At 38.7% G+C, this 57671-nt stretch carries 52 protein-coding genes and 5 pseudogenes (1 of these 57 running past the window's edge); 36 read left to right on the top strand and 21 right to left on the bottom strand.

Annotated features, from left to right (window positions below):
• The 3 genes in view from ACFRAK_RS18600 to ACFRAK_RS18590 are tightly spaced (at most 19 nt apart) and all read right to left on the bottom strand, a layout consistent with a single transcriptional unit that may run on beyond the window.
• Positions 1-442 carry the 5' portion of a Ger(x)C family spore germination protein gene (locus ACFRAK_RS18600; RefSeq protein WP_394572221.1) on the bottom strand. 644 nt of this gene lie to the left of the window's left edge, so only the first 442 of its 1086 coding nucleotides appear in the window; its start codon is at positions 440-442; its stop codon lies beyond the left edge, outside the window.
• On the bottom strand, positions 439-1530 hold the full coding sequence (locus ACFRAK_RS18595; protein ID WP_387598261.1) for a GerAB/ArcD/ProY family transporter: 1092 nt from the start codon (positions 1528-1530) through the stop codon (positions 439-441). The genes ACFRAK_RS18600 and ACFRAK_RS18595 overlap by 4 nt, the downstream gene beginning before the upstream one ends.
• A 19-nt stretch (positions 1531-1549) precedes the next feature.
• Positions 1550-3076: a spore germination protein gene (locus ACFRAK_RS18590; RefSeq protein ID WP_394572220.1), complete on the bottom strand. Its 1527-nt coding sequence runs from the start codon at positions 3074-3076 to the stop codon at positions 1550-1552.
• A 176-nt stretch (positions 3077-3252) separates the two neighbouring features.
• Here ACFRAK_RS18590 and ACFRAK_RS18585 point away from each other — a divergent pair, with 176 nt between their 5' ends.
• The gene (locus tag ACFRAK_RS18585; protein ID WP_394572219.1) at positions 3253-3642 is read left to right on the top strand and encodes a Ger(x)C family spore germination C-terminal domain-containing protein; all 390 of its coding nucleotides are present in this window, start codon (positions 3253-3255) and stop codon (positions 3640-3642) included.
• A gap of 13 nt (positions 3643-3655) precedes the next feature.
• On the opposite strand, the gene ACFRAK_RS18580 is transcribed toward ACFRAK_RS18585, so the two are convergent.
• Positions 3656-5107 carry a flavin monoamine oxidase family protein gene (locus tag ACFRAK_RS18580; protein WP_394572232.1) on the bottom strand — a complete coding sequence of 484 codons (1452 nt, stop codon included), beginning with the start codon at positions 5105-5107 and terminating at the stop codon, positions 3656-3658.
• 637 nt (positions 5108-5744) lie between these two features.
• Between ACFRAK_RS18580 and ACFRAK_RS18575 the strand changes: the two genes are divergently transcribed.
• Complete coding sequence (locus tag ACFRAK_RS18575; protein WP_394572231.1) at positions 5745-6782, top strand: serine hydrolase domain-containing protein; 1038 nt, start codon at positions 5745-5747, stop codon at positions 6780-6782.
• 115 nt (positions 6783-6897) lie between these two features.
• Here the strand turns inward: ACFRAK_RS18575 and ACFRAK_RS18570 are convergent.
• Positions 6898-7724, bottom strand: a pseudogene (locus ACFRAK_RS18570) (IS1595 family transposase); the annotation flags it as partial.
• 113 nt (positions 7725-7837) lie between these two features.
• On the opposite strand from ACFRAK_RS18570, the gene ACFRAK_RS18565 reads away from it, so the two are divergent.
• The 15 genes from ACFRAK_RS18565 (at position 7838) to ACFRAK_RS18495 (ending at position 22112) form a co-directional block, all read left to right on the top strand.
• A complete protein-coding gene (locus ACFRAK_RS18565; RefSeq protein WP_387599281.1) occupies positions 7838-8344 on the top strand; it encodes an acyl-CoA thioesterase in 507 nt (168 codons plus the stop codon).
• 553 nt (positions 8345-8897) lie between these two features.
• On the top strand, positions 8898-10259 hold the full coding sequence (locus ACFRAK_RS18560) for a cytochrome ubiquinol oxidase subunit I (protein ID WP_394572218.1): 1362 nt from the start codon (positions 8898-8900) through the stop codon (positions 10257-10259).
• Positions 10260-10274: 15 nt separating this feature from the next.
• Complete coding sequence (locus ACFRAK_RS18555; RefSeq protein WP_394572217.1) at positions 10275-11321, top strand: cytochrome d ubiquinol oxidase subunit II; 1047 nt, start codon at positions 10275-10277, stop codon at positions 11319-11321.
• 28 nt (positions 11322-11349) lie between these two features.
• Positions 11350-12108 (top strand): hypothetical protein, encoded by a 759-nt coding sequence (locus ACFRAK_RS18550; protein WP_387598276.1) that lies wholly within the window; start codon positions 11350-11352, stop codon positions 12106-12108.
• A 186-nt stretch (positions 12109-12294) separates the two neighbouring features.
• Positions 12295-12945: a TetR/AcrR family transcriptional regulator gene (locus ACFRAK_RS18545; RefSeq protein ID WP_387599284.1), complete on the top strand. Its 651-nt coding sequence runs from the start codon at positions 12295-12297 to the stop codon at positions 12943-12945.
• A gap of 60 nt (positions 12946-13005) precedes the next feature.
• Positions 13006-14148 carry an acyl-CoA dehydrogenase family protein gene (locus ACFRAK_RS18540; protein ID WP_141994231.1) on the top strand — a complete coding sequence of 381 codons (1143 nt, stop codon included), beginning with the start codon at positions 13006-13008 and terminating at the stop codon, positions 14146-14148.
• Positions 14149-14272: 124 nt separating this feature from the next.
• The gene (locus tag ACFRAK_RS18535) at positions 14273-15910 is read left to right on the top strand and encodes an AMP-binding protein (protein WP_387599287.1); all 1638 of its coding nucleotides are present in this window, start codon (positions 14273-14275) and stop codon (positions 15908-15910) included.
• 12 nt (positions 15911-15922) lie between these two features.
• Positions 15923-17272, top strand: coding sequence for an acetyl-CoA carboxylase biotin carboxylase subunit (locus ACFRAK_RS18530; protein ID WP_387598280.1), 1350 nt, complete (start codon positions 15923-15925; stop codon positions 17270-17272).
• Between the two features lie 38 nt (positions 17273-17310).
• On the top strand, positions 17311-17523 hold the full coding sequence (locus ACFRAK_RS18525; RefSeq protein ID WP_076371237.1) for an acetyl-CoA carboxylase biotin carboxyl carrier protein subunit: 213 nt from the start codon (positions 17311-17313) through the stop codon (positions 17521-17523).
• 17 nt (positions 17524-17540) lie between these two features.
• Positions 17541-18440 carry a hydroxymethylglutaryl-CoA lyase gene (locus ACFRAK_RS18520; RefSeq protein WP_394572216.1) on the top strand — a complete coding sequence of 300 codons (900 nt, stop codon included), beginning with the start codon at positions 17541-17543 and terminating at the stop codon, positions 18438-18440.
• Positions 18441-18459: 19 nt separating this feature from the next.
• Complete coding sequence (locus tag ACFRAK_RS18515; protein WP_394572215.1) at positions 18460-19242, top strand: enoyl-CoA hydratase; 783 nt, start codon at positions 18460-18462, stop codon at positions 19240-19242.
• Positions 19243-19265: 23 nt separating this feature from the next.
• Positions 19266-20795: an acyl-CoA carboxylase subunit beta gene (locus tag ACFRAK_RS18510; protein ID WP_192204657.1), complete on the top strand. Its 1530-nt coding sequence runs from the start codon at positions 19266-19268 to the stop codon at positions 20793-20795.
• Between the two features lie 126 nt (positions 20796-20921).
• Positions 20922-21116, top strand: a complete 195-nt coding sequence (locus ACFRAK_RS18505; RefSeq protein ID WP_394572214.1) for a hypothetical protein — start codon at positions 20922-20924, stop codon at positions 21114-21116.
• Positions 21117-21384: 268 nt separating this feature from the next.
• On the top strand, positions 21385-21564 hold the full coding sequence (locus tag ACFRAK_RS18500) for a hypothetical protein (protein WP_394572213.1): 180 nt from the start codon (positions 21385-21387) through the stop codon (positions 21562-21564).
• 425 nt (positions 21565-21989) lie between these two features.
• A complete protein-coding gene (locus ACFRAK_RS18495; RefSeq protein ID WP_394572212.1) occupies positions 21990-22112 on the top strand; it encodes an IS3 family transposase in 123 nt (40 codons plus the stop codon).
• Between the two features lie 85 nt (positions 22113-22197).
• Here ACFRAK_RS18495 and ACFRAK_RS18490 read toward each other — a convergent pair whose 3' ends face one another.
• From ACFRAK_RS18490 to ACFRAK_RS18460, 7 genes are all read right to left on the bottom strand, one after another.
• Complete coding sequence (locus ACFRAK_RS18490) at positions 22198-22656, bottom strand: dTDP-4-dehydrorhamnose 3,5-epimerase family protein (protein WP_387598293.1); 459 nt, start codon at positions 22654-22656, stop codon at positions 22198-22200.
• Positions 22646-23497 carry a dTDP-4-dehydrorhamnose reductase gene (rfbD, locus tag ACFRAK_RS18485; RefSeq protein ID WP_394572211.1) on the bottom strand — a complete coding sequence of 284 codons (852 nt, stop codon included), beginning with the start codon at positions 23495-23497 and terminating at the stop codon, positions 22646-22648. The genes ACFRAK_RS18490 and rfbD overlap by 11 nt, the downstream gene beginning before the upstream one ends.
• The gene (rfbB, locus tag ACFRAK_RS18480) at positions 23494-24453 is read right to left on the bottom strand and encodes a dTDP-glucose 4,6-dehydratase (protein ID WP_394572210.1); all 960 of its coding nucleotides are present in this window, start codon (positions 24451-24453) and stop codon (positions 23494-23496) included. The genes rfbD and rfbB overlap by 4 nt, the downstream gene beginning before the upstream one ends.
• A gap of 26 nt (positions 24454-24479) precedes the next feature.
• Positions 24480-25346, bottom strand: a complete 867-nt coding sequence (rfbA, locus tag ACFRAK_RS18475) for a glucose-1-phosphate thymidylyltransferase RfbA (protein WP_387598302.1) — start codon at positions 25344-25346, stop codon at positions 24480-24482.
• A gap of 453 nt (positions 25347-25799) precedes the next feature.
• Positions 25800-26435, bottom strand: coding sequence for an acetyltransferase (locus ACFRAK_RS18470; RefSeq protein WP_387598305.1), 636 nt, complete (start codon positions 26433-26435; stop codon positions 25800-25802).
• Positions 26432-27553 carry a DegT/DnrJ/EryC1/StrS family aminotransferase gene (locus ACFRAK_RS18465; RefSeq protein WP_394572230.1) on the bottom strand — a complete coding sequence of 374 codons (1122 nt, stop codon included), beginning with the start codon at positions 27551-27553 and terminating at the stop codon, positions 26432-26434. The genes ACFRAK_RS18470 and ACFRAK_RS18465 overlap by 4 nt, the downstream gene beginning before the upstream one ends.
• 1146 nt (positions 27554-28699) lie before the next feature.
• Positions 28700-29797 carry a hypothetical protein gene (locus ACFRAK_RS18460; protein ID WP_394572209.1) on the bottom strand — a complete coding sequence of 366 codons (1098 nt, stop codon included), beginning with the start codon at positions 29795-29797 and terminating at the stop codon, positions 28700-28702.
• A 32-nt stretch (positions 29798-29829) separates the two neighbouring features.
• Here ACFRAK_RS18460 and ACFRAK_RS18455 point away from each other — a divergent pair, with 32 nt between their 5' ends.
• On the top strand, positions 29830-30294 hold the full coding sequence (locus tag ACFRAK_RS18455) for an exosporium glycoprotein BclB-related protein (protein ID WP_394572208.1): 465 nt from the start codon (positions 29830-29832) through the stop codon (positions 30292-30294).
• A gap of 1325 nt (positions 30295-31619) precedes the next feature.
• Here ACFRAK_RS18455 and ACFRAK_RS18450 read toward each other — a convergent pair.
• The 3 genes from ACFRAK_RS18450 to ACFRAK_RS18440 form a co-directional block, all read right to left on the bottom strand.
• Positions 31620-32216, bottom strand: coding sequence for a class I SAM-dependent methyltransferase (locus ACFRAK_RS18450; RefSeq protein WP_387598314.1), 597 nt, complete (start codon positions 32214-32216; stop codon positions 31620-31622).
• A 62-nt stretch (positions 32217-32278) separates the two neighbouring features.
• Complete coding sequence (locus ACFRAK_RS18445; RefSeq protein ID WP_387598317.1) at positions 32279-33331, bottom strand: glycosyltransferase WbsX family protein; 1053 nt, start codon at positions 33329-33331, stop codon at positions 32279-32281.
• Positions 33332-33789: 458 nt separating this feature from the next.
• The gene (locus tag ACFRAK_RS18440; protein ID WP_394572206.1) at positions 33790-34653 is read right to left on the bottom strand and encodes a glycosyltransferase family 2 protein; all 864 of its coding nucleotides are present in this window, start codon (positions 34651-34653) and stop codon (positions 33790-33792) included.
• 1110 nt (positions 34654-35763) lie between these two features.
• On the opposite strand from ACFRAK_RS18440, the gene ACFRAK_RS18435 reads away from it, so the two are divergent.
• From ACFRAK_RS18435 to ACFRAK_RS18405, 7 genes are all read left to right on the top strand, one after another.
• Positions 35764-36879 carry a CgeB family protein gene (locus ACFRAK_RS18435; protein WP_387598323.1) on the top strand — a complete coding sequence of 372 codons (1116 nt, stop codon included), beginning with the start codon at positions 35764-35766 and terminating at the stop codon, positions 36877-36879.
• 103 nt (positions 36880-36982) lie between these two features.
• Positions 36983-38512, top strand: coding sequence for a glycosyltransferase (locus tag ACFRAK_RS18430; protein ID WP_387598326.1), 1530 nt, complete (start codon positions 36983-36985; stop codon positions 38510-38512).
• A gap of 1271 nt (positions 38513-39783) precedes the next feature.
• Positions 39784-40548 (top strand): NUDIX hydrolase, encoded by a 765-nt coding sequence (locus tag ACFRAK_RS18425; RefSeq protein WP_260285017.1) that lies wholly within the window; start codon positions 39784-39786, stop codon positions 40546-40548.
• A gap of 15 nt (positions 40549-40563) precedes the next feature.
• Positions 40564-41115, top strand: a complete 552-nt coding sequence (locus tag ACFRAK_RS18420) for a cysteine hydrolase family protein (protein WP_387598329.1) — start codon at positions 40564-40566, stop codon at positions 41113-41115.
• A gap of 61 nt (positions 41116-41176) precedes the next feature.
• The gene (locus ACFRAK_RS18415) at positions 41177-42646 is read left to right on the top strand and encodes a nicotinate phosphoribosyltransferase (protein WP_387598332.1); all 1470 of its coding nucleotides are present in this window, start codon (positions 41177-41179) and stop codon (positions 42644-42646) included.
• Between the two features lie 34 nt (positions 42647-42680).
• Entirely contained in the window at positions 42681-43511 is an 831-nt protein-coding gene (gene nadE, locus ACFRAK_RS18410) for an ammonia-dependent NAD(+) synthetase (RefSeq protein ID WP_260285014.1), read from the top strand.
• A 489-nt stretch (positions 43512-44000) separates the two neighbouring features.
• Positions 44001-44294 carry a hypothetical protein gene (locus ACFRAK_RS18405; RefSeq protein ID WP_387598335.1) on the top strand — a complete coding sequence of 98 codons (294 nt, stop codon included), beginning with the start codon at positions 44001-44003 and terminating at the stop codon, positions 44292-44294.
• A gap of 170 nt (positions 44295-44464) precedes the next feature.
• Here the strand turns inward: ACFRAK_RS18405 and ACFRAK_RS18400 are convergent, their stop codons facing one another.
• Positions 44465-44869 carry a hypothetical protein gene (locus tag ACFRAK_RS18400; protein ID WP_230303505.1) on the bottom strand — a complete coding sequence of 135 codons (405 nt, stop codon included), beginning with the start codon at positions 44867-44869 and terminating at the stop codon, positions 44465-44467.
• Between the two features lie 366 nt (positions 44870-45235).
• On the opposite strand from ACFRAK_RS18400, the gene ACFRAK_RS18395 reads away from it, so the two are divergent.
• The 9 genes and pseudogenes from ACFRAK_RS18395 to ACFRAK_RS18355 all read left to right on the top strand — a co-directional run bounded on the left by ACFRAK_RS18395 (position 45236) and on the right by ACFRAK_RS18355 (position 50510).
• Complete coding sequence (locus tag ACFRAK_RS18395; protein WP_387598338.1) at positions 45236-45484, top strand: hypothetical protein; 249 nt, start codon at positions 45236-45238, stop codon at positions 45482-45484.
• Between the two features lie 236 nt (positions 45485-45720).
• The gene (locus ACFRAK_RS18390) at positions 45721-46149 is read left to right on the top strand and encodes a YwqH-like family protein (RefSeq protein WP_387598341.1); all 429 of its coding nucleotides are present in this window, start codon (positions 45721-45723) and stop codon (positions 46147-46149) included.
• The gene (locus ACFRAK_RS18385; protein ID WP_260285008.1) at positions 46149-46439 is read left to right on the top strand and encodes a YwqI/YxiC family protein; all 291 of its coding nucleotides are present in this window, start codon (positions 46149-46151) and stop codon (positions 46437-46439) included. The genes ACFRAK_RS18390 and ACFRAK_RS18385 overlap by 1 nt, the downstream gene beginning before the upstream one ends.
• Positions 46436-48394, top strand: a complete 1959-nt coding sequence (locus tag ACFRAK_RS18380; RefSeq protein ID WP_394572205.1) for a T7SS effector LXG polymorphic toxin — start codon at positions 46436-46438, stop codon at positions 48392-48394. Before ACFRAK_RS18385 ends, ACFRAK_RS18380 begins: the two co-directional genes overlap by 4 nt.
• A 19-nt stretch (positions 48395-48413) precedes the next feature.
• The gene (locus tag ACFRAK_RS18375; protein ID WP_387598347.1) at positions 48414-48962 is read left to right on the top strand and encodes a T6SS immunity protein Tdi1 domain-containing protein; all 549 of its coding nucleotides are present in this window, start codon (positions 48414-48416) and stop codon (positions 48960-48962) included.
• Positions 48963-48997: 35 nt separating this feature from the next.
• Positions 48998-49252 (top strand): annotated as a pseudogene (locus tag ACFRAK_RS18370) (hypothetical protein); the annotation flags it as partial.
• Between the two features lie 156 nt (positions 49253-49408).
• Positions 49409-49795 (top strand): DNA/RNA non-specific endonuclease, encoded by a 387-nt coding sequence (locus tag ACFRAK_RS18365; RefSeq protein ID WP_387598349.1) that lies wholly within the window; start codon positions 49409-49411, stop codon positions 49793-49795.
• A 23-nt stretch (positions 49796-49818) separates the two neighbouring features.
• Positions 49819-49983, top strand: a pseudogene (locus tag ACFRAK_RS18360) (DNA/RNA non-specific endonuclease); the annotation flags it as partial.
• Between the two features lie 58 nt (positions 49984-50041).
• A pseudogene (locus tag ACFRAK_RS18355) lies at positions 50042-50510 on the top strand (DUF600 domain-containing protein).
• A gap of 171 nt (positions 50511-50681) precedes the next feature.
• Here ACFRAK_RS18355 and ACFRAK_RS18350 read toward each other — a convergent pair.
• Complete coding sequence (locus ACFRAK_RS18350; RefSeq protein ID WP_387598351.1) at positions 50682-52352, bottom strand: M4 family metallopeptidase; 1671 nt, start codon at positions 52350-52352, stop codon at positions 50682-50684.
• Between the two features lie 538 nt (positions 52353-52890).
• Between ACFRAK_RS18350 and ACFRAK_RS18345 the strand changes: the two genes are divergently transcribed.
• Both ACFRAK_RS18345 and ACFRAK_RS18340 read left to right on the top strand, forming a co-directional pair.
• Positions 52891-53157, top strand: coding sequence for a DNA/RNA non-specific endonuclease (locus ACFRAK_RS18345; protein WP_387599294.1), 267 nt, complete (start codon positions 52891-52893; stop codon positions 53155-53157).
• A gap of 64 nt (positions 53158-53221) precedes the next feature.
• A pseudogene (locus ACFRAK_RS18340) lies at positions 53222-53719 on the top strand (immunity protein YezG family protein).
• Positions 53720-53821: 102 nt separating this feature from the next.
• Here ACFRAK_RS18340 and ACFRAK_RS18335 read toward each other — a convergent pair.
• The 4 genes from ACFRAK_RS18335 to ACFRAK_RS18320 all read right to left on the bottom strand — a co-directional run bounded on the left by ACFRAK_RS18335 (position 53822) and on the right by ACFRAK_RS18320 (position 57648).
• Positions 53822-54736, bottom strand: a complete 915-nt coding sequence (locus tag ACFRAK_RS18335; protein WP_387598354.1) for an iron-hydroxamate ABC transporter substrate-binding protein — start codon at positions 54734-54736, stop codon at positions 53822-53824.
• Positions 54737-56587: 1851 nt separating this feature from the next.
• Entirely contained in the window at positions 56588-56869 is a 282-nt protein-coding gene (locus ACFRAK_RS18330) for a hypothetical protein (RefSeq protein ID WP_387598356.1), read from the bottom strand.
• A gap of 10 nt (positions 56870-56879) precedes the next feature.
• A complete protein-coding gene (locus tag ACFRAK_RS18325) occupies positions 56880-57269 on the bottom strand; it encodes an SHOCT-like domain-containing protein (protein WP_260284994.1) in 390 nt (129 codons plus the stop codon).
• Between the two features lie 13 nt (positions 57270-57282).
• Positions 57283-57648: a DUF2089 domain-containing protein gene (locus tag ACFRAK_RS18320; protein WP_379969235.1), complete on the bottom strand. Its 366-nt coding sequence runs from the start codon at positions 57646-57648 to the stop codon at positions 57283-57285.
• Positions 57649-57671: the final 23 nt, after the last annotated feature.

Here is a 57671-nt window from a genome sequence, read left to right as displayed (position 1 = left end):
AGACTCCAATATTTACATTCGTATTTGGCGGTTTTGTATTTACGAAATCCTTGACCTTTCCTTCAACGATGGCCAAAAAGACCCTGTTTCCAAGTTGAGGCTCACGGTAGAGATAGTCGGTCAATTCTGTCATTCCTATTTCATGTACGATTTTTTCGCTAAATAAAACGATGCGTGTCTGTCCAAGCATCACCGGCTTATCCGCTTTTTTGGATACGATAGCCTGAACATCACTCGTTGTTGTCGATGTTCCAGTTAAGATTTGATACATACCCATCTTGTCCTGTTGGAAGATAGGGATGATGAACATTCCTTCAATTATTTTATCCTTTCGTATATCGTAGCCAATGGCTTGGGACATATCGACTTCATCAACCACTCTTGGCTCGGCACAGCTGCAAAGGAGGGGAAAAGCCAAGATGACAAGAAATAATTTTCTCATAAACGTTTCCTCCTTTTCTTTATATATATGATGGCTAAAAGAAGAGGTAAATGTAATGTAAGGAAAAGCACGGCGTATGGATTGATGATTTTGTTCAATATATATATAGAATCTTGATCAAAAACAAATATATTAGTGAGAAGGATAATAATGGATATCGCCCATAATGGATACTTTTGCTGAACATTGAATATGCGCTTGATACCCCTGCTGGCAGCCCACAAGCAGATGGTCATGTTGGGTATGACAAAAATGGCCCACCAAGAAACTCCTATATATTCAAATCGCTGAATAAAGGGCAGTTCGACAATGCTGGTCATTGTAAGTGTCGGCCAGATAGTCAGCTCCAACTGTTTGTGTGAATAAAAAATCAGTGAAACTAAATAAATGAAAACGGTTAATAAGGTTGTTGTTAATGCCCCTCCATGAGCATATTTTTGTGATGTTTTAGCATCCTTGATGAACGGATAAAACATCAGGATCATTTCAAAACCAAGAAAAGTCAAGGAAGTACTTCTGGTTCCCTTCAGTATATCCAATAGATTGTGGTCGAATATAGGGAGTAAATTGGTGAATTCAGAGTATTTCATGGCATAAAATAGGACAAAGAAAATCCAGTAAGACAAAATGACGCTTAAAAAGGCAATTCCCGTAATTGTTCGGAAGCCTCCCGTATTTATATAATAAATCAGAAGCAAGAAAACCACTGTAAACGCCCAAGAAGCTACCGCTTCAAACATCCAAACATGTATGATATTTATATAGCTGTTAATCATATCCATTCCAAGGACCAAAAAGTAAAGAATGAATAATAGACTGAAAAAATTCCCAATCCATTTTCCGAATGCATGATTATTGGCAGAAATGATATCACCTGGGACGATACATAATATTTTATATATGATCCAGATCAAAATATGAACGATCAGTCCGGCAAGTAGTATCGAAATCCAGCCATCAGTTCCCGCCGACTTTGCTAAAACTCTTTGAAAACTTAAAACGCCTACTCCCGTTTGCATGGAATGCACTAAAAAAAACACATAGAACGGTGATACCTTATATTTTTCATTAACACCAGCTTGGTTCATACAGGCCCCTCATTTAAGATCATTCATTAAAATCATTTTTTTTGATTCTGGCTTTTTTTGGATGTGGCTGTCTGGATCTATCATCAGGACGTAAATTTACAGGGCGCGACTTGAAAACATTAAAGGGAAGACGTACAAAGCTGTCTTTCCAATCTTGCATACGAAATGGGTATATGGGTTCAAGGTACGGGTGTCCCATTGACGTTAATTTGATAAGGTGGGTCATCAAAAACACGGCCGTAATGATTATGCCAAGTCCCCCCCAAATTTGGGCTCCCACTAAAAAGGGGAACCGCAGCAGCCGTATGGCATTACCCATTTTGTAAATAGGAGTAACAAATGATGCCAATGCCGAGAGGGCAACAATGATCAATAAGATATTACTGGTCAAACCAGCTACAACGGCTGCTTGACCGATTACGATACCGCCGACGATGCCTAATGTCTGACCCACCTTAGTTGGCAGCCTGGCAGCCGCTTCCCGTAATAGCTCTATGGAAATCTCCAAGAATAATGCTTCGATCAATGGCTGAAATGGGATTAAGTTCCTTGAAGTGACGATCGTTTCCAAAAGATCTTTAGGGATCAGTTCATAGTGATAAGTAAGAACGGCTACATAAATAGGAGTGGCAAATATCGAAAAAGCGACCGCGAATATCCTTAATAACCGGAAAGCAGATGCCGGAACCCAAGGCATATTATAATCTTCCATGGTTATAAAGTATTCCAACAAAATGGTCGGAGTAATGAGTACTGAGGATGACCTATCGATTAGCAAGGCTACTTTACCTTCAGCCAGTGCGCTTGCGATGCGATCAGGCCTTTCCGTATTTAGAAAAAGGGGAAATAAGGTATTTGAATTATCATATAGCATTTGCGCGAGATTGGACCCATCCAATATTTCATCAAATTCTATGTCATTGATCCTTTGTATAACATTATCTACATTTTCCTGATCAACGATCCCTTCTATTGATAACACTGCCACTTTTGTTTTAGACAATGACCCCACAGTCTTTTCACTTACTTGCAATCCAGGGATAGGCAGCCTTTTTCTAACTAGATTCAGATTAGTATCAATATCCTCGACAAACGCTTCTTGAGCACTTATGATCCCAAATTCGAGTTCAGGCTTCTCAACTTGTCTTCCTATTTGGGCTGCAACATTGATTAATAGGCATTCATCAAGATTTTCATCTAAGCGAAGTGCAATTTCGCCTCTCATGATCCTTTCTTCGATAACAATCTTGGTACTGGAAATCAGTGTATTTTCAATAGGTACGTTTTCCTTTATTTGCTCCAAATTTATCGTTTCCAGAGTCGGTATGACAGAAAGAATACTTTCGTGAAGCTCCTTTGCATCGATTAAAGAGCGATAAAAGGATACCCAATATCCTATGCCATTATATGTTCCTTGGTGGTTTACGAAATCAGTGGATGAAGAAAGGGTATTGAAAAGATCCCTTACTTCCGAAGTTTTATTTAATTCATCACTTTTATCGTTTGGTTGATTGGGTTTTTTTTTGAATTTTCCGCGGTTAAACAAATGTTGTCACCTCTAATCTAAAGCTAGTTATCCTAGCATTTGCAATTTAATTACAAATTAACCATTTCCATATTAAATTGGATTAACGTTTGGTGAACCTTCTACGGAGAGGGTAGACCTTAGCCATTCAGGCCGCTGATATTAGGGGCGGGAAATTAATTTTGGAGGGTGCAGGGGTGATCAACAATTCAAAGTTGGCCGGGGTCATGAGTGATGAAGATATAGCTGCATTAAATTGGTTGAATGGTGAGGTAAAGGGAGGATTAATCGAAGCGGTCCAACACGGTAAACCATTATGTGTTGAAGTGATCAATAGGACTAGGAAGAAAATCAAGACGGAATTGAACGGGGATCATTTGACGATCAATATTAGGTATGTGGAAAATCAGCATCCAAAGCTTTGGATGAAAAATAAGAAGAAATGGGACGGAATTTTCAGTAATGCTGTCATTCATCAAGAAGTGGATATAAGGGTCGTAGACGTAGTTTCAAAGGAGGGATATAGTGACTGGTCAAAAGAAAACCTTCCAAATGGGAAGGTTTTATGTCAAGTGCCTTTTAGTTGATTGATTGGTTATTTTAAAAAGGCTCACTGAATGTTCCAGGCAGATTCGTCACTTCATGTGCAACCCTGATGCCGGATTGAACGGCTCCTTCAATCCATGCTGGAACGGTTGATGTATGCTCACCGGCGAAGTGGACCCTTCCTTCAGGTGTTGGGATATATGGAAACAAGTCCGTTTCCTGACCAGGTTTAAACATGGAGAAAGCACCGTATGAATACTGATTCATTGTCCAGCTATAAGAAGCCCCTGATAAAAAATGATCGTATACTTGTTTTCCATGGACCTGGGCCAAATTTTTCAATGCGTGTTGTATACGGTCATTCTCAGGAAGTATATCCCACAAAGTGGCATCATCTTCCCATGTATAACTTGCTAAGATGAGACCGGATTCACTCTGGTTGCTCGTTTGCCTGGGATAATAAGAAAATCTAATCGGTAAATCGGTGCTCAATTTACCACCGAAGATTCCTTCCTTTTCCCAAAACCTATGTGTAAACTGAAGTCCGATTTTCGTGGACGCAGCATAATGGAGCTCCCTTATTGCCTTCCACTTATTATGGGAAAAGGAGTTCCGGGGTTCAATATCTATAAATTGCAACAATTGAAGTGGGATAGTCACGATGGCAAGGTCACCGGTAACCGTTAAGGGGTTTTGGCTTTGAGTATGTTTAGAGTGGATGGTTACTTGATTATCATGTTGGATGATCTTTGTCACTTCATATCTGAAGTTGAGACTATCCTTCAGTTCAGGTAGAAAAGCATAAGGAAGCCGGTCGTTTCCCCCTTCGATTGCAAAAAATCCTATGTCTGGATTAAAGAGTGGCATAAGCTCCCGAAGTAGGGCAGGAAAAGAAAGTTCCGGGAATCCTTCTAATCCCATTAGGACTTTGATGCTTTCAATCGCCCCTGTTGAAAGGCTCATTCCTACTGGATTGTACTGCAAAAAGAAGCTCATGGAGTATTTATCAAACTCTTTTATGACTATTTCCCAATTTCTACGTGGGTTTTGATTGATGAAGTCAGTCACAGGCTTAATTGCCATGTTGAGTAATTCTTCAGCTGTTTTACCTCTTTCATGGGGAGCTACAGGGTACCTAAGTATATCCGGATTCCGTTGATATATGGCAGCGGTTGTTTTGATTCCGTTAGCATAAATGGGATCATTAGGAGTCGCATTAACAAAAGTGTTGATTCGTAAACCATACTTCTTGATGTATTCAACAACCAAGTAATGATAATTCGGAATGCGCATGGCACCGGCTTCAAGGTAGGAACCTTCTGAAAATGGTTCACGTATGGTCAAGATACGTCCTCCGACCCTCCCGGTTGCTTCCAATATCGTAACCTCATGCCCTGCTTGTTTTAAAAGGGATGCTGCAACCAATCCAGACATGCCGGCACCAATGATGATGATTTTTTTGGGGAACTGGGAAGACCCTAGGCCATTTCTGATAACAGCAAGCATTTGATCGGGTGATAGCGGATCTTTGAAAAAGGACAAAGTGTTGTTCTCCTCTCTTGTTACACTTCCTATATGGGATTTATGCTATCTTATTCCTATTGGGTTACCAATTATGAAGAATCTTCAATAATTTGTCATGAATGATTATTGCTATCATATTCCTCTAGGTTTATCCTTTATGTGGAATACTCAATTTTTAGAAAATTCAAAGGGGAAGAAGCTGAAAATGTTGATATATTGTTAATAAATGGTGCCGTTTTTTGGGAAGCTAACTATCTAAAGGCTACGATTTATGATCGAGACGAATTTAATTTAGAAAGTTATAGAAGAAGTGTTCAGCTTTTTTGAACTATAACGAAGAATCTATTCGTAACCTTATTTCGAAAAAACAAAGGTTTTCATTATAGTATTCCGTAATTCTATTACAGAAAATCAATCGATAGAAACATAGAGTGAACTTTTGCCCTTAAAGGATTCTTTTCTAAAGGCTGTTTTCTAAAAGATTGTTGCTCTCAGGAGAAAAAACTAACAACTTGAATTTTATGGTAAAATATAAGTGATTCTTATTCAATAAACGGGCAGATTAATAGAGTTGCATTTTAAACGTTTGTACATAGTAGTTAATCTGGGGGTTGTTAGTATCAAAACACAAAATATCAACATTCAAAAGCTTATGGAAGATTATAATGTAACTGGATTAAGCATTGCAGCAATTGATGGTGGTAACATAAGAAGTACAGAATGCTTCGGTTTACTTGAAGTGGAAACAGATAAAAGTGTGGAAAGTAATTCTATTTTTAGCGCTTGTTCAATCAGTAAATTTTTAACCTCAATTCTAGTGATGAAATTGACGGAACAAAGGATTCTTGATCTAGATGAAAATGTTAATGAAAAACTTTTATCGTGGAAAGTTCCTCATAAAGAACTAAATAAAAATAAGAAAGTCACCTTAAGAAATTTACTAAGTCACCAATCTGGTGTTATTGACCCCGAAGGAAGTTTTATTGATCTCAATTCGAGGATGGAAAACCCCACAATGGTCGAGATATTAGAAGGAAGAACACCCTATTGTAAAGCTCCTATTGAAATTAAGTATGAGCCTGGGAGCACCTTTCAATATTCAGACGCAGGTTTTTGCATTATACAGCTTTTGATAGAAGACGTTACTGAAAAACCTTTTAAGAAAGTAATGAATGAACATATTTTTCATCCATTAAATATGGAAAATAGCATATTTGAACTTCCAACATCAGAAGCAACCAAAAAATATTTCTCTTGCGGTCACAACAAAAGTGGAGAATTAGTAAATGGTAAATATCCAATTTATCCATATCCAGCAGCTTCTGGGTTATGGACAACGCCTACAGATTTAGCTCTTTTGGTCATTGAATTAATGAATGCTTTAAATGGTGACAGTAAGCTTAAGCTTTCAGTAAGTAAAGCAATTGAAGTTATAAATCCCCAAGGTTGTAAGGAGTGGACTGGACTAGGAGTTTTCCTAGATAAAAACGAAAAGGGAATTGAAATTTCATCTCTTGGTTGGGGTGTTGGTTTTCAATGTATGATGGTGGCTTATCCTTATTTAGAAACGGGATTAGTCATAATGATAAATACCGATCTAGGTGTTCATCAATTAAAAGGTATTATTGGTGAAGTCTACAATGCTTATCATTTTTAAATATTTGCTATTCAGCTAACGAGGGCTTTAATGGAGTAACCGGATCACTTGCATTATCATGCTTAGAGTATAAATGCTCTGAGCGTTTTTTATTACACCGAACCACCAAAGCTGGTTAACTTCTGAACGTCTCAACAGGATGATAATTAGATTTTTGGAGCTGAAATAAGCATTTGTTCAACTCGTTAATCAAACGCCATAATTTTCCTGTTTCTAGCCAGCGAAACGAGTGAAAATTATCAAGATAATATGTTCCGACTCCTTGAAAACGCTCCATCCACCCCTTTAGTCTGTTGTGAAAAGTTATTAACGTGCAGTATATGAAATATGCCTTTTTTTACCCGTTGCTTCTGACGTTCATTAATCGTCTCGTGCAGCAAGCCTTTTATCTTAGCGGAATTTTTATAGTTTGTTGAGGTATCTATGCATAACAAAGCAAATGGATGAATAAAATCACCCATCACTGCATCAATTTCTTCAGCTGTAACCCGCCCTGTATCTGCTTTACGTGCAACCATATTTCCATTGCGGTCTTGAGCTACTGCTATGGCAATCTTAAGATTAGAAAATCCTCTTTTTTTATCTTTTTCTCCTCACGAAAAATGTTTCATCACTCTCTACAATACCTTCTAATTGTTTGAAGCCGAGGCGATCTATTACGTTCAAGATTTTATGTCTCCAATAGAATGCAGTGGAGATATGTAGTTTTAAGCGTTTAGCTATCTTGAGTAGAGTTACACCCTCAATCAAAAACCTCATATATTCCACCCATTTTTCTGGATATTTAGAGCCTGAAAATGGAGTATTAGTCATATCATTGAAGTATTTATTGCAATCCCTACATAAATAGCGTTGCCTTGAACGATATTTCCCATTACGTTTTACAGATGTACTTCCATATGATAAGCAAACTGCGCATTCTCGGAATACTAGGCTACGTACGCCGCCGATAGCGTTTAAGGATAAAAAGCTCAAAATTGCATCATAATATAACCATATACTAAAAGTTTACATAGGTGATGATTTTAGCTCCCATGTTTTAGGAGGACGGGTTTATAGAAGCAAAATATTGCAGAGAATCAAGGGTGATAAGAACGAGTCGTATATTTCCAAATGATGTGAACAATCATAATACATTATTTGGCGGCAGATTAATGAGTGATGTCGATCAAGTAGCATCGATCTCGGCAGCACGTCATAGTCGAAGTGAATGTGTAACTGCTTCAACAGATTCCGTTGACTTTTTACATCCCATTCGTACAACGGATTCAGTGTGTTTTATATCTTATGTGGCATGGACTGGTACATCTTCAATGGAGGTTTTTGTAAAAATTATTGCTGAAGATTTAAAAAGCAGTGTTCGTAGAATTGCAGCGACTGCTCTATTAACATTTGTTGCACTTGATGAACATAAACGGCCAACACGTGTTCCAAAAGTTATTCCGGAGTCAGAAGAAGAAAAAAAATTACATGAAACGGCATTAGATCGGGCAAGTATGCGGCAACAGAGAAAACAAAAAAGCAAAGATGTGGCTATGTTTTTAAGCGTAGATTATCCTTAACTTTCATATAGCGACTTTTAACCTACGAGGTGCATGGAAGGAAAGTGGCAATCCTCAACAATATCGATCAAGTTGAAAACTCCCGCAAAGACACACATAGACTACTATATTGTAGTGTATGTGTGTCTTTTTTATTGAAGGAATTATAAAAATGAATACATAGTTCTTTAGAGATGCAATCCTCAAAAGTGTTATCAATGTTGTTTGTACGGTGATCCGTTCGTAGCGCGGAACCAGAAATTAACAGGTGGTTCTGGCAAGCCAAAAGGATGTCCGGCCCGAATACAATATACTGCACGTTCCTTCTATATTTCCCCGCTTGGTACATAGGCTGCCAATCAATACGGTGTCCCGTTTACAATCTTAAAGGGAGTAGATATATCCCAATAATAACCTCGATAGAATATTTAATAGAACAATCAACCAAAAACATCATCAAGTAAAATACTGTCTTTCTGCAAAACCATGAATATTTAGTTTGTGGAATATTATTAAATATTTTCCTTTACAGAGGAGATACTACCAAGAGACAAAGGTTGGAAAGGAAGACAGTATGGATCATATACAAATGGCCCGTGCGATGTTCGGGACGAATATGGCTGTACATATCATATTTGCAACGATTGGCGTCGGGTTGCCGATGATGATGTTGGCAGCGGAATTGATGTATCAAAGGACAAAGGATTTACAATATGTTGTCATGGCTAAACGCTGGACCAAAACATTAGGGGTTTTGCTTGGGGTCGGGATTCCGACTGGTACGATCGCGGGTGTGCAACTGTCTCTATTATGGCCTGGGTTCATGGAGGTGATCGGACGTGTCATGGCGCTTCCATTCCAAATCGAGATTTATGCATTCATGGTTGAAGCGCTATTCATGTCAATCTACGTGTATGCTGCTGAAAAAATTAAGCCATGGGCCCGTATCGTAAGTTTATTCTTTGTTGCATTCGGCGCAATGGCTTCGGCGGTTTTGATTTCTAATGTCCATGCTTTTGAAGGGACACCGGCTGGGTTCCGGTTTGAAAATGGGGAAATTGTCGATGTCGATCCTTGGGCGGCATTTTTCAACCCAAGTTTCTTGGTGACGGCAGGTCATACGGCCCTGACTGCATATACGACAGGTGCTTTTGTCGTAGCGGCAGTTGCAGCTTATAAGATGCTAAAAAATAAATATGGCACTGCTGAATTTAATTTTCACCAAAAAGCACTGAGACTCAGTATTGTATTGGGGTTGGTTTTTTCTTTTTTGACGGCATTGAACGGTCATGCGACTACACAGCATTTATATAGGGAACAGCCGGAGAAACTGGCGGCGGCTGAAGGGTTGTTTGAAACAAAGGATCATGCCGGGCTTACCTTGTTCGGTTATACCGATAGGGAAGCCCAGGAAGTGAAGTATGGGATTGAATTCCCTTGGTTATTAAGCTTTCTATCCGGAAACAGCTTCAATACGGTCGTGACCGGCTTGAACGATTTTCCTGAAGAGTATTGGCCGCCGCTTTATGTCCATATCTTATTCAACGCCATGGTCATCATCGGTTCCGGCTTAATCGCCTTAGCACTGTTTGCATTGGTATGGAATAAATGGCTGAAAAAGGAGACCTATCCGAAATGGGTTCTCTGGCTGTTTGTAGCTGCAGGTCCGCTTTCGGTGATTTCGATTGAATGCGGCTGGATTTTTGCTTGTACAGGCAGACAGCCATGGACGATATACAGGATGCTGACTACGGAGGATTCGGTCACTTCGTACGAAAACCTTGGATTTTTATTCACGATGTTCATCATTGTATATATCATTTTATGCGTTTCTGTCGTATTTACACTTTTGTATTATTTCAAACGACATTCCGTTATGGATGATATTTATAAGGCAGAACAGAAAGATGTAAGGCATTTTGATTCGAATTCATAAAAGGGGGGAAGGCGGTTGAGTGATGCTCTTCTTGCAATAACATTGGTCTGGGGCTTTATTTTTCTTTATGCCATCATGGCCTCTATGGACTTTGGCGCTGGTTTCTGGGCGATGACTTACATTAAAAAGGAAGAAACAAATGCTACGAAGATTGCAAATAGCTATTTATCGCCGACTTGGGAAGTGACCAATACATTTGTTGTTGGTCTTGTCATTGCGATTTACAGTTTATTTCCAGGTGCAGTTTTCCCGATTGGAGTAGCCTTGATTGTTCCTGCGAGCCTGATATTGGTCCTGCTTTGTATTAGGAGCGCTTTCTTGGTTTTTTCGCATAGCGTAGACAAATATGAAAAAGCGTTAACATATATCTCAGGATTGACGGGATTAATCATACCCGGGCTATTAATCAGTGTATTGCCCATCACCCACCTTGGATTTGTCGAAGGCGTAAGAGGAAATGAAGAATTGAATCTATCTAAACTTTTCACGAGTCCGAATGAGTATGCATTTGTGGGGTTTGGAATCATGAGCACGCTTTTTTTATCATCTTTGTTACTGTCTGATTACTCAAAACAGGCTGATGAAATGAAAGCATACAAAATATATCGCAGGGATGCGATGATTACGGGACCGCTTATGTTAGTCATGGCTCTGTTGGTTATGCTCACGTTAAAAAATGAAGCGTATTGGATCTACCAAGGAATGATGAAAAACTCGGCATTGTTATTCGTCTCGCTAGCTTTTTTCATCATTAGCGGGATAGCACTGTACTTACCCCATTTTTCTAAGCAGGAGGTTAAAGGAATGCCTCGCGTCGCTGTAATAGCGATTATCATTCAGTATTTAATCGGCAGTTATGTTTATGGTATCGCACATTTACCTTATATCATATATCCAAATGTCACGATTCTCTCAGGATTTACCGATCCAACATCTTTCCGGGCTGTTTTTGCCACATATATCGTGGGCTTTGCGATATTAGTGCCAGGGTTCTATTATTTCTGGTCCATCTTCATGAAAGATCAGCGTCGAAAGTTCAAACGGCGGCAAATGTCAAATTAGTTCATCTTGGAAAAGAGAGGTTTTCACTATGAAAAAGTTAGATCTGCTAAAATATGCGGTTTTAGTCATCTCACTCTTTTTGAGCTATCAAGCGGTTGAAGCGCATGATAAAAATTTTCAGGTCGATGGCACTTATATTTCAACTAAAAGAGATGTAACAGGTGACCAGAAAATAGACATCATCCAGGTTCAGGGCATGCCATATGAAGAAGGAAGCAAGTTTCTGAAGAAAATCGAGTTAAGTGTGGAAAGCAATCGCCGTACAATCAGCGTCCCGCTTAAAGCTGGATATAATCCAGATCTCAAGGTTGCCGACTTGAATAATGATGGGGTCCAGGATGTATTGGTCACGGTTTTGATGGAAGGTAGAGAGCGGTTGATAACCAGTTACGCCTATACGTTCAAGGATGGAAAAGTGAAGGAACTGGAAATCCCTCCATCCGTTCCTGTAATGGCCCAATTTCTTGACGGATACAAAGCGGAAGTCATTATTGAAGGTCAAAAGCCTGTGGTGATAGATGTCAGTTCCAGAAGACAAGCTTATGATGAAATGGGCATTTATCTAAATGGAAAACTAAATGAACCGACAGAGCTTTTGGTTGATCCATACTCTTCATTAAACCTAAAGCACGTTTTTGGAAAAGGGAAAGCGCTTGTGGGAGTCCAACATGTAAAAGGGTTCGATGAACGTGATTCGATAATGGAAATCAAATCAGTATGGAAGTATAACCATGGATGGCAGCTTGTAAAAGCTCAAGTTAAACCGGTCAAGGGAAAAAATAAATAGTGAATGGCAATAAGGGTTAGTATGGAATGAGTCATATTCAAGCATAAAGTAGGTTGACAGCTCTTGGTATTGAGGGCTGTTTTTTGTTTATATTTAAAAATTGACAATTTTTAAATATTTGGTAAAATTTAAATAAATCCAGTTTATACATAATAAATCTCTTTATTCTGGATTAAATGTAAGCGGATACAAGGGAGGTGCAGTCTTACGGAGTTAAAAGAGAAAATAATTGAAACATCGTTGGCGCTCTTCGATCAGCATGGTTTTCATGGTGTCTCCGTCAACGAAATCGTTAAGGCATGCGGAACTAGCAAAGGGGGGTTTTACCACCATTTCTCTTCCAAGGATGAACTCCTATTTGTCATTCATGATTACTTTATTTCATATGTTTTAATAAAAGCACAGGAAGCCATTTCAGAAAGTACCCATCCAACAGAAAAAATGCAAAAGATCATTCAATCATTCGTTAAAGTTTTTGACCTCTATAAACCACACATCTCAGTTTTCTATCAAGAAAGCATTTACTTAAAACCACCTTATGTTGAAGCAATCAAAAAAAAGCGTCAATTATATAAAGAAATCATTTTTTCCGTTATCAAAGAAGGCATTGACAAGGGAGTATTCCGCAGCGAATTGCCTGTGGAAATTACCGGAATGTCAATTCTGGGCATGGTCAACTGGTCCTACAAATGGTACAAAAGGGACGGTGGAAAAACGATTGATGAAATCGGTGATATTTACGTAGATTTAATTCTGAATGCCTTATTGACAGATGAACAAAAAGATGCGGAAATCACCCAGCCATTTCTACTGAAGAACAAAGTTGCAGTCGATTAAACAATTAACTTGATTTGTACAGACCAACTAGTCGGTCTCGATTGAAAGGGGAATGAATATATGGATTTTTCACTTACAAAAGAACAGCAGATGATTAAGGAAATGGTTAAGGAATTTGCCGAGAAGGAAATTAAACCCATTGCGATTGAGCTGGATGCAAAGTCCATGTTTGCGGAGGATGTTTTCAAAAAAATGGGGAAACTCGGGTTGCTTGGAATTCCATTTCCTGAAGAATATGGCGGTTCGGGCGGAGATACGATTTCATATGCCATTGCAGTTGAAGAGGTTGGCAAAGCGTGCGGGGGAACCGGCCTAAGTTATGCAGCAGCCGTTTCGCTCGGAGCAAGTCCAATTTACTATTTTGGAACCGAAGAACAGAAGCAAAAATATCTGGTTCCAATCACGACCGGTGAAACTCTGGCAGCTTTCGGGTTGACGGAGCCTAATGCGGGTTCCGATGCTGGCGGTACGAGAACCACTGCCGTGTTGGAAGGTGATGAATATGTGATCAATGGTGAGAAAACATGGATCACCAATGCCAGCTATTCAAGAACCGTTACTGTCACTGCTGTATCGGGCAAAGATTCCAAGGGCAAGAATATCATCTCGGCATTCATCGTGCCAACCGATACCCAAGGTCTTACGATCAATAGCAATTATGAAAAAATGGGAGTGCGGGCTTCCAATACTTGTGAAATCATTCTGGATAACGTCCGGGTACCAAAGAAAAATTTATTGGGAGATCCAGACAAAGGGTTCAAACAATTCTTATTCACACTGGATGGGGGAAGGATTTCCATTGCAGCTTTGGCCGTCGGTATCGCTCAGGCTGCATTTGATAAAGCTTTAGCTTTTTCAAAAGAGCGCATACAATTCGGTAAATCCATATCAAATTTCCAGGCCATTCAATTCAAGCTGGCAGACATGGCGATGGAAATTGAACTGGCGAGGAATATGGTATATAAGGCCGCGTGGTTAAAAGACAATAAAAAGCCTTTTGCAAAGGAAGCGGCATATGCCAAGCTATTTGCAAGTGAAACCGCTTTCCGGGCCAGCAATCAAGCGATTCAAATACACGGTGGTTCTGGTTACATGCGCGAATATGAAGTGGAACGCTATTTAAGAGATGCTAAGTTATTGGAAATTGGTGAAGGCACATCCGAAATTCAAAGAATCGTTATCGCCAGACAATTAGGCTGTTAATCTTTATGGAACGTAAAATGAACAGTGATGCTTTGGTTCATTTTGGTGAAAAGCAGATGTTATCTATACAGCAAAACGCGTTCATTCTTACTTTTATTTGATTAGGAGGAGTTTGATGTCTGATTTGCTAGATATGACTATCGGGAAATTGCTTGAGAAAACAGCTGAACAATATGGTGATAATGAAGCGGTTGTGTATCATGAACTGGGCCTCCGCCATTCCTATCGCGAATTTGAAAAGATTTGCCGAAAGGCGGCCAGGGGGTTCATGTCACTCGATATAAAAAAAGGGGAACATATCGCCATTTGGGCGTCCAATAAACCGGAATGGCTGATATCCCAATTTTCCACTGCTAAAATGGGCGGGGTGCTGGTTACGGTCAACACTAATTACCGTACAAGTGAACTGGAATACTTGCTTAAGCAATCGGATGCGACGACGATCATCTTGATGGAACAATATAAGGATCATTCATATATGGATACGCTGTACGAAATCGTACCTGAATTGAAAAATGCAAAACCAGGAAAATTACAATCTGAGAAACTGCCAAAATTGAAAAATATCATCGTTTTAGGTGAAGCGCGTTATCCCGGAACGTTTTCGTGGGATGATGTCATTAGCGGAAGCGAATCCATTTCGGAAGAGTCACTTGACATGAGGATGGAGGAATTGGCTCCAGATGATGTGATTAATATGCAATATACATCAGGGACGACAGGATTTCCAAAAGGGGTGATGTTGACGCATTCAAACTTGGTCAACAACGGATTGAATGTCGCGGAATGCATGAAACTTACCGAAGTTGACCGGCTTTGCATCCCAGTTCCGTTTTTTCATTGTTTCGGCTGTTCCCTTGGTACGATGGCCTCGGTTTCTGTCGGGGCAACAATGGTGCCGATCGTGGAATTTAATCCACGAGTAGTCCTTCAGACCGTTGAAGCCGAAAAATGTACGGGACTTCATGGTGTTCCGACGATGTTCATCGCTCAACTTAATCTCGATGACTTTGACAAGTATGATTTACGTTCGTTGAGGACTGGAATCATGGCAGGCTCCACATGTCCGATTGAAGTCATGAAAAGCGTGGTGAATAAGATGGGAATTTCGGAAATCACGATTACTTATGGTCAAACTGAATCGTCTCCAGGGATTACGATGACAAGAACGGACGATCCGATCGAACTTCGTGTTTCCTCAGTGGGAAGGGCTTTGCCGAAAGTGGAAGTGAAAATTGTCGATCCAGTTACCGGGGAAGAAGTCCAGCGGGGCAAACAAGGGGAACTCTGTTCGAGGGGATACCATGTAATGAAGGGATATTATAATAACCCGGAGGCCACTGAGCAGGCGATTGACCGGGAAGGCTGGCTTCATACGGGAGATTTGGCCGTGATGGATGAAAGGGGCTATTGCAAGATTACCGGCCGGCTGAAAGATATGATCATTCGCGGAGGGGAAAATATTTATCCCCGGGAGATCGAAGAATTCCTGTATCAACATCCTGCAATTGTCGATGTCCAGGTACTCGGCGTTCCAGATCAGAAGTATGGGGAAGAGGTAGCTGCATGGATCATTCTGAAAGCGGGAGAAACCCTTACAGAGAAAGAATTGGTAGAGTATTGCAAAGGGAAAATATCTTTTCATAAAATTCCCCGTTACATTCAATTTACCGATGCTTATCCCATGACTGCATCCGGGAAAATCCAAAAGTATAAGCTTCGGCAACAAACTCTTGATCTACTATCGGAACGCACTAAATAAGGAGGGGATCGAATGATTCGAAAAATTCTTATCGCAAACAGGGGAGAAATAGCATCACGCATTATTCGTACATGCAGGAAGATGGGAATACTTACTGTCGCCGTCCATTCGGAAGCAGATGCGGATTCGCCATTTGTGGGATTGGCGGATGAGGCATATTTATTGGGTGGTCCGAGAGTACAGGAAAGCTATTTAAACGTCAATAAGATTTTGGAAATAGCTAAGAAAACGGGAGTGGAAGCCATACATCCTGGATACGGATTTCTTAGTGAAAATGCAGATTTCGCACGTTCATGCGAAGAAGCCGGCTTGATATTCATTGGCCCAAAACCAGAAATCATCCAGCAGATGGGCAATAAAGTCGAGGCACGGAAAAAGATGGAACAAGCGGGACTCCCATTGGTTCCTGGATTTTCACGTCCGTTAATTGATAGTGCAGAAGCGGCAGCCGTTGCCGAAAAGATTGGCTATCCAGTCATGTTAAAAGCAGCAGCAGGCGGCGGGGGAATCGGCATGCAGGCCGTTGCTAATGAAGATGAACTGACCAAGGCCTTCGAAGGGAATCAAAAACGTGCCCAATTGTTTTTTGGCAATGGAGATATGTTCATAGAAAAACTGATTGAGAAGCCTCGTCATATCGAAATTCAGGTATTGGCGGATTCCTTTGGGAACGCTGTTTACTTATGGGAAAGGGAATGCTCCGTTCAAAGGCGCCACCAGAAGGTCGTGGAAGAGGCTCCCTCTTCTTTCCTTGACGAAGAAACAAGAAACAAGATGGGAATGGCTGCAGTGAAAGCGGTAAAATCCATCGGTTATAGCAATGCGGGCACCCTAGAATTTTTAGTTGATGTTGATAAAAACTTTTATTTCCTGGAAATGAATACACGTCTCCAGGTTGAGCATCCTGTCACGGAAGAAATTACGGGACTGGATTTAGTCGAACAGCAAATTAAAATTGCCTCGGGCAATAAATTGGAATTCACTCAAAGTGAGATTAAACAGGATGGACACTCCATTGAAGTGCGCATATACGCTGAAGATCCGAAAACGTTTTATCCAGCACCGGGGAGAATCACCAGCATGAAACTTCCGGAAGGGGAAGGGATCCGTCATGAATTGGCGGTACATGGAACTTCCATCGTATCCCACTTTTATGATCCGATGATCGCCAAATTGGTAGTGAGCGGCGATTCAAGGGATAAAGCGATCAAGAGATTAAGAGAAGCGCTGGCAAACTATAAAATAGAAGGAATAAAAACAAACCTTCCTTTGCTTATGGAAATAATTTCTCATGAAGCTTTTTCTCAAGGAGATACGACTACGGATTTCATTACGAAATATATTAAAAAATTGACTGTATAACGCATATTTTAAAACATAATGATCAGGAGGAATGTAAAATGGCAGAATTAAAGGCAAGTATGGCTGGAAGCGTATGGAAAATCGTAGCGAATGAGGGGCAAAGTGTAACAGACGGACAGGACATCATTATCTTGGAATCGATGAAAATGGAAATCCCCATTGCAGCCGAAGAAGCTGGCACCATCAAAGAACTTAAAGTGAATGAGGGGGATTTCGTAAATGAGGGCGACATTTTGGCCGTCATTGAATAAAAGGACGGAGGGGTAAGATGAATTGGCCTGAAAAAGTGACAATTAAGGAAGTGGGCCCGCGTGACGGGCTGCAAAATGAAAAGGTCATGATACCTGCACAAAGCAAAATGGATTGGATCGATCAGCTCTCTGATACGGGATTAACTTATATAGAAGTGACTTCTTTTGTCCATCCAAAGTGGATCCCCCAATTGAGTGATGCCGCACTTGTGGCTAAGGGAATAAAGCGCAATCCCGGTGTCACTTATACGGCCCTTGTACCCAATCAAAGGGGATTGGAGTCGGCTCTTGAAGCTAATATCGATGAAATTTCAGTGTTCATGTCATCCAGTGAAACGCATAATCTTAAAAATATTAATAAATCGATCTCCGACACCTTTCCAATAATGAAGGATGTCATCGGGACAGCAGCAAACAGCGGAAAAACGGTCAGGGGCTATATTTCAACCGTTTTCGGCTGTCCTTATGAAGGGGAGATTTCTACGGAACAGGTTTTCCGTGTTTGTGATCAACTGTTTGAATATGGAATCGATGAGGTTTCATTGGGTGATACCATTGGGGTCGCATCTCCAAGACAAGTTGCCTTGTTCCTTGAACAGGCAGTAAAAAGATATGATACAAGCCGAATTGCCCTCCATTTTCATGATACAAGGGGTATGGCACTCGCAAATGTCCTTGAATCACTGAATTATGGTATTGACACTTTCGACTCTTCGCTCGGAGGTCTAGGGGGATGTCCGTATGCACCAGGTGCGAGCGGTAATGTGGCAACAGATGACCTGATCCATATGCTACATAAAATGGGAATTCAAACAGGAATCAATCCGGAAAAACTAATGAAGGCTGCGGCCATGATGCAAAGCTTTTTGGAAAAACCATTGCCTAGCCATCAGATGGCTGTTTATAACGCACAATAAGAGAAATTGAGGTGAATTTATGACTTCATTAGTGGAGATCAGTCATGAAGATAAGGGAATTGCCCTCGTGACTTTGAACCGGCCGGATGCTGCAAATGCTCTATCCACGGAACTTCTTCATTGCTTAGTCGAAGGGCTGTATGAATTGAAAAGAGATTCAAATTTACGAACGGTCATTTTAACGGGAGCAGGTGAAAAGGCGTTTTGTGCAGGTGCGGATCTTAAGGAACGAGCAGGTATGAATGATGATAAAGTCAGGGAGACAGTCAAGTTGATTGGTGACACGATTACGGCTGTAGAAAACCTTCCAGTTCCAGTCATCGCCGCGATTAACGGTTCGGCTTTTGGCGGAGGGCTGGAGTTGGCACTCGCATGTGATATACGCATCGCATCGGAAACGGCCAAGGTTGGACTGACAGAAACATCTTTAGGCATCATCCCAGGCGCCGGTGGTACTCAGCGTCTTCCGCGGATAGTCGGGATGCCGACAGCGAAAGAACTGATTTATACGGCAAGGAGGTTGGATGCAAAAACCGCACATGCCTTGAAAATCATCAGTCATGTATATTCACCCCAACATTTACTTGAGGAAGCGAAAAAATTGGCTGGGGAAATTGCGGTCAATGCCCCATTAGCACTCAGGGCTGCAAAAGCGGCGATCAATCAAGGGGCTGAGACTAATTTGAAAACAGGATTGCAAATTGAAAAGGACTGCTATCAGACAACTTTAAAAACCCGTGACCGACAGGAGGGTCTGTCAGCATTCAAGGAAAAGCGCAAACCGGTTTTTAAGGGCCAATGATTTCAATTGAAGGAGGAACAGGAATGGTAACGACGGATAAACTAACCGAAACGGTTGAAACGATTAAAAAAGGCGGTTTAGAAAAATATCATCAAAAAAACGCTGAAAAAGGAAAGCTTTTCGTTCGTGAACGGCTAGAGCTGCTTTTCGATGAAGGGGTTGAAATAGAGGACGCTTTCTTTGCTAATTGTGCCAGTGATGGATTGCCTGCTGATGGTGTAGTTACAGGCATCGGGAAAATCAATGGTCAAAGGGTCTGTGTCATGGCCAATGATTCGACTGTAAAAGCTGGTTCCTGGGGAGCAAGGACCGTCGAGAAAATCATTCGCATTCAGGAAACAGCTGAAAAGCTGCAGTTGCCCCTTCTTTATTTAGTCGATTCTGCCGGGGCACGAATTACGGATCAAGTAGAAATGTTTCCGGGACGCCGCGGAGCAGGACGAATCTTTTACAACCAAGTGAAGTTATCAGGAAAAGTCCCGCAAATTTGTCTATTGTTCGGTCCGTCTGCCGCAGGCGGGGCATATATCCCAGCTTTTTGTGATATTGTCGTAATGGTTGATGGCAATGCATCCATGTATTTAGGTTCGCCGAGAATGGCAGAAATGGTCATTGGCGAAAAAGTAAGCGAAGAGGAAATGGGCGGGGCCAAAATGCATTGTTCTGTGTCAGGATGCGGGGATGTGCTTGTCAAGTCGGAGGAAGAATCCATTGCGTTTGCGCGCAGATACTTAAGCTATTTTCCAGGAAATTATCAAGAAAGACCTAAAAGCGTAAAACCTGAGCTGCCTGCGGATTTCGAAAAAACATTGGAAGAACTGATTCCCAAAAATCAGAATGCACCCTTCAATATGTATGACCTGATCGATAGGGTTATAGACAGGCAATCGTTTTGTGAAATCAAGAAACTATTTGCACCCGAATTGATTACTGGGCTTGCAAGGCTTAATGGACAAACGATAGGGATCATAGCCAATCAGCCGCGTGTCAAGGGCGGCGTCCTGTTCCATGATTCAGCTGATAAGGCAGCCAAGTTCATCAATTTATGTGATGCTTTCCATATTCCGCTGTTGTTCCTAGTTGATATTCCAGGATTCATGATTGGGACGAAGGTCGAACAGGCAGGAATCATTCGCCATGGTGCGAAAATGATTTCGGCCATGAGTGAAGCCACCGTTCCCAAGATTTCTGTCATTGTCCGTAAGGCTTATGGTGCGGGACTATACGCGATGGCTGGTCCCGCTTTTGAACCTGACTGCGTTCTTGCCTTACCGACGGCATTGATTGCGGTCATGGGGGCAGAGGCTGCGGTCAATGCAGTCTATGCTAATAAAATAAATGCGATGGAACCAGAGGAGCGCCCAGCATTCATCGAACAGAAGCGCAATGAGTATAATGAAGATATCGATATCTACCGCTTAGCCTCCGAAATGATTGTTGATGGCATCATCCAGCCAAATGACTTACGAGATGAATTGAGTGCCAGATTTGAAGCGTATAGCAGTAAACAATTGACATTTACCGATCGTAAACATGGAGTCTATCCCGTTTAAAGAATACAATAAACAAGCCCGGCCATTTGAACTATATCCCGGATAACGGACACACATAAAAAAGTGTCCCTTATCCGGTTTTTTTTATGTTTCAAAAGGTGTAATGAGTATGGACGGAGGGTTTTTATGAGTGAGAATATATATATTTATACTGAATTTCAGATTAAAGAACTTGAAAAGAATCCAAATATCATAAGTGCTTCAAAGCGTTCTATTTCCTATAATCCTGAATTTAAAACAAAAGCTGTTAAGGAATATAAAAAGGGGAAATCCCTCTCTCAAATTTTCATAGAACATGGATTTAATCTCGAAATAATTTGAATGGGAAAAACCTAAACGTTGTCTACATCGCCGGCGTGATACCTTTGAAAGGTTTGGTGAGGAAGGTTCCTTTTCGGAACGCCGTGGAAAAGGGAGCACAGGACGTCGTCCTTCTTCCAAGCCATCTTCTGCATAGGATCAACTTAGAAAGGCCGAAGCGAGAATCAAATTCCTTGAAGCAGAAAATGACTTCCTAACAAAGCTGGGAAGAGTTAGAAAGGCGGGCGTTGAAAAAGAAATCATTCTAACTGCAGCTGAGATGTTCTATTTGATTGAAAGAACGATCAGGCGATACCAATTAAAGAAGGCTGTTTCCTATCTATGCAAATTGGCTGGTGTAAGTCGAGGTGGCTACTATGATTGGATAAAGGCAGTTCCAACCCGTGAGCTACGCGGGGAACAGGATGAATTGGACATAGAACGAATCAAAAGAAAATCAGACGGTTGATGGCAAAATAACATCTCTTTGCACAAATCAGAAGGGCCAATTCGTATTGAAAGATGGCTAAGGCAACCAAGGAGGACCTTACTTGTCCAAACCTTCTTAATCGTGAATTCAAACAGAAGGAGCAAGGGGGAATTCTGCTTACAGACATTACATCTTTATTACTGAAAGGGGCAAAAAGCTTATTTGTCATGCGTAAAAGATGCGGCCACAAAAGAAATAGTTATGTATCATTTATCCACGTCGTTGGGTATGAATATTGTTTATGAAACATTAAACAAGCTAAGGCAGCCTGTGAATCACTAGTGCCATTCCTGTATTCTGACCAAGGATTCATTTACACCCATCCGATAATTCAAAACAAAGTGAAAAAACTTAGCCTAACCCAATCCATGGTCCGTAAGGGAAACTGTTAGGATAATGCACATATGGAAAGCTTTTTTGACCACTTTAAAGATTGGGCAGAATATAAAACATGTACAAATTTAACGGATATGAAGGAAGATGTTGATCGAGTAATTGAAGAATACAATGAGCATCGTTATCAATAGGGACTAAAAATACGGCCCCGGTACAATACCGGGACAACCTATTATCCTAACACTTTTTGCCCTAGGAAGTTTTTATGTTAGTTCCTTATCTGTGTTTTGTTTCCCAAGCAAAATTAATTTCTTTATCATCCCAAGGAATTCTTTTTTCATCTGGTTTGGAAGCGTTATACGACTTTGTTGTACAATAAAGAACAGTTGCCGGCTTTTCGCCAAGCACGCGATAGCCGTGTGCCACACCTTTGGGTATGAGTAAAATACTTGGATTGTTTTCGCCCATATAATAAACATTTGTTTCACCCTTGGTAGCAGAGTGGTCTCTTAAGTCATGTAAAACTACTTGAGCATTACCTGATGAAAAAAACCAAAGGTCATCTTGCTCTTCATGGTAGTGAAATGCTTTAATAACACCTGGGTAAGATGTAGTCCATGATAGTTGACCAAAATGAGATAAAAGATTGTCATCATCTCTTACCACTTCTGCAAAAAAACCTCTATCGTCACAATGCTTAATTAACTTTTTGGAAATAACTCCCTCAATCCCCATATTCATCATCTGCCTTTTTTAAGTATTCATGTAAACCTTCTTTCCAATTTCGCAAAAAGAGTCCGTTGGAATTCAACTTTTTTTGACTTAAAACGGAATAATTGGGTCTGGGTGTTTTAAGCCCATATTCTTCTGTAGAAATAGGGATGACTACTGTCTGTGAATTTAAGAACGTAACAATTTCGGTTGCAAATTCAAACCAACTGCAACTTCCAGAGTTTGTGACATGATAAATGCCATGTGGTTTTGTTAGTAAATATATTAGTGCTATTCCAAGATCCCTAGTGTAGGTAGGACAACCGTATTGATCATGAACCACACGGATTTCTGATGAATGGCTGGCTAACTTCTTAATGGTATTGACGAAATTTTTCCCGTCATGTCCGTATAACCATGACGTTCTAATGATTGTGGAACTTTCATTAGCAGTTAATGCCAATTGTTCCCCTAGTAGTTTGCTTTTTCCATAAATTGTTTGGGGGTCAGGAGAATCCTCTTCTATATAGGGTTCAATTTTTTCACCATCAAATACATAGTCAGTACTAATATGAAAAAACTTCACTTTTTTTTCCTTTGCTTCACAAGCTAGATAATAAGGTCCAATTCCATTAATTAAAAAAGCTTGATCTATATCCGTTTCGCAAAGATCAACTTGTGTAAAGGCAGCAGTATTAATAAGATAATCTGGCTGGATTTTCTCAATCATTTCTTTTATTTGCGTACGATTAGTAATATCTAATTGTTGTTTAGTAAATGGAAATACCACATAATTTTCCTCTTTAAAAAGCTGAATGAGTTCTTTTCCTAATTGGCCTCCTGCACCTGTAATGACAATCTTCATATGGAAGAACCTTTAAATTTGTTCATGTGCCAAAGAACAGTTTCTTCTAATGATTGATCAAAGTAAGAGGTTTGTTTCCAGCTTAACTCGTTTTGTAACTTAGAAGAATCAATAGCATATCTTCGGTCATGACCTTTTCTGTCTTCAACAAATTCAATCAAGTGGTCAGGCTTCCCCATTATTTCTAAAATTTGTTTTACGACATCGATATTTTTCCTTTCATTTCCGCCACCAATATTATAAACTTCACCCCAATTACCATTTTCAAGAATAAGAGAAATGGCTTTACAATGATCTTCTACAAACAGCCAATCTCTTATCTGTAGACCATCCCCATAAACGGGGATTTTAAGGTTGTGAAGCGCCCTATTTACAATGGTTGGAATGAATTTTTCCATGTTTTGAAATGGACCGAAATTATTACTGCATCTTGTCGTAATCAAAGGTAATTTATATGTTTCATAGTAAGATCTTACTAATAAATCCGAGCTTGCTTTCGTAGCCGAATAAGGATTGTTAGGTGAAAGAGGGGATTCTTCTGTGAATGGTCGTTGAGTAGGGCTTAAAGTACCATAAACTTCGTCTGTGGAAATATGGATCATTTTTTTTGCATACCCTTTGATTAATTGTTGTAATACTTGATAAGTACCGACAATATTTGTTTGTACGAATTTATCTGCATTTTGAATACTATTATCAACATGGGACTCTGCAGCAAAATGAATAATCGCTTCATAATTTTGATCCATCACAGTTTCCATATCTTTTTCATCTACAATGCTTCCTTTAATAAAGCGAAATTTAGAATTAGATGATGTTAGGGCGCGTATCTCTTCAGGATGGCTTGCGTACGTTAGAGAATCGATAACTGTTATATTGTATGACGTATTCTTTAGCAAATGGCGAACAAAGTTTAGGCCGATGAAACCAGCCCCACCTGTAACAAGAAGATTCATGATTGCCTCCTTTCAATGAATAGCTGTTAACTTTCTATTAATCTTACAAGGTATTGCCCATATTCATTTTTCGCTAATGGTTTAGCTAAGGCAAGAAGTTGCTGTGGCGAAATAAATCCTTTTCGAAAGGCAATTTCTTCTATACAAGCAATTTGAACGTTTTGCCTATTTTGAATGGTTTGGATAAATAAAGAAGCGTCAAGAAGTGATTCATGAGTACCGGTGTCTAACCAGCTGAATCCTCTACCCAATAACTCAACCTTAAGCTGGTTTTCCTTGAGGTAACATTCATTTACAGAAGTAATTTCATATTCTCCACGAGAAGATTTCTTAATACTCTTTGCGATATCAATCACATTATTATCATAAAAATAAAGTCCTGTAATAGCATAGTGAGATTTAGGCGTTACAGGTTTTTCTTCCAAAGATATCACTTTCCGATTTTCATCAAATTCTACAACACCAAATCGTTCAGGATCTTTAACATGATAGCCGAATATAGTCGCACCGTTATGCCGATTAACGACTTCTTCCAATGTTTTAGTGAAATTATGTCCATAAAAAATATTGTCTCCTAATATTAAAGATACAGAGTCCTTTCCTATAAAATCCTCTCCAATAATAAAAGCCTGTGCGATACCATCCGGTTTTTCCTGTGTTATATAACTTATATTGATTCCTAATTGTGACCCATCGCCTAATAAATTTTTAAAACGAGGTATATCAATAGGGGTAGAAATGATTAAGATATCTTTAATTCCAGCAAGCATTAGCACGGACAATGGATAATAAATTAAGGGTTTATCATAAACAGGCAATAGCTGTTTTGAGACAACCTTCGTTAACGGGTATAATCTAGTGCCATTTCCACCAGCTAATATTATTCCTTTCATTATTATTCACCTCCTCAAGCAGTATGATATAAAAAACAAAATGAATTTAAATTTTTTCGGTTTCTGAATTTCACGAAAAAAATAATCCTTTTCATCATATGCGTAAAGAATGTGATTGGATTCTGTAAAAATGGGATGTGATTTTAAAGATTTATATAGATTTCTTACGAGATTGAGATTTATTGGTATGAAAAGACTACTAAGCTAAATTGAAAACACGCTTTGTAGTCTTTTTTCTCTCTTGGTTAAAAATCAACCTGGTGAAATAATTCTTTGCTTTACAAATGACAAAAGCACAGAAAGAAGGCGTTTCAATTACATGGGAACTTCAGTAAAATGTTGTATTTTAGTATAGAACTCGTAATATGGAAAAGTGAAATAGTCTGGTTTCTTAAGTTTTTTCACTGGAACCCATTAGTTTATATCTATTTGTTAAGCCTTATTACCTGCATTCTATTCTAAATCTTTTTTTAACTGTGCAGGTACTCCTGCATAAAGGGTTTTCGCGGGAACATCATTCTTTACAAATGCTCCGCCTCCTATAATCGACCAAGCACCGATATTAATTTTTTCACGGATAGAAGAACCAATTCCAATGTACGCTCCTTCATCAATCGTAACATTACCTCCAATATTAACTCCTGGGCCTATCGTGACATAGTCGGTGATGATATTATCATGGCTAATGTTCGAACTTCGATTTATGATTACAAAATTTCCCACTTGAACATTTGTGGTAATAATGGTTCCTTCACAAATAATCGAACCGACTCCAAGTGTGTTCCGTTTTGATATGAAAACAGAAGGGTGGACTATTGTCTCAGCAATCTCAAAACCTGCATTTTTGGTTTTGGTGACAAAGCGCTTTTTTAGAGATGGATCTCCTACACCGGCACAAACAATTTTAATTTTGTTCCGAAGAGAATTAATATCATGAAGATCGCCCAAAACCGGTACATTATCTATTATTATCCCCTTCATTTCCGATCTTTCATCTAGAAATCCTATAACCTCATAACTTGAATTTTCACATAGATGATTTACCTCGCGTGCATGCCCTCCACATCCCCAGATGACGATTTTATTCATGGTTTCAATCCCTTAGCAAGCACTTGCGTTACTTGCACGATATCACTTTGTTTCATTTCTTCCCAAAGAGGCAAACTAATTATGCGTCCTGACATACTATTGGTAATAGGCATTAATGTGCGATTGAATGATGTAAAATAATTTTGTTGATGACATGTGGGGGAAAAATAGGTGCGTGCTTCTATTTGATTGTCAGCCAGCAATTTCACAAAATCTAAATTACTTTGATCTTCAGGACAGAGAACAGGCATAAATTGATGGGGAATTTCCCCTTCTGTTTTTTGGAGTTGCCATTTTTTTAAGACAGGGGTTTGTTGGAATTGCTCTTGGTACCATTGATAAATTCGTTGTCTCTGTCGTCTCTTTTCAGGAAAGGCATCTAGAGTTGCAAGAGCAACGGCTGCGCCATATTCTGAAAGTTTACTATTAAGACCTTGTGATATAGTTTCCCTGTCAGCCGAGAACCCAAAATTTCCCGCCTGACGAACTTGATTTATCAAATCTTTATCAGCACTATATACTAATCCGCCTTCGCCAATACCAAATGATTTCGTAGCATGAAAGCTGAACACAATAGGGCCGGGAAAATTATTGCCAAATGATCCACTCCGCCCTGATGTCCCAAAACTTGGGGCAGCATCAAAAACCACCGGTATCCCTGACTCATGAATTTGTTTATAAAAGGATAGGTTTACGTCTGTTCCAAAGGTTGAGTAGGGAACAACGACCGCCACCTTATCTCCTAATTTTTCCAATTCATCTTTTACAAGTTCCTCATTCATACACCAATCGTCTTTGTTCACATCTACAAAATAAGGTTCTAAACCACACCACATAGCCGCTAAAGGGGTGGCTGAGAAAGTAAAGCTAGGCATTAATGCAAACTGCCCTTTGGGCCGTTTACTCTGATTAATGGCTAACATCAGTCCACTGGTAGCATTGTTGACCGTGAGTACCGCTCCGTTTCCTTCATAGTATTCGTTTAGCACTCTATTCTCAAAAAGAGTATTTAATGGTCCATAATTACTGTACAATCTGGATTGTTCAATCTGAGATAAATAATCGGTAAATGTGTCTTGTTTCACCAAGTTGGGTCGTAAAAACGGAATTTTACGGATATTATTCATCTCCGTTTCAATTAATTTATAAATTTTAATTACTTTCTCACATAATTACTGATAAGTATTCAAAAGATCCATCCAAAAATAAAATTAAATTCCGGGTCATGCAATGGTTCATTGCTGTAGTGTAGAATTTTTTGATAGTCGGAGTTTTATTGTGTCATGGCCTGATTGGCACGCAAAGCGGATATAAATCTGGACTTTATAAGAAACAACCAAAAACAACCTCAATCAAAAGCATATCCAGCCACATATTCCATTTGAAATCGATTGCCATCAATGGATATTTTTTTAATACGATAGTTCTTTGGTGTTCTTTCCATTAATATTCCTTTTGATTAAATTTTATGGCTTAAAATTGCAATTAACAGGAGTGCTATAATTTTAATAGTTCTTTAGTAGTTTACGGTGAAAAATAATATTTTTGAAAAAAACAGGGGTGTTTTAACTGTATAAAAGTACATAAACCAAGGGTAGGTTTTCATTTTCTATTAGGAATTGAAAGGTGATTTTAGCATGTAGATTACATTGCGGATTAAGAGAAGATTAGACAGGAAATGTTATATACTCAATGGAGATCACTTTTAGGTTTATTGGTAACCCTATAGTTTATAAAATTTCGGCAGTATAAGAAGATTGGAAATTGCAGAAGTCAGCTTTTAAAGCGATTTGAATGGATCGGTGTAGTTTTCAGAGCATTCTCATTTAGCGGAAATAAAAAAACCGGTTTATAAGGACGAAATGATTAAGGAATATCATCTAAGCTATCTGATGACACTGTGTGTCAAATGAAATGTAAATCCAAGAAAGAAGTAAAGGATGAAATCGTATTACGTTATAGAGTCTAAAGGAAAAAACAATTCAGTTACCTTCTGAAACACAGAAACTAAAAGAGCAATGTTCTTCTTAAGAAAGCATTGCAGCCTTAGCAAGTTTCTAAACCTCTTGATTTCCACTGTTCTTTTCATATTTTAATTATTGGATAGGTAACATTATGTTTAGACATGTTTCATGTTTTTAAAATGGGAAGGCTATTTGTTTATTTAATACAATTAATAATAATCTATAGATTGTTAACATCATTTGTTGTGGCAGGGACAACCTGTGACTTGGTCTAATTTATTTTAATGATGTGCTTATGATTTACAATGGTTCTGTACTTTTAACAAATGGGTGTAATTCATCCAATCCAATTAAATCCAAATTCATAGAATAGAGTAAAGTTCTATGAAAAGGAGGGTACAGAATTGGGTAAGAATAAAAAATGTAAAGATTGCGGACATAGTAAATGTATATGCACTCATAAAAAATGTAAAGATTGCGGACATCGCAAATGTATATGCACTCATAAAAAATGTAAAGATTGCGGACATCGCAAATGTACATGCACTCATAAAAAATGTAAAGATTGCGGACAACGCAAATGTATATGCACTCATAAAAAATGTAAAGATTGCGGACAACGCAAATGTACATGCACTCATAAAAAATGTAAAGATTGCGGACATCGCAAATGTACATGCACTCATAAAAAATGTAAAGATTGCGGACAACGCAAATGTACATGTACTCATAAAAAATGTAAAGATTGCGGACAACGCAAATGTACATGTACTCATAAAAAATGTAAAGATTGCGGACAACGCAAATGTACATGTAATCATAAAAAATGTAAAGATTGCAGACAACGTCCATGTAAATGCTCATCGAAACAAGTACAAAAGATAGAGCAAATTGTGAAAGTGAATGTAAAAGCTCCTCAAGGCTCTCAAGGTCCTCAAGGCTCACAAGGTCTGCAAGGATTCCAAGGCCCGCAAGGATCCCAAGGCCCACAAGGATTCCAAGGCCCGCAAGGATCCCAAGGCCCGCAAGGATTCCAAGGCCCGCAGGGGTTCCAAGGTCCGCAAGGCTCACAAGGTCTGCAAGGATTCCAAGGCCCGCAAGGATCCCAAGGCCCGCAAGGGTTCCAAGGCCCGCAAGGATTCCAAGGCCCGCAAGGATCCCAAGGCCCGCAAGGGTTCCAAGGTCCACAAGGATTCCAAGGTCCGCAGGGGTTCCAAGGTCCGCAAGGCTCACAAGGTCTGCAAGGATTCCAAGGCCCGCAAGGATCCCAAGGCCCGCAAGGGTTCCAAGGTCCACAAGGATCCCAAGGCCCGCAAGGGTTCCAAGGTCCGCAAGGGTTCCAAGGTCCACAAGGATTCCAAGGTCCGCAAGGCCCGCGAGGAGAAACTGAAGGTTCAATCATTCCGTTTGCTTCCGGTGCTCCAGTAGAATTGACTAGTGTTCAATTAGGATTAGCTAATACTGGAGGTCTTATTGGGTTCGGAAGATCTACTGATACAGTTACTATTGGTGAAAGAACAATTACTATAAGTCCTGGTCTAGAGGGCGTTCTTGGCTTCGCATTTGTCGCACCACGTGCTGGAACTGTATCATCAATATCTGCATTCTTTAGTGCGACAGCGGCAGTAACTTTAAATTCTGCTGTTACCATTAGAGCAGAATTATGGAAGGCAGCTGCAGCTAGCAACACCTTTACTCCCACAGGTGCCTTTGTACTATTAACACCAGCTTTAGGACCTGGTATATCCATTGGAGATACAGCTCATAATACTGCTTTAACTGGACTCGGGATTACAGCAGGGGATAAATTATTACTGGTTTTCTCTATAGATAATGCAGTTTCGGTTCTCACTACAGTTGCAGGTTTTGCAAGCGCGGGTATAACGATAATTTAATTTTTGTTTATATCGTTGTATTCAAACCATCAGTTGCAGTTAACAAACTCGATTAGAATTTTATTACGCCTGATAACACTTTTTCTAAAAACGGGAATGATTAATAAATCTTCCCGTTTTTTTGTACGTCCGGCAGGGGGGGAGTTTAAAGCTCTAAAGTCCTTAGTTGTGAAGGCAATAGTAGTCGTTAGCTTAATGAAAAGGGTGTCCACGGTGACGTGGTATCTGAAGGAAGCAAGCGGCAAACCTCCGTTCTGAGGAACACGAACTTTATATAAGGCTAGGTATCATTGGATGATTTTGCAAAACAAAACAAAGTCCTTAATCCGAAGGTGGTACAGAGTAAATGAAGCAGATAGATGGAGGGAAGGATCGTAACTCTTACCCGGGGATATCTGGTGACAGCCAAGTACATTTGGTAATCTGTCATTGATGGGCAACTGAATCATCAGGAGTCAGCAGAGGCCATATTACTGGTCTATTCGAGAAGATAAGGAAGGAGCGAAGAGATTGAGGAGGACTGATACTAGTCGTTCGATATTTTGCGAAGAAGCAAACAATTCCTAACGAAACTTTTTTGAAGGATGAAGTAATGAATACACGGGGAACTTCAAAAGGGCGGAGCAGATAAAGGCAGAAATAGACCATCTTGTCCACGCAGGGAAAGGATATCAACGATGTTAATGGAACAGTACTAAAAAAATGAAACTTAAAACAGGCATTGAAGTGTGGAAAGAAATAAGGGAAGCCATGGCGTAGATGGAATGCCGGTTCAAAATCTAAGACCACATCTTATTACTGCGTGGCACATCATGAAAACCACCCTTTTACAGGAATCTTATCAACAACCGTAACCTGTACGTCGTATCGAAATCCCGAAACCAAGCGGCGAAGTTCGGTTATTGGGTATCTCGACCGTCTCATTCAATAAGCCATTACCCAGATATTGATCAAGAAATATGCCTCAACCATATCAGAAATAGCTATGGATTTTCCTAATAAACAAGGGCAACAGTCGGTTCGAAAGCGTACTGAGGAAATTAGATTCATGGATTCGAAAAGCATATGAATGCATATGAATGGGGAAATAGTAGATAGGCTATTAGCGTATTGGCCATAGCCCAATTCTAGAGAAAACTCTTGATAATGCCTATTGGCATCACAGAGGATTGGATTGTATATATGGAAGATATAAAAAATACGTCAGTCTTAAAAGCAAACGGTATGTACGGCGGTGTGAGAGGTCGGAGGCTAGGCGCCTCCTTCTTCTCGATTGGCTTTTAGGTTTGACACTTTGTGCTGCACTTATTGCATGATTCGAAGGGCTATTTTATTTTACGGATAAGGCGCAAACTATCGTAATCACAGACGTATACGTATTCTTTACCTTCACAAAGTTCATCAACAGCTCTTTTAACATCTTGGTAAGTACTGTAGTCATGAAATGCAATCATGCCTCCGGCTATGACTCTTGGAGCATAAAGTTGTATATCCTGCTTTACGTTTAAATAGGTATGATCACCATCAACAAAAAGTGCTGAAATAAGCTCAGGGCATTCACCGATCGCTTCATGACTGTAGTTCTTTATTGGAATTACATAGTTCTCTAGTTGAAAACCTTGAATAGCTTTTTGAAAATCGTTAAAGTATTTTCCATGATATCCGCTATTGGGGATAAATGGATCTATTGCATATATCGGACGTTTGCGCTCACTAATCCACTTACTTCCGAGACCTAAGGCTGTTGTACTTTTACCTTTAAAAGAACCAATCTCTACAATGTCCCCTTGCAAATGATCAACTAAAGCCGGTAGATGCAAAAGTGCCGTTTGTTCCATATGTGTCAACCAGCCATATATGCTTTCAATGAAACCATATAATTCACTAATCTTTAATTGAGGAAAATCTCCTTGTATATTCAATTAATTAAGTCACCTCATTGTAGTCTTCTTCCAATAAAATATATAAAGAATTTTTAGAATCATTAAAGTCCATTAATATCAAGGGCTTTTTTTACTGCTTCCAAATATTGATATCCATACTTCTTATCTGGCTCTAAATATGTTCCTTCCGCCCACTCATTCCAAGCATTGATAAATAAAAATTCATTATTATTTTTCACTGCCTTTTGAATTTGCTGACTTAGATAGTAAGAGAATTTTTCAGGGGTTGACCCTTGAAAAATCAGTGCTCGATTTCCTACTCTGGCCGAGTTATCCCAATCAATAAATGCACCTGGAAATGTCTTTATATTTTTCTTTATATCAGATCCATCTAATATACATGAACATACTTGATCATAATCCATCACAATAAACTTTTGTTGATACCCATCCACAGCTCTCCGAAAAGTTGAACCACCTCCATGATTGCAAGTAAAACCTGGTTCAAATTCAAGACAAGCATCGAATCCTGCAATTTGGGGAGTCGCGAATGCATTTAAAGTTTTAACAAAGTAAATACCCTCAAGTCCATTTTGTTTAGCTAGATTTTGCCAATACAATAACATTTCCTCACATCTTGGAATGCTACCGGGTCGATAAATGGTAAATAAAGGTTTATTGTCCACCCTGATATACCTTTCATCCTTAAATGCTGTTAGTAAAAAATCAAAATGTTCTTTCCAATCTTCTTCATTACCATAATCTTGAGGCATTAAGACGTCGTGAATCCAACCATCCCACCTTCTAGTCCACGGCTCATTTGCCCATGAGAGACAGAAAGGAAGATCAGGTTCTCCTGTTCGAAGAACTTCATTGAATGGTTTTTCGAGTAATCTTTTTCCTTTGAACCAATAATGATAATAGCAAAATCCATAAATACCGTATTTTTTGGCAATTTGTGCTTGCCATTTTCTCGCAGTATCATCTGCCAAATCATAGTAATAATCTTGATAAGGTTCTCTAGGTTGATAATGTCCAGGAAACAATGTTTGGCTTTTTTTTGTATTCGTCCATTCGGTAAATCCTGGTCCCCACCAAAGGTTATTTTCTGGTATTTGATGAAATTGGGGCAAATAGAAAGCTATAAGCTTCAAATTCTTATCACTCCTATAATAATGTTAAACGATAACACTTTGTTTCAATATAATTTAAACTAATTGGATTGGGGCTGAACCATACATAATATAATAAAAGTATCTTAAGGACCCAGTATTAATAAGGTATATTAAACTGATAATCTGTTGAGACTTTTTATTTTGTAGTTACTTATTTAACCCATCCACAAAAAGATATCCGGCAGCTTCCTTAGCCATTCGGTTATTAAAAACTTGTCATCTTATCCCTTAATATAAGGATATAGAAAAACCCCGAATAAGGAACTTTTTTACCCGCCCATTATTTTGGGGATAGTTCAATTAGTTGGGAGAGTTTCATTGCTTTTAGGTATATTCATTATTTAATTTTACTTATCTTGATTCTTACAATGTGCAGTATTGAAATTCACTTAATAATATCCTAAATCCCCTTTTTAAAAAGTCAAAAAGCAAGATTTTTAATCCAAGGTTGTTAACATGATATCAATCTTCTTGATATCTTCTGCAAATTCATGATAATTCTTTACACGCTCACGATAAGAGTGAAGAGCAGTTTTGAATAATTCGTTCGTATCAAGAAATCCATCTTCACGTGAGGCAACCATAATATCTAACCATTCACTAAATGCTTTTAGGCCTAGGGTATTGTTATTTTGATTCGGATGTCTTCGAAAATAACTAAGAGCTTCTGAAATATACACAGCTTTCCCTTTGGATAGCAACGACAACCAGGCAGCTATATCATTGATAAGAGAATACTGTTTCTCTTTGTATACACCATATCGTTCGGTAAGGTCTTTTTTTCTGAATAATACTGTTGTCGGTTCACCGATAACATTGAGACAATGGGTTAATGCAAGGTTTCCCAACATCTTTCCGTCTAAGATCCTTGTTTCTTCATATATTCTGGCTGTAGCGTCTATAGGAGGGAGAAGTTGATCGTTTGCATCGATAGTTTGTCGATAAGATGTGACAAGGGTAATATTTTCGAACTCTTTGAAAAAATAAACCATTTTTGCGATTTTTTCTTTATGATACACATCATCATCCATCAAGTAATTGATATATTCCCCCGATGCCAAATCAAAGCATTTATGCCAATTTTCAAGAAATAAATTTCTTTCGTTTTTATAATACTTAATTATAGAGTTCGAACCTAAATAAGGACCAAGCATTTCTTGTACTCGATCATCTGTACTATCATCACAAATAATAATTTCGATATTAGGGTAGGTTTGTGCTAATACACTGTCAAGCGCTATTTTTAGAGTATCAGGTCGATTATACGCAGGAATGACTACACTAACTAAAGGATTTCCCACAATGGCTTCCTCCTTGTTTCCTAATTTACAATTGTTATGAAGGATACATGAAAACTATGGAAACCTTTTTTGTACTTTGTAGGTACTCTCTGTACAATGTTTTTTCCGGTATGTCTTCATTAGTAAAAATCCTCCTCCAAAGACCAAATGGTAATTTTTTTACGTATGGAAGTTCCCATACCGATATAACACCTTCGATAACATTCCCTGTGATATTCATCCAAGAGCAACTATTAAATACTCTTCAATCTCTATTATCGCGACTGTAATTTACTCCACGGTTAAAGATAAATAAAATTTTTTTCCACAATTGTTGTTATTATTGTCCTACACCCGCTACCCTAACGGAAATCAATAAAAGGGGCTCTAAACCATACTACATCGCAGTCAAGGGGAGAATGTAAAAACTGGATTTGGACATATTTCCCTTTTGTCCGTTTGAATTGTGAACTAGTAATATGCTTTGACAGTTGTAACTGCTTCAAATGTAATCACTCAATAATCGTTATACAAAACGTGTAATGAAAGGAGCAAAAATCCTATATATTCGACATGATTCTTCTCAGATAAATAGGGACTAGCTGCTCCTTCGGCTTTACAAAGTTAGGACGTATAAGTGGAATTTTTTCATGAATGTGAACATTTAATTTCTTTCCTAAATATATTGCTAATGGCGGGGTAATAGACTCAAATGATTCAACATTTTATTAATCTTGATGGAATTTAAATGCATGTTCCTATATATCCATTGATATTGTAATGTGTATAACAATAAGATTTGAGTTTTCATTGTGTCATATTTTTTTGCTATTTCTCATATTAATTAAGGAAAAATAATAGGGGAAAAGAGAACCACTTGAACTGATTTTTGGAATATCATGCACTTGTTTTTTCGTGTCCTTGCCGATTCTTGTACATGTGCGGAATATTATCTTCCTCCAACCTGATACGGAATAATAAACAAAAAATTTGTTGTACGAGCTTGAAAAGTTTATATAAAAGCATAAGTCAAACAAGGCTTGATATCCGAATCTTCACTCATGTCTTAGTTATAGCTGCAGTGGGAACGTGAAAAGACAATGTTTTAGTAGGAAAAGGAGATCAATAGAGATGTTTAAAGAAATTGATAATAAAAATCAATTTAATGTCAAAAAAAATCGTTACACTGTTGACCAGAAGGAAGGGGGAGAGGGTCCATCATCGGATTTAATGGTCAAAGATGAAGTTAGATTTAATCACAAATTTGATTTCTGGAATAAAAGTGTACTTTATATTCAACCTGGGCATGGAGATACCTATAGGATCATTAATCAAGGAATAATTGAAGAACTTAGAAATTTAGTGTGTGAAATATATACAGCAAAAGCGGACGAAGATGTGGTCAGTCTAGCAGCTGAATTCAGGCCGGACCTTTTGCTTGTTTTACTTGGAGATACATTTCCAATTGGCCAAGTGAAAGCCATTAGGGAAATGGGTATTAAAACAGCGGTATGGTTTACGGATGACCCATATTATACAGACGTAACAACTTATATAGCTCCCTATTATCATTATGTTTTTACACAAGAGATAAGCTGTGTTTCTTATTATCAACTTTTAGGCTGTCCCCAAGTTCATTATTTACCTCTCGCAGTCAATACAAAAGTTTTCCAATATCAGAAGCCGGGGAAGGATAACTTGATTCCTATTGACGTTTGTTTTATGGGGTCAGGTTGGGACAATAGAATTTCTTTGTTTGACGAAATTGCTCCCTTTTTATCAAAAAAAAATACACTTATCGTGGGGTCGCGTTGGGACCGGATGCAGAATTATCATTTGCTATCTGATAAAATCCGTTTTGGTTTTCTATCCCCGAGTGAAACGGCTCGCCTTATTAATCAATCCAAAATTGTGATTAATAACCATCGTTTATCCAATGATACTACGTTATTTAACCGTAACAGTAATAAACTAACGGCCCTTTCAATTAACCCTCGAACCTTCGAAATTTCTGCCTGCAGCGCTTTTCAGCTTTCGGATATTCGACAAGAGTTAAAACGTTATTATGAAATAGGGAAGGAAATTGAAACTTACACATCTCCTTCTGAATTAACTGAAAAGATAGACTATTATTTAAACCATGACGAGGAGCGAAATGCGATTGCGCAGAGAGGGTATATTCAAACATTAAAAAGTCATACTTACGAGAAAAGACTAGTAACTCTGTTGAAGTTGATATATGGATAATTCTAATTCTGGACTCGAATGTTGGTGATTCTATAAGAACGATAAAATTTCTATCTTTTGTATTCACGATAATTGATACCTATATTATTTTAGGAGGGCATATATGACAACCAATCATACTCCGCTATTGACAGTCCATCTATTTGTTTCAAAGAGGAATTCAGGGGATGGATTGGAAGAAATGTTAATGAGACTGGCTGAAAGTGGCATTACAGTGAAGATGTATGGACCTGATGATGCATTATTGGATATAAATCCTAAAAATCCTCGCGTCTATGTTTCATTAGGAACGGAGTGGGAACAATTCAGAGAACTTAATGTGTTACCTGTTCAGGAGAGAAAACGTTGGTTACATTTCGATTCTCCAACAAAAGTTCAACCATACAACTTATTTTACTGCTGGCTCAAACAGACAGATCCTTTCCCAGAAAATAAAAATCTACTGTCGACCCGTTTTTCTTCAGATACTCCTTTAGTGTCTGTATTTACAGCCAGTTACAAGTCCAAAGAAAAAATTCAGCGACCTTATCGTTCCCTACTGAATCAAACTTACTCCAATTGGGAATGGGTGATTGTAGATGACTCCGGTGATGATGATGAGACATATAACCAAGACTTACTCCCTCTAGATGATCCCCGTGTGAGGAGGTATCGCCAAGATTCCCGCAATGGCTACATAGGGGCAATCAAACGGTATGCAGCAGGTCTATGTACAGGGGAAATTTTAGTGGAAGTAGATCATGATGATGACCTAACTCCTGACTGTCTAAAGAAAATTGTCGATGCATTTCAGCAACACCCTGAATGTGGCTTTGCTTATGGAGATTGTGCAGAGGTGCACGTAGGCAGCCACAATGCTCATTGGTATGGTTGGGATTGTGGCTTTGGGTACAGTATACATTATCGTGTCTGGGTACATGAAATGAATCGATGGCAAAATGTGCAAAGACACACTACCATCAATGGGAATACAATCCGTCATTTGGTTGGTTTACCGAATCATCCACGTGCGTGGACGAGAGATTTTTACCATCAGATTGGAGGTCATCGCGAAGAACTATTGGTTGCAGACGATTACGACATGCTCGTTCGAACGTTTCTTAATACGAAGTATATTTCGATTCCCAATTTACTCTACATCCAATATCGAAATGAAAATGGAGATAACTCTACTTTTCAGAGAAATAAGCAGATTCAAATCCTCGTAAAAGAACTAAACAGTTATTATCGCGAGAGGATTTACAAAAGATTGGAAGAACTAGATTTACCAGAGGAAGTGCCATATAGTCGTATTTGGGAGACAACTACAGATAATCCCGCAAGAAAAACTGCTCATATCATTCATGAAGAATTATCCAAAGTTTCAATCTTGTTTCCTATTCCTCACTCTTGCCCTACAAATGAGCATACCCAATTATTTAAGACTCTTCAAAAGGGCATAGAAACCAATTTTAAAGAAATCGAAGTGGTTGTTGTTGGCCGTATTCCTGCGGAAATCGAAGCCTTTGCGTCGATGGCGCCCCTGGGGGCGATTCGATGGTGGCCAATGGAGCCGAATGATTCATTAGAAACGTGTATCCAATATGCCAAGTTTTGCTCTTCATGTACGGAGAAAGTAGTGGTGTTGCCGTGAACCTTTAAGATGATAAGAGTTGCTGCTATTCCTTGCTATCCTGAAACACTAAACTTAATATCCATAGAGCAAAGAGAAGGAATTGGATATAAAAGAATAAAAAGGTTGCGGAAGATTTGTGTAATGTAAAAGAAAAATAATAACTCTTCTTTATGAAGCAGCGGATGCTTCATATTATAAGGTTGATCAGTAAAAAAATACTGGTTGACCTTTTTTTGGTGCGCTCGGCATGAATGCAATCTATAGGGTGAAAGCCCCTACCACATATGCAGTAGTAGTGGTTAGTTTCATGCAAAGTTGTCCACGGTGACAAGGAATCTGAAGGAAGCAAGCGGCAAACAGCCATTCAGAGGAACACGAACCCCATATAAGGTTAGGTTCCATTGGATGATTTTCCTGAACAAAACAAAGTCCTTACTGACAAAGGAAGTACAAAGTAATTGAAGCATAAGAGATGGAGGGAAAGGGTGTACTCTTAACCGGGGAGGCCTGGTGACAGCTAAGTAGACTTGGCAACCTGACCAGTGATGGACAGATGAATCAACAGAAGTCAGCAGAGGTCAATAGTACTTGTCTATTCGAAAGGATAAGGAAGGATCTAACAGATTAACGAGGAAGCATATTAGTCATTCTTATCTTTCGAAGAAACAAACAATTCCTAACGGAACTTATTTGAAGGAAGAAGTAGTGAAAACGCGGAAACTTCAAAAGGGCGGAACAGTTAAAGGTTTAGTTTCACGAGGTCTAAGAAGACTCCTAAGGTTCGGCTGGCTCACCAAAGCTTGAAGAGAGTGAAGAAACGTAACAGAGAAATGGCCTCGAGAAAATCACCGATACCCATGGAAGACAAAAATAAGAAAGCTAAAGCAATTCCTCAGAGGGTGAATCGGGTATTACGCTCGTAGATACTCCGGGTGTATGAAGGAAATTAGATTCATGGATTCGAAGAAAGTTCAGGATGTGCTATGGAAACCATGGAGGCTGTCAAGGACAATTCGTACCATCAAGGGTTAGAAATTTAGACAAAAGATATCCAATACAATGTCAGACTTAAACGAACCCCGTATACCAAACTCGTACATACAATGGTGTGAGAGGTCGGAGGTTAGGCGTCTTCCCCTACATGTTTTAAAATAAATGTTTTTTTAAATAATTAGAAAATTTTTCAGATTTTGAGTTGCTAAATTACACAAGGAAGAGTACTATAATTAGTAATTAATGATTTACTAATTACTTAATCCCATACTTAGTGAAAGAAAGTGAGAGTTGCCATGGCTCAGCAGGAAAAAAAGAAATATATTACTCCAGATGGATACACAGCAGATATTGCGATCTTTACGATTACTGCGAAGAAAACGGCTGAGAAAGCCCCGCCTGAAATGTTTTTGAAGCTATTATTAATCAAACGTGCCACAAAAGATAAGGAAGGAAGCCCCAATGTTGAAGGAGATAAATGGGCCTTACCTGGAGGCTTTGTCAATGCTGGCGAAACTGCTTATGAAGCAGCCAAAAGAGAATTGAAAGAAGAAACGGGTGTAGCTGGATTCCATGTCAAGCATTTCGGGGTTTATGACCAGCCGGGACGCGATCCCAGAGGATGGATCATCTCCAATGCCTTTTATGCAATTGTCCAGGAAGAGTTTCTTCATCAAAGAAAAGCGAATGACGATGCAGCCGAAGTTGAATTGTTCACGATTCAGGAAGCCTTACAATTAGATCTTGCATTCGATCATTATACAATTATAAACGATGCGATGAATTTAATGAAAAAAGAAATGGTGCAAACGACGATAGCCCAAAATTTCCTGCCTGATGAATTTACGCTTTCTGAACTGCAACGGGTTTTGCTGACAGCCAGAGATGATGCGAAAATCAGCGCAGACTCACTTTTTTATGCAAAAGCGCCAAAACTCCCGTTTTTGGAGAAAGTCTTGGATGAAAAAGGAATGCAGAAGAAAACGAAACGTAATTCTTATCGGCCTTCACAGCTTTACCGATTTAATGCAGAGGTTGTCATGGACTCTATTTACTACTGAGGGGGGTATCGTGCCATGGGAAAAAAGGCATTGATCAATATAGATTATACGTATGACTTCGTGGCAGACGGGGGTTCATTGACCTGCGGGAAGCCAGGCCAGGATATCGAAAAGGCTCTTGTCAGTATAACCAAGGATTTTATCGAACAAGGTGAATACACAGTATTCGCGATTGATTTACATGTAGAAGGAGACCGCTTACATCCCGAATCGAATTTGTTTCCACCGCATAATATTAGCGGTACAATGGGTAGAGACCTCTACGGGGCGTTAAAAGAGGAATATGAAGCAAATAAAAATCAAAAGAATGTTCATTATATAGATAAAACACGTTATTCGGCCTTTGCAGGAACGGACCTTGATATTCGCTTGCGGGAACGCCACATTACCGATGTATATTTGGTCGGGGTTTGTACAGATATCTGTATTTTGCATACGGCAATCGACGCTTATAATCTGGGCTATAAAATCTTTGTATATGAAAATGCTGTGGCCTCGTTCAATGATGCCGGTCACCATTGGGCGCTTGGACATTTTAAAGGATCTCTTGGAGCAACCATTCTATAATATCCATAAACGCAACAGAATAGAAGGGAAGCGAATGCTTCTCTTTTGGGAGGAACTATCCATGGAAAAAAAGTACAATGACGACAGTTACGCATTACACACTGACCTATACCAAATCAATATGGCCCAAACTTATTGGCAGGACAAAACACATAACCGAAAGGCAGTTTTCGAAGTGTTTTTCAGAAAGCTTCCATTTAACAGCGGATATGCTATTTTTGCTGGACTTGAAAAAATTGTCCATTACCTTCAAAACTTTTCCTTCTCGGAAAGTGATATCGACTATTTAAAAAATGATCTGCACTATGATGAAGAATTTTTGAATTATTTGCGTAACATCCGTTTCACAGGAGCGATTCGCTGCATGAAAGAGGGAGAGCTTGTCTTCGGCAATGAACCGATTTTACGGGTGGAGGCACCGCTTGGTGAGGCTCAACTCATAGAAACTGCGCTGCTTAATATTGTGAACTATCACACACTCGTGGCAACAAAAGCTTCGCGCATCAAACAGGTCATCGGTGAAGAATCTGCCCTTGAATTCGGTTCAAGGCGGGCACAAGAAATGGATGCTGCAATTTGGGGAGCGAGAGCGGCCTATATTGCTGGCTTTGATTCCACCAGTAATGTACGTGCTGGCAAGCTGTTCGGCATTCCGGTTTCAGGGACTCATGCACATTCCATGATCCAAGCTTATAAAGATGAATATACCGCTTTTCATAAATATGCTGTTTCCCATAAAGACTGTGTATTCTTGGTTGATACTTATGATACATTACGCTCTGGCATTCCGAATGCAATTCGTGTTGCCAAGGAACTGGGCGATAAAATCAATTTCATTGGCGTCCGTCTTGATAGCGGTGATTTAGCTTACTTATCAAAAGAAGCACGACGTATGCTCGATGCTGCAGGATTCCATGATGCGAAGATTGTCGCTTCCAATGACTTGGATGAATATACGATCATCAACTTGAAACAACAAGGAGCAAGAATTGACATTTGGGGCATCGGAACCAAATTGATAACGGCTTATGATCAGCCAGCTCTCGGTGCCGTTTATAAAATGGTTTCAATAGAGGGCGAAGATGGGAATATGAGAGATACCATCAAAATTTCTTCTAACCCTGAAAAGGTTACGACACCTGGGTTAAAACGAGTTTATCGCATCATCAATAAAGTGAACCATCATGCTGAAGGTGATTATTTGGCGATGGAATATGAGAAGCCGCAGGAACAGGAAAAATTAAAAATGTTTCATCCTGTCCATACCTTCCTAAGTAAATTCGTCACGGATTTCGATGCGGTTGATCTGCATGTGGATATTTTCAAGGATGGAAGTTTGATTTATGAATTGCCAACCATAGATGAAATCAAGGCATTCACGCAAAAAAATCTCCAAGTATTATGGCCGGAGTACCTGCGTGCACTTAATCCTGAAGAATACCCGGTAGATCTAAGTCAGGATTGTTGGGATAATAAAATGAGGAATATAGATGAAGTTAAAGCCAATGTTGAAAGAATGCTTACGAAATGACAATCCTATTTTATTAGAAAGCGGGGCTTTGCCAATGCGTCCATTACAAAAAGAAATCGTAAAAAAATTGCTTGTCCAACCAACGATCGACCCTGAAGTTGAATTCAGGAAAAGTGTTGATCTATTAAAAGGGTATATGAAGAAAAATACGTTTCTGAAAAGCTTTGTACTTGGAATATCTGGAGGGCAAGATTCAACACTGGCGGGGTATATTGCCCAAACCGCTGTCAACGAATTGAACGAAGAAACGAATGGCAGCGACTATAAGTTTGTTGCTGTAAGCTTGCCATATGGAGTACAGGCTGATGAAGATGACAGGCAGCTTGCATTAAAATTCATCAAGCCAAGCCAAACGGTTACAGTCAACATCAAGGAAGCGGTGGATGCATCAGTAAAAGCTGTGGAAGAAGCAGTTTCTGAAAAGCTAACGAATTTCTTAAGGGGAAATGTTAAAGCACGTGAACGAATGAAGGTACAATATGATTTAGCCGGACTTTATAAAGGCGTCGTGCTGGGTACGGACCATGCAGCAGAGGCAATCACAGGTTTCTTTACGAAACATGGTGACGGCGCAGCGGATATCATTCCATTATACCGTTTAAATAAAAGGCAAGGAAAAGAAATCCTGAAATTCGTCGGTGCACCTGAGCGTCTTTATAAGAAAATACCAACGGCCGATCTGGAAGATGACAAACCGTTACTTCCTGATGAAGCGGCTTTAGGCGTTAGCTACGATGAAATCGATGATTACCTTGAAGGCAAGGAAATCAGAACGGAAGCTGCTGAAATCATCGAAGGTTGGTATACTAAAACCGAACATAAACGCAATGAAGCCATTAACGTTTATGATACTTGGTGGAAATAAGAAGCTGATAAGTTATCCCGCATCACATAAGATGCGGGTTTTACTTGGCAAGACATAACAAGCACCCTGGCATCCGGCAATTCTATTGAAAACCGTCATTGCTTCAAATGAGAGCACGGGTCCATACCATATTGCTTGCGCGATTGAGAAAGAACTATGAACAAAGGGAACCTTCTGCTTGTGAAGGTTCCCTTTGTTCATAGTCAATGTGATTCATTCATGAAGAACCAGTTTTAGATTTAAGAAAGGAACAAATGCGCATTCAATTGCTCGATTGTTTCCAGTAATTCAGGATATTATAGTGAAATTACTTCACCAGTACCTTTATTAAAGACGCGGCGTATCATTTTCCATTTCTTGTCTTAGGTAGATCTTTAAGTTCAAGGCTTTTCCAAACAAAGAATTTGTATATTTAAATATCTTGAAGTAGAGTATATTTAATAAACATTATTTTAACCGGTATTTTCCGATGGAGGTTCTTTTTACTTTATGAAGGCAAGATATGAACTCGCGAACATGAACTTAACAGTAAGCAATGTGACTTTACGTAATGCGGCGGATAGTTATGTCCTCTTGAAAGCTGCAGATGATCAAAATAATGAAATCACGATCAAGCTCTCCCACGAACAAGCGGAATTTCTGGAAGCGGAATTAAGGGAAGTGAATCGCCGCCGCAGGGAAAATAGTCCTGATATATCCGGGAATGACCAGGAACGTATGAATGAAGACGATTCTTTCAATCTGTTCAGCATTGATTTATTCAATGAAAGTGAACCGAAGTAATTGATAGTATATGCTTATTTACCCCGAATCAAATTTTCTTCTCTGTAACTTTCCTTCCGGTTTAAGATGATGCTACAGAGAGTTTATCATTCCCGCCAATACAAAATCCGAATTTAAGGTTATTGAAAGGCCATTTGGAATGTTTTATGCAAGGTGAACTATCGTTACCTTTATTTTGATTGCTTGAAAAAATTCTTCACCAAAAGGAAAATGGATGATAGTACAGCAAAAACCATGAAAAATACGATGAACCCCCAAAGGCCTACCGCCGCATCCTGAAACTCCATATTCCCCCTGCTGGTAAGGGCTTGCTGTATTTCAATGGCAAATACTAAAACAACCATGACTGTAAAGGTATAAAGGAAAGAGAGTATCGTTATCCCAAAACGCATCCGGGAAATTAAATTAGATAAAAATAACACGAACAAAAATATGATGATACCGATGATTCCCATTATCCAAAAATGCAAATCTTTGTCCGTTGCATTTGAATTTAATGTGTCACTCACAAAGAACAGGATGAAATCGTGAAGATTATTGACGATTTCAGCTAATATCTGGATGATTTCTTTCATTTTTCACACCTCCAATCCTTAGATTATAGCAGGTTATAAATCTATATAGAAGAGGGCGTTGCCAGACTGACCTTCGATGGAAATAATATGAAATCATAGACATGTTAAGAGAAGCATTTTCCGGGTAACGTAAAAAACATAAGTGGATGAATTGGGAAGTCAGGACATGTAACGCCAGTATAAGTAAGATTATAGTTAATAAATCAACCAAAATACATAAAAAAATAAAGTAAAAGCGATTCAGGAAAAGCATGTTTAATGCCTTTAGCGGTCTTAACCATGGTTTGTTGTTTTGATCGGTTTCTTTATAATAATGCTAGTAAAAAATATCTTTACTTAATGCTTTCATGGGTGGAGGAAAAAAGAATGAGTGATGTACATGATCATGTTTTAACGGTAATTGATTTTATGAAAACCGGTCACAAAACTTGCTTTGTGAAAGTCATCGGTTTTGATGGTGAATCCGGACAGGATTTTGAAGGCGAAGTTAAGTTTGTCGGTGATTTGCCTTTTGGAGATTTGATACATCCTGAGCGGTCACATCTATCCTCGACTTGCAGGGAGTTCGTTCGGGATGATTTGTTGCACAGATACAATTTAGGGCAGTTTGAATGAAGTGGGCAATATTTTAGGGAATCCAATGAGATGACATTCTGCTCACTTGTTTAAAATTGGTAAAATGCAGGGTATATAGAATATGGTATGTAGGAACTTTTTTATGCCAATCTTCTCTTTTAACCGACAAAATAGCATATTTCTCCCTATTTAACTCTCGGACTTTAATCCTTATAATATTAAATAGGAAAATATGACATTTAGTGTAGGATTATACTGTTTCTGAGGTGAGTTTCATGGTTTATGCAGATATTTTGAGTAATATACACTCTGCTATCTCCAGTAAAAAAGCTGATTTGAATGTGAAAATTGAACGTTTAGAAAATGCGAAGAACGATATTATAAAAGAGCAGAGCATGTGTCTGAACGAGATTAGGAAAATAAATGACCCTGAGCTAGGTGGCAGCTGGACAGGGAATCGCTCGGATCAATTTCAGGAAGCCCGTCATGATGCCTATAATGTGATGTTCAGTATCATTCATGACGATTATGACGATTACCAATGGAAAATCGAGGCGATGATTACAAAGCTGAATGCCGAGAATACGCTTCTGAACATAGCGGGGAATATAGCCCAAGAAGCCGACTCCCTTTTGAACAAAGGCGAAGAGGCATTTGAGCAGCTGGAAAGTAAAATATCCGATTTAAAAAGGCGGTTGTTTTAATGACGACAATCAAACTGAATCATCCTGCCGTAATGAAGCAAGTCGATCAGGTGAAGACGGCACTTGGTACAGTCACGCTTGGAAATTTGCCGGCAGGGGAGCTTGGCAGCAATAAATTGGAATTCACCTCGAAATGGATCGACCGGGAAACGAACCTGGAAAAGGTCTTCGAGCAATATATCAAAATTGTCCAAAAAAATGTGGAAGATACCCGTGCTAACATTGACTTATTAAAAGAACAGGATGAAGCCATCGCCCATGTGTCTTCACATGGGTATCCTACGCGATGAAAATATATGAAGCGAAGACATTAACGGCCGCAACCAAGTCGCGCGCCAAGCAATATGAAGAACTAAAGAAGGAAGTCGCAGCCCTGAAAAAGGAATTTCAGGGCATCGTCGGCCTGGAAAACGAGTTTCAAGGAGCCGGTGCCACTGCCATCAAAAGCTTCTATGAAGCGCAAATCGAGGTGGCGGACGCCTGGATGGAACTATTCACGACCCAAATCAGTTTTTTGGAAGGCATTCCGGCCAGCCTGGAAGAGGCGGACATCTCCGGAAATACGGTGGTCGAGGTTCCCTTTTTAGATGGGGAAGTCTCGAACGGCATCAACCAAGCGAAGTCGCTTGTCGATGAACAAGCGAACGATCTCCAAAGGATCCTCGACAGCATTGACGATATCCTGCCTCTTGATAGGTTCGACCAAAAGGAATTTAATGAAAAAATCACGCTGGCCGGACAAAGGCTGGATGATACCGTGACAAAGGTCGAGAATGTCGACCGGCAATTGGTCGAGGAATATGATGTGTCCGTCGGGCAGGAAAACGTGGCCGTTGGCCTCTTCCGCGCCTTGCTTGATGCCACCAAACAGGACGGCAACGTTTCGCCGATGACATTCAACCAATCTGCATTCAAGAATAGTGACGTCTATCAAGTGAAGGATGAGGTCGCCGGTCAGATGAAAGACTATCAGACCTTCAAAAAGCAGCAAGCCGAAGCCCGGAAAATCGAACAAGAAATGGAAGAACTCGAAAACAAACCATGGTACGAAAAAGCCTGGGATACGACAAAAACCTTTACAGGGGAATTTACGGGATATTATGATTCAATCAGGGCCTCAACCGGAGTCGATCCAGTAACCGGCCGCAAGCTGTCCGATGCCGAACGAATCGCAGCCGGCGCCATGGCAGCCGCTGGATTCATCCCCGTCGTCGGCTGGGCCGGCCGGGCCATCAAAGGCGGCAACGCCATCTACAAAACCGCCAAAGGACTCAACGCAGCGAACCACGCGCTCGATGCCTATAAAACGACAAAAGGCTTTAGCCTCCTTCAGAAAACCGAATACGGGATATACGGACTCCTCGCAGCCAACGGCCTCTTTGAGGCGGCCACCGGCAAAGACATGTTCGGCAACCAGCTAACCGAGGAACAGCGCCAGAACGGGCTGTTGATGGCACTCGGAATCGGCGGTGTGGCAGGTGCGGCCAAAGTCGCCGATAAAGTGGCGAGTGGTACAAAGTTCGTCCCATACAGCAAGGAATTTGCGCAAAGGCAGGTTCAGAAGGCAAAATTATTCGGCCGGCAAATCGGCAATGTGGAAGTACCTCTTCGTATCAGGGTCGAAGAGTTAGCCACGGCGTATGGAAACAACTACAAGCATGTCACTTTTGATAAAACGACTATTAAGGATATCGTACAGAAGTTTGCGGTGAAGAGTGATGGTGGTAAGGTTACGGGTATAGTATACCATGTCCAAAGAATCTCAGAAATAGAAGTCAAGTTCAAGCAAAATCCTAATCACAATGCAGAAGAATTCACAAGACAGTTAAAAGACCAAGAAAAAGGATTGAATGGTTTAACTATTGAAGAGTATTTAAAGAATAGAGAAAGATATATAGAAGAAGGAAGAGCTTTAGAAGGGAATGCAGCTCAAAAGGCTGCAAGAGTAAAAGCTTATTTAGATAAAGTTGATGAGTTAAGGGAGACAGGCTTATCTAGAAAAGAATCAGAAAAGCAGGCTACGGTATGGATAAATGAACAGGCTGCGTTACATAATCCAGATCAAATAGCTGGTGGCAATCCACTTGATATTGGTGGAATGGGAGATAAAAGGGTTAATTCATCCCTTGGTTCGCAATGGAGATATAGAATTGATGTTATAGATGAACAAATAAAATCTGTTGCAGCTAGTATGACGCAAGTGGATAAAAAGTCAATATACTTAAATGTGAAATTAATACAATGAAATAGAGGTGACTATAAAAATGTCAACTACCATTTTTGATAACTTTAAATTATTTGAAAAAGCACAAGCAGAAACTATTAATAATTTTTATGGTTATATACCTGAACAAGTATTAGAAGTGTGGAAGATATATGGTTTTGGTAGTATATTAAACGGGTATTTAAATATCGTTAACCCAGAAGAGTATCAGGAACTATTAAAGGATGTATATGTAAGAAACGAGGATGCTCTAGTTTTGTTTACTACATCAATGGGGGATCTAGTTGTTTGGGAAGATAATAAATATTTAATTTTACTTAATTTTAGAAAGGGTGAAATTAAAGGGATATCGTCCGGTTTTAAATACTTCTTTCCTGATTTAGAGGATGAATCATTTTACCAAGAAATATTAGAATGGAATCCTTATCCTGAAGCAGTTGATAAATATGGAGAGCCAGATTTTGATGAATGCTTTGGTTTTACCCCTCTGCTTGGATTAGGTGGACCCGAGAAAGTGGAAAACTTGAAAAAGGTGAAACTTATTGAGCATATTTATCTGATTGCTCAATTCATGGGACCAATCGAATAAGGGAGAACCAATCAAGTTGAAAAGATTATAATTATGAAGATCTATCAGATTCAGATAATCACGAAAGAAGGGTTATTTGTGAATATACTTGCTTGGGTCTTTTACCTGAATCTGAATATGATAAGAATATTTTAGAAGAATACCTTAAGAATGAATATTGGAGGACAAGAAGAGTTTGTTCTTTTTGTATGACCTTAACGCAAAAGTTAAGGTCTTTTGTCTTTTCATTGTTGAAATATGAAAATATATCATTTTACGTCATATCTGGCTCCTCCGATGATAGGTTGTAAGGACTTAAAATCATACAGATTTATTTACAGCAAGGAATTCAAAGGCAGGTTCAGTACGCAAAAGCTTCAATAACAGACATAGCGAGATCAGGAAAAACCACGTTAAAAAATATAGGTGAAGCAATCGGTAAAAAAGAAATCCCTAAACGGATAAGTATGGAACAAGTCTCCCTCGCAGGAGGACCAACCCTTCGCCAGGTTATGATGGAAAAGCAGACAATTAAGGAAGCCTATCAGAAATTTACGGTGAAGGATAGCAAAGTAGAGGGTGTTTCAGGGGAGAGTATTCCTAAGGGTACGGGTAATAAAACCAGTCAGGTTCCACATGTTATCATTAGGGACGGAAGTCATATGCATAAAGATAGAACGTTAAAACCAAATGTTAAGTATCAAGCAGGAGAATATGAGTATTTATATGAGACAGACAGCATGGGGAGACTTAAAGAGTTTAATGCAGATGACTTAAAATTAACAGAAAGAGCAATTAACCACATAAATCTAATACGCCAGGAAAAGAAGCTGGAGATCATGCTGGACACTTAGCTGCTGATAGATTTGGAGGTTCTCCTGATTTAGATAATCTTGTATCTCAATCGAGTAGTGTAAATTTAAGTAAATACAAGAAGTTAGAAAATCAATGGGCTACGGCTATAAAAGAAGGGAAATTTGTTTCCGTCAATGTTAAAGTTAATTATGATGGGGATAAAATGAGACCGAGTGGTTCGATATAGAGTATGAAATAGATGGACGTGTGAGATTCATTAGTTTAGAGAATTAGGAGGTATAGCAATGGAAAAGGTATTTGAAGATTACTTTTCAGAGTACCAATCAGGTATGGTGGCCATTTGTTTAGAGTATGTCGATAATAAAGCAGATGACATATATATATTGTTCTGATGAACCAAAAATGTATGTTTTTGATGTTTTCTATAAAATCAACCGAAAGATTGTTCATAAACATCAACTAAATGAAGCAATAAAAAACTTTGAGGGTCAACATAATGTAGTGTATGATGTTTCAGGAGAAAGACAGAAGGCTACTTTAAGAATCGGGAATGAAAATTTGAAACTTATCCATAAAAAGTGTGAAGAGTTTAATAAAGAAATGCCTACTGAAATAAAATTACATTATAATGTGAAACAAAACAGTTTAAAAGGTCTATATAAATATGATTTAGTATATTCTAATGATGACGAACTATTGCCTGATGATATCTTTGATATATGGTTCGAAGAAGTGAAACAAAGGAATTTGTAAATAAGACCTTGATTGGCTAAATACCTTTCAAGGTTTCTTCTTTTGAGGGCTACCTAATGCCGAAAAAATAGTCCCCCAAGCACTTATTCTGGGGGAACATTAAACGCACTTCAATATTCTTCTAAAATCCGCTAAAAATATTGATTCCTGCGGGCGGATCCAATTATATACTTAGTAAATTCCCACCGAATCAAATCCGGCAGCAGCTGCAGCCTCTTCCTTGCTGCCTTCACCATAAATATCAATTGCAGACTGAACAATAGCCTTACGAGCGTCACTAAAATCGGAATTTGGCGTTAAATAAATGCTTATTGCACGATAGTAGATTTGTCCTAACTTGTGCCTTCCAATTTCTTGACCAATCAAGTATGCAGCGTGGTTTGTAATCGAGGAGTTAACATGGACACCGCCGCCATCTACCGAAGTTGGCATGTGATAAAATTCATCCATATGAGCCGGATAGACTCCACTGCCATATGCAGCTCTTTCCGCATTACTTACTACAACACTGTTTGGATTACTCAAGCTGCGCAATCTCGTTACACCGTCAGCTTTAGCAGCTGGTGCCATAATATCCTCACCCATTTCCCAATCATCGTCGTCAACAAGTGCACCAAAGACGTCAGCAAATGATTCGTTTAGTGCTCCAGATTGATTGCGGTAAACTAAATTTGCTGTATGAGTGATGACGCCATGAGTCATTTCGTGGGCAGCAACGTCAAGACCGGCTGATAGTGAAATAAAGAACTCACCGTCACCATCCCCATAGGTCATCCAACGCCCATTCCAGGATGCATTGTTGTAATTATTTCCATAGTGGACCTTGGAAATGATTGCCATTCCTTCACCGTCAAGAGAATTTCGGTCATGCTCATTAAGGTAATAATCATATACCTTTTCCGAATTATAGTGTGCATCGACAAGAGCCCGATCATAGTCGCTGATAAATGCAGCAGAATTCCCCACATATAGAGTATCATTACTGGAACTATTATCATTTTTAGCATCAAACGTAAGGATTCCATCAAGACCATTATGAGAGTAATCAGCTAACGCAAACTGAGTTCCAGATTTAGGTTCCTTCACTTGGGTAATATGTAATTCCCTGTGAGCACCATGTACCCCTTTTCCAGCACCTTTTTGTGTTTTCATTTCATCAGCATGCATTAAACCATTATACTTATCGATGATTTCTCCCGTGTTTGCATCCACAAAGACAAACCAGTTGCCAGGCTCATCCCCCATGAAGTTAACATTCACTTTATAAGCTGTATGATTCTCTCCTTCAAAAGGATAGACTACAAGCTCAGAAGTTGGCTCATACGTTAGCTCTTCAGGGGCATTGACAGATGATAGTGCCTGATTTAGTGCTGCATCACTGCTTAAGGAGGCATTCGTGTACACCGCATCATCGGCAATCGTCTGATTTACTCTTCCGTTGACGGATACGACTTCATTATTCTTGTTAAAATGAACAATAACTTCGGTTCCTTCTACGTTCACTCCATTTATTGATTGATTAAAGCGAACGTGGGTCATACCGAGTTTATCTTTTTGTGAATCTTTTACTTTTAGGTTTTTATCTGGATTTTTAATTCCAGTTTTACCTTCGTTTTTCTTTAAATAATTTAGTGCATTTGAAGGGTTGCTAGAAGAGAATTTCTCTGCAAATCGCTCCTTCACAAAAACAGGAACGCTTGCCTTCTCATTCCACTTTTTAGAAGCTTGTACACTACTAGCCACCTTCGAATCAACCGGCTTCGCAAATACATTACCGGCTGGGATAGAACCTACCAACAACGCTGACGATAGAACTGCAGGAACAATAAACTTTTTCTTCAATATCGATACCCCCTAACTTTTTCCATCTACTTTATTATAGATTATTAAAAGTTAATTTGCATGAATAATCAGAATTATTATAATTTTATAAAAACTATTAAAAAACCCAGATGCTATCTTGTTGTAGGTATAATTTACCACTCGATATTGTGATGAAATTAAAAATACTTCTAAATTTATTGGATTTTCTATACTTTTTTTGTAGTTAATTTAAATTAATTATAAAAAGTAGGATCTTAGCTAGTTAATGAATATGCATTATAATAGGTATAATGATAGTCGGTTTGACACGGAAGCTTTGCGGGCATGATGCACGGCCATGCCATCAGGTTTTAGGAGAGTTAGCGACATTTGGGTCAGTCCCAAGAAAAGAAGTGCCAGGCACCTTCCAATTTAGTTGATTTTCTTCAAAAAATAAGAGTATTCGAAATGAAACTCGAATACTCTTATTTTATCGAATGGAGAATAAGTAATAATCGTCCACACTTCTTAATTTCGCATGTTAATTATTCATCATTTTCATTAATAATTCCGTAAAATACTAAAATATGCTCAGGCAAATGTAGGTGGAAAAGACAGATTAGCAGATGATGATGTCGGACATTTAACAGGAGCACAATTTAATGGACCTCCTGATATTGATAATCTTGTACCACAAAATAGTCAAATTAATAGGATGGTTGGAGTTTGGTACGAAATGGAGACTGAGTGGGCCAACGCATTGAAAGAGATACGCCCAAGGAAGTCTCTGTTAGCATTGAACCAATCTATTCTAATAATTCAATGCGACCTGATTCCTTTATAGTTAAATATGAAATTGAAGGCCAATTCCCAGTGATTCGTGAGACCGCAAATAAATCAGGAGGCTGATGTTGATGAGTTTTGAAATAGAATTAAACAAGCTATATAGTGAAATTGCACAACAGATTAATGATATGATTCCAATTGAATGGGATAATTTGTGTTTTAATGGTGAAGTTAATGAGAGGGAAGGAGGAGTTTTCTTCTTTTTTAAGCCCAAAGGTGAGGAGTAACACGTTTTTTCATTATATTCCAAAACTATATAGTGTAGATAAGAGAGCTTACAATAGAGAGCTACATAAGTTATTTCAAAAACTGCTGAACTCCAAAAAGTTTTTACTTTTAATGATCAAGTACCTTGGTTTTCGGTGACATTATTAGTAAATGATACAGGAAGGTTAAATCTACATTTTGATTATACAAATTGGCTTGAAAGTGAATTTGGTCCAACAGCTAGAATTAAGTATTTTGAATATAAATATATAAGCGACAACAAAGAACAGCTAGATTTAGATTTAATAGAGAGAATGAAAGAATTTGAAGAAAATAAAAACAAAAGCACCTGATTGCCTTTTAGGCAACAGGTGCTTTTGTTTTTATGAGATGAAATTCAAGTATAAACCACATTAAAGCAGGAATTATTATTTAAAGAATTCCTGCTTTGCATACTATTTGTTAAGAAAGGATTTTTCGAAAAATTCCAAAAGGTGTTCTAGAGTGATTGGGTCACTGTATGTGGATGCTTTACTATTTATTTCAAATATACGATCGTTCTTAATTGCAGGTATATTTTTCCATGTATCAGTCTCCACAAATGAATTAACCACATCCGGGTTTTTACTAAAGATAATATAATCTCCAGTATACTCAGGAAGCACTTCCGATGAGAGGACATAAATGCCGGATTTAAGTGCTTTTTCTTTTACTTTTTCAGGCATTTTTAAATCCATTGCTTGATACAATATTTCTGTCCCACGTGCATAATTATTTCCGAATACATAAAACTCTTTAGCATCATTTTCAATGACAGAAACGGTTGCATCTTCACCAATTTTTGCGCGTATCGCTTTTCCTGCGGATTCTGCACGTGTTTTGAAATCATTAACCCATTCTTTTGCTTCCTTTTCTTTATTTAATATTTTTCCGATTTCAATCTGCTGTGATAAATAATCTAATTTTCCCCAAGTGAATACTACAGTTGGAGCAATTTCATTTAGTTTTGCAATATTTTTCATCTCGGATCCCGCTATGATTAGGTCCGGTTCCAGTTCAATGATTTTCTCCAGGTTATCTTCTGATACGACCTCAACGCCCTTTAGTCTTTCTTCAAAAAGCGGATTCATATTAGTCCATTGATCTATCCCGACGACATTACCTTCTAAGGCCAATACATTAGGTCCATTGGAGAGAGCAATTATTCTTTTTGGGTTTTTAGAAATCTCCACAGGACCTGTTTCTGATTGATACGTAACTGTTTCTTTTTTTGTCTTGGATTCATTATCTTCGTTCGCTGCCTCTTGGTTCCCACAAGCACTAAGAATAAGTACAAACAAGAGCAGGAAGGGGATGAATAGCTTTTTCATTCTTATTTTCTCCTTACTAATTATAGTGTAGGTTAAAAACATATCAAAAAAATGCGTGTAATCAATAATGATATTCATTTTCAATTACCACATCAACATATTAATAGGAATGATAATCATTGTCAACAACTTTCGGAAGATTGCCAATCTCCGTGAACCAAACTGTCAATCTACTTGTAAAAATATGTTTGAGGCTGGTTGGAGAAAAGCTATGACACGGAATAGGGTACTCATATATTAATGAAGGAAAAAAACTATCCGGTAGTTGGTCTAAAGGTAGCCAAGGAGGAGAGGCAAGGTAAGGTCAGGGATTTTTGATAGATCAGAACCATTTTCAATTGGCATACTAGAAGGATACGATGGCTACGCTAATTTGGAAATCCCTGCTTATCCAAAGACGGAACAAGCCTTTTCCGAAGAAATGCAAAAAAATTGTCTTATTTTCTCATTCTTTCGTTAGTGCAAACCTTTGTTTCTCATTTACATGATGATAATCATCATACCTTTCCTAAAACGGCTTCTTCAATATAGCGAAATTGTTTATCAAGGATAATTCAACACAACCTTCGAGTCATTTGAATATGTTCGGTCGGCACTTGTCTCTAATATTAGTCTTGGAATCAGGTGTAAGTTACTCGGAGTTTGTTCAAAATGAGAGAATACAGAGAGCTGCGACCTTACTCAAAACAACAGATTTATCCATGAAAGATATTTCGGAAGAAAGCAGTACTTACCGTTTTTTATTTTTTTGAGCGACTAATGCCTGTATAAGCGCCTGTATCGAAATGTTTAGTTATGAAAGATATTTATTCCTTTCTGTACTATAGTTATACTTCCAAATTTGAGTTCAAATATATATGACATTTCTTTTAATATCTCATAATATAATTATGTAAATAGAAAGGGAGTGCAAAATTGGCAAAAGAGTTCAACTATTCTATTCCTGACCCTTCACTGGACTCAATGGTAACACCGTTAACAGTTGGAAATATGAAAATTGAAGCATACATCCCCGGAGAAACCCAACATGGCTGCCAAAGTATAATTTATTATTTGGTGATATGATTTTCTTGCTGGAACAAAAGAATTTAGGAATCAACGATGAAGCAAACAAGGAAGCATGGCCAAATACGATGAGGAATTTCATATATATTTTATATATAAGATTCGAAAATCACCTCATACATTGAAAATTGTGCAGAATCATGGAAAATGAATTAATTTGCATTCATTTCTAAACTTTAAGCAACTTGTCCACACCTTCCACCAATACAAGCATATACAATAGTAAGGAGGGTGTTAGGATGGAGATAAATTGTTGTTTTGAGGAAAAATGTTTTGTGGACAATGATCCCAGTACAGTATGGTTTCCTGGGAAACATTGTAAATGTAAATGCAAATGCAAAAAGGACAAGCGCCGTAAACATTAAGTGAATGATAAAAGTTGTTCAACAGAGGCAGTCCTTGTGGCTGCCTTTTTTATTTGGACATGCAGGTATTGATTAGAATGGGTTGTATTAGTGAAAATATAAAGATGAAAAAACACCCCAACATGATGGCTAAATAATGATATTTTGCACGATAAGTAAATTAATTAAGGGCAATTTTGTAGCCTTAATATAAAGGTCGATTTAAAATATGTCTTAAGCTTATTTAATAGCAAATGTAAAAACCCCATTTTGAAAAAGGATTGATTCAAAAATGGAGTAACACTTTTTACCTAAGTATAAGATTTTTATAAGTTTGATTAAATGTCCTTTTTCCACTAAAACACACGTTTGTTTTAGTACATTTATTCACAAATCCTCTTTAATTGAAGGATAATTTAATCAAGGTGTATTCAATATTAAATTATAGTCTAACCTTAACCTCAGTACCGTCCTTAGCTTTGACATCTACTAGCACGATCCCTTTATAATTTTTTAGTTCCTTGACGATAGGCTTTAGCGTTTTTTTGTCTATTAGCGGAAAGGTAAAGTCCAGTTTTTTTCTTTCGAAGTGCTCTTTTGTCCATTTGTTTGCATTTTGCTGAAAAAATTTTGAAGACAAAATTGAAATAACAATGTTTAAAAAAACATATGGAATTGGGATGGAAAACCGAACGTCTTTTGCTTTCACTTTTACATGCATCATAAGCAAATCACTAATCAATGATGACCGAAACGGTATCCCCGTTTGCCGATTTAATATCAACTATCTGGCCATCTAATTCGTTTTCGATTGCTTCAATAATAAGGTTTATGTTTATATCTTTAACGTATTTTTCCGATTGCGGAATACTAGCTGCGATGCTGTGTCCAGCCATTAATACGACCTTGACGAGTTTTATAGGCAAATTGACCGTAACGTTATCATTTTCGGCTGATACAACACGAATTTTTAATGTTTTATCTAAATATTTAGTCGGTTTTTCAAAAAGCTTATTACCTGTTTCTTCTTTCTCTTTTAATACTTGAATCAGTTCTGATCCCTTATTCGCATCAATCTTCCCTTCTTGAACCATTGTTAACACTCTTGTAATTTCATCTTTCATGATAAATGCCTCCTTATTCCTCTTTTAATAGCTTAATAGCTTCTTCTGGTGTGATTTCTCCATTCTCCAACATGGTGACAACTTTTTTCTCGTCTACTTCATTTTTCTTCTTCTGCACATATCCAAGGGATGAAATGATGTCTGTTAGCTTACCTCGAACCGTTGGATATGAAATCCCCAGTTCCTTTTCAACTTCCTTGATATTCCCTCTGCATGTCAAAAATACTTCCACAAAATGAAGCTGATCCTTTGATAAAGATGCCAGCTTAGATAATTCAAACTCATTTTCAATCGTGGTGTGACAATGAGAGCACTGTAACTTTGTAATTTTCAATGTTTCACTGCAAACAGGACAATTTGTAATTACTTTATAAGCCATAATGAAATTCCTTTCTTTTGTGT

It is taken from the genome of Peribacillus sp. NPDC056705, assembly GCF_043656335.1.
This window is presented reverse-complemented; position numbering and strand designations above follow the sequence as displayed.

Coding starts and splice junctions, on each gene's coding strand:
- ACFRAK_RS18395 (WP_387598338.1), top strand. CDS start 45,236: ATGAGTGATGTACATGATCATGTTTTAACGGTAATTGATTTTATGAAA.
- ACFRAK_RS18510 (WP_192204657.1), top strand. CDS start 19,266: ATGGTAACGACGGATAAACTAACCGAAACGGTTGAAACGATTAAAAAA.
- ACFRAK_RS18320 (WP_379969235.1), bottom strand. CDS start 57,648: ATGGCTTATAAAGTAATTACAAATTGTCCTGTTTGCAGTGAAACATTG.
- ACFRAK_RS18405 (WP_387598335.1), top strand. CDS start 44,001: ATGAAGGCAAGATATGAACTCGCGAACATGAACTTAACAGTAAGCAAT.
- ACFRAK_RS18495 (WP_394572212.1), top strand. CDS start 21,990: ATGGAAAGCTTTTTTGACCACTTTAAAGATTGGGCAGAATATAAAACA.
- ACFRAK_RS18365 (WP_387598349.1), top strand. CDS start 49,409: ATGGAACAAGTCTCCCTCGCAGGAGGACCAACCCTTCGCCAGGTTATG.
- ACFRAK_RS18335 (WP_387598354.1), bottom strand. CDS start 54,736: ATGAAAAAGCTATTCATCCCCTTCCTGCTCTTGTTTGTACTTATTCTT.
- ACFRAK_RS18470 (WP_387598305.1), bottom strand. CDS start 26,435: ATGAATAAAATCGTCATCTGGGGATGTGGAGGGCATGCACGCGAGGTA.
- ACFRAK_RS18515 (WP_394572215.1), top strand. CDS start 18,460: ATGACTTCATTAGTGGAGATCAGTCATGAAGATAAGGGAATTGCCCTC.
- ACFRAK_RS18490 (WP_387598293.1), bottom strand. CDS start 22,656: ATGGGGATTGAGGGAGTTATTTCCAAAAAGTTAATTAAGCATTGTGAC.
- ACFRAK_RS18325 (WP_260284994.1), bottom strand. CDS start 57,269: ATGAAAGATGAAATTACAAGAGTGTTAACAATGGTTCAAGAAGGGAAG.
- ACFRAK_RS18595 (WP_387598261.1), bottom strand. CDS start 1,530: ATGAACCAAGCTGGTGTTAATGAAAAATATAAGGTATCACCGTTCTAT.
- ACFRAK_RS18380 (WP_394572205.1), top strand. CDS start 46,436: ATGAAAATATATGAAGCGAAGACATTAACGGCCGCAACCAAGTCGCGC.
- ACFRAK_RS18560 (WP_394572218.1), top strand. CDS start 8,898: ATGGATCATATACAAATGGCCCGTGCGATGTTCGGGACGAATATGGCT.
- ACFRAK_RS18525 (WP_076371237.1), top strand. CDS start 17,311: ATGGCAGAATTAAAGGCAAGTATGGCTGGAAGCGTATGGAAAATCGTA.
- ACFRAK_RS18415 (WP_387598332.1), top strand. CDS start 41,177: ATGGAAAAAAAGTACAATGACGACAGTTACGCATTACACACTGACCTA.
- ACFRAK_RS18330 (WP_387598356.1), bottom strand. CDS start 56,869: ATGATGCATGTAAAAGTGAAAGCAAAAGACGTTCGGTTTTCCATCCCA.
- ACFRAK_RS18505 (WP_394572214.1), top strand. CDS start 20,922: ATGAGTGAGAATATATATATTTATACTGAATTTCAGATTAAAGAACTT.
- ACFRAK_RS18540 (WP_141994231.1), top strand. CDS start 13,006: ATGGATTTTTCACTTACAAAAGAACAGCAGATGATTAAGGAAATGGTT.
- ACFRAK_RS18550 (WP_387598276.1), top strand. CDS start 11,350: ATGAAAAAGTTAGATCTGCTAAAATATGCGGTTTTAGTCATCTCACTC.
- ACFRAK_RS18580 (WP_394572232.1), bottom strand. CDS start 5,107: ATGCTTGCTGTTATCAGAAATGGCCTAGGGTCTTCCCAGTTCCCCAAA.
- ACFRAK_RS18390 (WP_387598341.1), top strand. CDS start 45,721: ATGGTTTATGCAGATATTTTGAGTAATATACACTCTGCTATCTCCAGT.
- rfbD (WP_394572211.1), bottom strand. CDS start 23,497: ATGAAGATTGTCATTACAGGTGCAGGAGGCCAATTAGGAAAAGAACTC.
- rfbB (WP_394572210.1), bottom strand. CDS start 24,453: ATGAATCTTCTTGTTACAGGTGGGGCTGGTTTCATCGGCCTAAACTTT.
- ACFRAK_RS18425 (WP_260285017.1), top strand. CDS start 39,784: ATGGCTCAGCAGGAAAAAAAGAAATATATTACTCCAGATGGATACACA.
- ACFRAK_RS18520 (WP_394572216.1), top strand. CDS start 17,541: ATGAATTGGCCTGAAAAAGTGACAATTAAGGAAGTGGGCCCGCGTGAC.
- ACFRAK_RS18430 (WP_387598326.1), top strand. CDS start 36,983: ATGACAACCAATCATACTCCGCTATTGACAGTCCATCTATTTGTTTCA.
- ACFRAK_RS18375 (WP_387598347.1), top strand. CDS start 48,414: ATGTCAACTACCATTTTTGATAACTTTAAATTATTTGAAAAAGCACAA.
- ACFRAK_RS18435 (WP_387598323.1), top strand. CDS start 35,764: ATGTTTAAAGAAATTGATAATAAAAATCAATTTAATGTCAAAAAAAAT.
- ACFRAK_RS18420 (WP_387598329.1), top strand. CDS start 40,564: ATGGGAAAAAAGGCATTGATCAATATAGATTATACGTATGACTTCGTG.
- ACFRAK_RS18530 (WP_387598280.1), top strand. CDS start 15,923: ATGATTCGAAAAATTCTTATCGCAAACAGGGGAGAAATAGCATCACGC.
- nadE (WP_260285014.1), top strand. CDS start 42,681: ATGCGTCCATTACAAAAAGAAATCGTAAAAAAATTGCTTGTCCAACCA.
- rfbA (WP_387598302.1), bottom strand. CDS start 25,346: ATGAAAGGAATAATATTAGCTGGTGGAAATGGCACTAGATTATACCCG.
- ACFRAK_RS18400 (WP_230303505.1), bottom strand. CDS start 44,869: ATGAAAGAAATCATCCAGATATTAGCTGAAATCGTCAATAATCTTCAC.
- ACFRAK_RS18385 (WP_260285008.1), top strand. CDS start 46,149: ATGACGACAATCAAACTGAATCATCCTGCCGTAATGAAGCAAGTCGAT.